The organism is Vibrio sp. Vb1755 (assembly GCF_033338635.1).
Lineage (GTDB): Bacteria > Pseudomonadota > Gammaproteobacteria > Enterobacterales > Vibrionaceae > Vibrio > Vibrio alginolyticus.
The window spans coordinates 1-51,650 of the sequence record NZ_JAWOTA010000032.1 but is presented as its reverse complement, the minus strand read 5'-3'; the positions used below and the strand labels follow the sequence as shown (position 1 = coordinate 51,650).

47 protein-coding genes and 1 pseudogene are annotated in these 51,650 nt (G+C 45.1%); 36 read left to right on the top strand and 12 right to left on the bottom strand.

The window, feature by feature from the left end:
- The 4 genes and pseudogenes from R7E00_RS20120 to R7E00_RS20105 form a co-directional block, all read left to right on the top strand.
- Positions 1-71: pseudogene (locus R7E00_RS20120) on the top strand (elongation factor Tu); the annotation flags it as partial.
- A 331-nt stretch (positions 72-402) separates the two neighbouring features.
- Complete coding sequence (locus tag R7E00_RS20115; RefSeq protein ID WP_005381360.1) at positions 403-591, top strand: (2Fe-2S)-binding protein; 189 nt, start codon at positions 403-405, stop codon at positions 589-591.
- A gap of 93 nt (positions 592-684) precedes the next feature.
- Positions 685-1,161 carry a bacterioferritin gene (gene bfr / locus R7E00_RS20110; RefSeq protein ID WP_005381359.1) on the top strand — a complete coding sequence of 159 codons (477 nt, stop codon included), beginning with the start codon at positions 685-687 and terminating at the stop codon, positions 1,159-1,161.
- Between the two features lie 206 nt (positions 1,162-1,367).
- A complete protein-coding gene (locus R7E00_RS20105; RefSeq protein ID WP_025768085.1) occupies positions 1,368-2,645 on the top strand; it encodes a malic enzyme-like NAD(P)-binding protein in 1,278 nt (425 codons plus the stop codon).
- Positions 2,646-2,757: 112 nt separating this feature from the next.
- On the opposite strand, the gene metJ is transcribed toward R7E00_RS20105, so the two are convergent.
- Complete coding sequence (gene metJ / locus R7E00_RS20100; RefSeq protein WP_005381353.1) at positions 2,758-3,078, bottom strand: met regulon transcriptional regulator MetJ; 321 nt, start codon at positions 3,076-3,078, stop codon at positions 2,758-2,760.
- Positions 3,079-3,303: 225 nt separating this feature from the next.
- Between metJ and R7E00_RS20095 the strand changes: the two genes are divergently transcribed.
- From R7E00_RS20095 to metF, 3 genes are all read left to right on the top strand, one after another.
- Positions 3,304-4,464, top strand: a complete 1,161-nt coding sequence (locus tag R7E00_RS20095) for an O-succinylhomoserine (thiol)-lyase (protein ID WP_005381350.1) — start codon at positions 3,304-3,306, stop codon at positions 4,462-4,464.
- A 15-nt stretch (positions 4,465-4,479) separates the two neighbouring features.
- Positions 4,480-6,888 (top strand): bifunctional aspartate kinase/homoserine dehydrogenase II, encoded by a 2,409-nt coding sequence (locus R7E00_RS20090; protein WP_017633523.1) that lies wholly within the window; start codon positions 4,480-4,482, stop codon positions 6,886-6,888.
- A 262-nt stretch (positions 6,889-7,150) separates the two neighbouring features.
- Positions 7,151-8,053, top strand: a complete 903-nt coding sequence (metF, locus tag R7E00_RS20085; RefSeq protein ID WP_005381345.1) for a methylenetetrahydrofolate reductase — start codon at positions 7,151-7,153, stop codon at positions 8,051-8,053.
- A 70-nt stretch (positions 8,054-8,123) separates the two neighbouring features.
- Here metF and R7E00_RS20080 read toward each other — a convergent pair whose 3' ends face one another.
- The 3 genes from R7E00_RS20080 to argE form a co-directional block, all read right to left on the bottom strand.
- Entirely contained in the window at positions 8,124-8,663 is a 540-nt protein-coding gene (locus R7E00_RS20080; RefSeq protein WP_005382791.1) for a PadR family transcriptional regulator, read from the bottom strand.
- A 425-nt stretch (positions 8,664-9,088) separates the two neighbouring features.
- Positions 9,089-11,722 carry a phosphoenolpyruvate carboxylase gene (gene ppc, locus R7E00_RS20075; RefSeq protein WP_005381336.1) on the bottom strand — a complete coding sequence of 878 codons (2,634 nt, stop codon included), beginning with the start codon at positions 11,720-11,722 and terminating at the stop codon, positions 9,089-9,091.
- Between the two features lie 272 nt (positions 11,723-11,994).
- Positions 11,995-13,131, bottom strand: coding sequence for an acetylornithine deacetylase (argE, locus tag R7E00_RS20070; RefSeq protein WP_005381335.1), 1,137 nt, complete (start codon positions 13,129-13,131; stop codon positions 11,995-11,997).
- Positions 13,132-13,275: 144 nt separating this feature from the next.
- On the opposite strand from argE, the gene argC reads away from it, so the two are divergent.
- The 4 genes from argC (at position 13,276) to argH (ending at position 18,509) form a co-directional block, all read left to right on the top strand.
- Entirely contained in the window at positions 13,276-14,280 is a 1,005-nt protein-coding gene (gene argC, locus R7E00_RS20065; RefSeq protein ID WP_262606411.1) for an N-acetyl-gamma-glutamyl-phosphate reductase, read from the top strand.
- A 21-nt stretch (positions 14,281-14,301) separates the two neighbouring features.
- A complete protein-coding gene (argB, locus tag R7E00_RS20060) occupies positions 14,302-15,093 on the top strand; it encodes an acetylglutamate kinase (RefSeq protein ID WP_005381333.1) in 792 nt (263 codons plus the stop codon).
- Positions 15,094-15,177: 84 nt separating this feature from the next.
- Positions 15,178-16,392, top strand: coding sequence for an argininosuccinate synthase (locus R7E00_RS20055; protein WP_017821738.1), 1,215 nt, complete (start codon positions 15,178-15,180; stop codon positions 16,390-16,392).
- Positions 16,393-16,634: 242 nt separating this feature from the next.
- On the top strand, positions 16,635-18,509 hold the full coding sequence (gene argH / locus R7E00_RS20050; protein WP_005381331.1) for an argininosuccinate lyase: 1,875 nt from the start codon (positions 16,635-16,637) through the stop codon (positions 18,507-18,509).
- 194 nt (positions 18,510-18,703) lie between these two features.
- Here the strand turns inward: argH and R7E00_RS20045 are convergent, their stop codons facing one another.
- The 3 genes from R7E00_RS20045 to R7E00_RS20035 all read right to left on the bottom strand — a co-directional run bounded on the left by R7E00_RS20045 (position 18,704) and on the right by R7E00_RS20035 (position 21,749).
- Positions 18,704-18,985: a DUF3624 domain-containing protein gene (locus R7E00_RS20045; protein WP_025768083.1), complete on the bottom strand. Its 282-nt coding sequence runs from the start codon at positions 18,983-18,985 to the stop codon at positions 18,704-18,706.
- A 371-nt stretch (positions 18,986-19,356) separates the two neighbouring features.
- Positions 19,357-20,829 carry a dihydrolipoyl dehydrogenase gene (locus R7E00_RS20040; protein WP_064368817.1) on the bottom strand — a complete coding sequence of 491 codons (1,473 nt, stop codon included), beginning with the start codon at positions 20,827-20,829 and terminating at the stop codon, positions 19,357-19,359.
- 191 nt (positions 20,830-21,020) lie between these two features.
- Positions 21,021-21,749, bottom strand: a complete 729-nt coding sequence (locus tag R7E00_RS20035; protein ID WP_005382781.1) for a redoxin family protein — start codon at positions 21,747-21,749, stop codon at positions 21,021-21,023.
- A gap of 169 nt (positions 21,750-21,918) precedes the next feature.
- On the opposite strand from R7E00_RS20035, the gene oxyR reads away from it, so the two are divergent.
- The gene (gene oxyR, locus R7E00_RS20030; RefSeq protein WP_005381326.1) at positions 21,919-22,830 is read left to right on the top strand and encodes a DNA-binding transcriptional regulator OxyR; all 912 of its coding nucleotides are present in this window, start codon (positions 21,919-21,921) and stop codon (positions 22,828-22,830) included.
- 54 nt (positions 22,831-22,884) lie between these two features.
- Here the strand turns inward: oxyR and R7E00_RS20025 are convergent, their stop codons facing one another.
- Positions 22,885-25,446 carry a penicillin-binding protein 1A gene (locus R7E00_RS20025; RefSeq protein ID WP_005381325.1) on the bottom strand — a complete coding sequence of 854 codons (2,562 nt, stop codon included), beginning with the start codon at positions 25,444-25,446 and terminating at the stop codon, positions 22,885-22,887.
- A 144-nt stretch (positions 25,447-25,590) separates the two neighbouring features.
- Here R7E00_RS20025 and pilM point away from each other — a divergent pair, with 144 nt between their 5' ends.
- The 14 genes from pilM (at position 25,591) to rplI (ending at position 36,779) form a co-directional block, all read left to right on the top strand.
- The gene (pilM, locus tag R7E00_RS20020) at positions 25,591-26,607 is read left to right on the top strand and encodes a type IV pilus biogenesis protein PilM (protein WP_005381324.1); all 1,017 of its coding nucleotides are present in this window, start codon (positions 25,591-25,593) and stop codon (positions 26,605-26,607) included.
- On the top strand, positions 26,591-27,166 hold the full coding sequence (locus tag R7E00_RS20015) for a PilN domain-containing protein (protein WP_005381323.1): 576 nt from the start codon (positions 26,591-26,593) through the stop codon (positions 27,164-27,166). Before pilM ends, R7E00_RS20015 begins: the two co-directional genes overlap by 17 nt.
- Positions 27,159-27,752: a type 4a pilus biogenesis protein PilO gene (locus R7E00_RS20010; RefSeq protein WP_158174192.1), complete on the top strand. Its 594-nt coding sequence runs from the start codon at positions 27,159-27,161 to the stop codon at positions 27,750-27,752. Before R7E00_RS20015 ends, R7E00_RS20010 begins: the two co-directional genes overlap by 8 nt.
- The gene (locus tag R7E00_RS20005; RefSeq protein WP_115386334.1) at positions 27,742-28,257 is read left to right on the top strand and encodes a pilus assembly protein PilP; all 516 of its coding nucleotides are present in this window, start codon (positions 27,742-27,744) and stop codon (positions 28,255-28,257) included. Before R7E00_RS20010 ends, R7E00_RS20005 begins: the two co-directional genes overlap by 11 nt.
- 25 nt (positions 28,258-28,282) lie before the next feature.
- Entirely contained in the window at positions 28,283-30,028 is a 1,746-nt protein-coding gene (locus tag R7E00_RS20000; protein WP_033907306.1) for a type IV pilus secretin PilQ, read from the top strand.
- 187 nt (positions 30,029-30,215) lie between these two features.
- The gene (aroK, locus tag R7E00_RS19995) at positions 30,216-30,734 is read left to right on the top strand and encodes a shikimate kinase AroK (RefSeq protein ID WP_005381319.1); all 519 of its coding nucleotides are present in this window, start codon (positions 30,216-30,218) and stop codon (positions 30,732-30,734) included.
- 32 nt (positions 30,735-30,766) lie between these two features.
- A complete protein-coding gene (gene aroB, locus R7E00_RS19990; protein ID WP_005381318.1) occupies positions 30,767-31,867 on the top strand; it encodes a 3-dehydroquinate synthase in 1,101 nt (366 codons plus the stop codon).
- Between the two features lie 52 nt (positions 31,868-31,919).
- Entirely contained in the window at positions 31,920-33,431 is a 1,512-nt protein-coding gene (locus tag R7E00_RS19985; protein ID WP_258482119.1) for an SPOR domain-containing protein, read from the top strand.
- A gap of 69 nt (positions 33,432-33,500) precedes the next feature.
- Positions 33,501-34,340 carry a Dam family site-specific DNA-(adenine-N6)-methyltransferase gene (locus tag R7E00_RS19980; protein ID WP_005382762.1) on the top strand — a complete coding sequence of 280 codons (840 nt, stop codon included), beginning with the start codon at positions 33,501-33,503 and terminating at the stop codon, positions 34,338-34,340.
- 92 nt (positions 34,341-34,432) lie between these two features.
- The gene (gene rpe / locus R7E00_RS19975; protein WP_005381300.1) at positions 34,433-35,104 is read left to right on the top strand and encodes a ribulose-phosphate 3-epimerase; all 672 of its coding nucleotides are present in this window, start codon (positions 34,433-34,435) and stop codon (positions 35,102-35,104) included.
- Between the two features lie 244 nt (positions 35,105-35,348).
- Positions 35,349-35,738, top strand: a complete 390-nt coding sequence (gene rpsF / locus R7E00_RS19970; protein WP_005381299.1) for a 30S ribosomal protein S6 — start codon at positions 35,349-35,351, stop codon at positions 35,736-35,738.
- A gap of 8 nt (positions 35,739-35,746) precedes the next feature.
- A complete protein-coding gene (gene priB, locus R7E00_RS19965; RefSeq protein WP_005381298.1) occupies positions 35,747-36,049 on the top strand; it encodes a primosomal replication protein N in 303 nt (100 codons plus the stop codon).
- A gap of 16 nt (positions 36,050-36,065) precedes the next feature.
- Positions 36,066-36,293: a 30S ribosomal protein S18 gene (gene rpsR / locus R7E00_RS19960; RefSeq protein WP_000090472.1), complete on the top strand. Its 228-nt coding sequence runs from the start codon at positions 36,066-36,068 to the stop codon at positions 36,291-36,293.
- Between the two features lie 33 nt (positions 36,294-36,326).
- On the top strand, positions 36,327-36,779 hold the full coding sequence (gene rplI, locus R7E00_RS19955) for a 50S ribosomal protein L9 (protein WP_005381278.1): 453 nt from the start codon (positions 36,327-36,329) through the stop codon (positions 36,777-36,779).
- Positions 36,780-36,856: 77 nt separating this feature from the next.
- Here rplI and R7E00_RS19950 read toward each other — a convergent pair whose 3' ends face one another.
- Positions 36,857-37,621, bottom strand: coding sequence for a DUF481 domain-containing protein (locus tag R7E00_RS19950; RefSeq protein WP_005381276.1), 765 nt, complete (start codon positions 37,619-37,621; stop codon positions 36,857-36,859).
- A 221-nt stretch (positions 37,622-37,842) separates the two neighbouring features.
- Between R7E00_RS19950 and R7E00_RS19945 the strand changes: the two genes are divergently transcribed.
- On the top strand, positions 37,843-39,243 hold the full coding sequence (locus tag R7E00_RS19945; RefSeq protein ID WP_005395704.1) for a replicative DNA helicase: 1,401 nt from the start codon (positions 37,843-37,845) through the stop codon (positions 39,241-39,243).
- 13 nt (positions 39,244-39,256) lie between these two features.
- Positions 39,257-40,333, top strand: coding sequence for an alanine racemase (gene alr, locus R7E00_RS19940; protein WP_114324107.1), 1,077 nt, complete (start codon positions 39,257-39,259; stop codon positions 40,331-40,333).
- 38 nt (positions 40,334-40,371) lie between these two features.
- On the opposite strand, the gene R7E00_RS19935 is transcribed toward alr, so the two are convergent.
- Positions 40,372-40,791 (bottom strand): secondary thiamine-phosphate synthase enzyme YjbQ, encoded by a 420-nt coding sequence (locus R7E00_RS19935; RefSeq protein ID WP_046874640.1) that lies wholly within the window; start codon positions 40,789-40,791, stop codon positions 40,372-40,374.
- A 306-nt stretch (positions 40,792-41,097) separates the two neighbouring features.
- On the opposite strand from R7E00_RS19935, the gene pgi reads away from it, so the two are divergent.
- Positions 41,098-42,750, top strand: coding sequence for a glucose-6-phosphate isomerase (gene pgi / locus R7E00_RS19930; protein ID WP_005381270.1), 1,653 nt, complete (start codon positions 41,098-41,100; stop codon positions 42,748-42,750).
- Between the two features lie 99 nt (positions 42,751-42,849).
- On the opposite strand, the gene R7E00_RS19925 is transcribed toward pgi, so the two are convergent.
- On the bottom strand, positions 42,850-43,311 hold the full coding sequence (locus R7E00_RS19925) for a chemotaxis protein CheX (protein ID WP_005381269.1): 462 nt from the start codon (positions 43,309-43,311) through the stop codon (positions 42,850-42,852).
- 9 nt (positions 43,312-43,320) lie between these two features.
- Entirely contained in the window at positions 43,321-43,785 is a 465-nt protein-coding gene (gene zur / locus R7E00_RS19920) for a zinc uptake transcriptional repressor Zur (protein ID WP_005381268.1), read from the bottom strand.
- A 321-nt stretch (positions 43,786-44,106) separates the two neighbouring features.
- On the opposite strand from zur, the gene dusA reads away from it, so the two are divergent.
- The 7 genes from dusA (at position 44,107) to R7E00_RS19885 (ending at position 51,109) form a co-directional block, all read left to right on the top strand.
- Entirely contained in the window at positions 44,107-45,087 is a 981-nt protein-coding gene (dusA, locus tag R7E00_RS19915) for a tRNA dihydrouridine(20/20a) synthase DusA (RefSeq protein ID WP_017821727.1), read from the top strand.
- Positions 45,088-45,250: 163 nt separating this feature from the next.
- Positions 45,251-45,466, top strand: coding sequence for an envelope stress response protein PspG (pspG, locus tag R7E00_RS19910; RefSeq protein ID WP_005381266.1), 216 nt, complete (start codon positions 45,251-45,253; stop codon positions 45,464-45,466).
- A gap of 98 nt (positions 45,467-45,564) precedes the next feature.
- The gene (locus R7E00_RS19905; RefSeq protein WP_005381265.1) at positions 45,565-46,224 is read left to right on the top strand and encodes a TIGR04219 family outer membrane beta-barrel protein; all 660 of its coding nucleotides are present in this window, start codon (positions 45,565-45,567) and stop codon (positions 46,222-46,224) included.
- Positions 46,225-46,381: 157 nt separating this feature from the next.
- The gene (locus tag R7E00_RS19900) at positions 46,382-46,612 is read left to right on the top strand and encodes a hypothetical protein (protein ID WP_005381264.1); all 231 of its coding nucleotides are present in this window, start codon (positions 46,382-46,384) and stop codon (positions 46,610-46,612) included.
- 117 nt (positions 46,613-46,729) lie between these two features.
- Complete coding sequence (locus R7E00_RS19895) at positions 46,730-48,601, top strand: assimilatory sulfite reductase (NADPH) flavoprotein subunit (protein ID WP_017633538.1); 1,872 nt, start codon at positions 46,730-46,732, stop codon at positions 48,599-48,601.
- Positions 48,601-50,337, top strand: coding sequence for an assimilatory sulfite reductase (NADPH) hemoprotein subunit (cysI, locus tag R7E00_RS19890; protein WP_005382750.1), 1,737 nt, complete (start codon positions 48,601-48,603; stop codon positions 50,335-50,337). Before R7E00_RS19895 ends, cysI begins: the two co-directional genes overlap by 1 nt.
- Positions 50,330-51,109, top strand: a complete 780-nt coding sequence (locus R7E00_RS19885) for a phosphoadenylyl-sulfate reductase (RefSeq protein ID WP_005382748.1) — start codon at positions 50,330-50,332, stop codon at positions 51,107-51,109. Before cysI ends, R7E00_RS19885 begins: the two co-directional genes overlap by 8 nt.
- Positions 51,110-51,650 lie beyond the last annotated feature (541 nt).

The window sequence follows — 51,650 nt, the reverse complement described above, 5'->3', positions numbered from 1 at the left end:
GTCTACGTTTCGCGATCCGTGAAGGTGGCCGTACAGTAGGTGCTGGTGTTGTTGCTAAGATCTTCGACTAATTCATAACGAATTAAACGAAATCTTGCACTGTTCTTCTTTTTGAAGAAAGCGCATCGAAAAGGGAAGCTTAGGCTTCCCTTTTTCATTTCTAGATTACATTTAGTTATAAGTGTTGAAATAAAAGACGTCACTTTTTCGATTTAAAAACAGAGTTTTACCGACTTTATTTCTTAACGCTTTTACTCACCCCTCTTAACCCTTTGATCTTTTCCTGCAGCGGTAAAATCGTTATAACCAAATATTCTGATCGGACACCATAATGCGACTGGTAACAAGAACTATTCTTGTTTATATTGTTTGTCACAGATTAGTTTTATAGGTTTTTTGAGTATGTACGTTTGTCTTTGCCATGGTGTCTCCGACAAAAAAATCAGGAAGTTGGCGATAGATGAAGGCGTAACAGATATTAAAGGAATCAAAAAGTGCACGGCATTGGGCAGCCAATGTGGTAAGTGCATCAGACAGGCCAAGGAAATTTTAGCGGAAACTAGTTACACGGAATTTAAACAAGCCAGCTAATTGCTGTAAGTATGCAGTAATTATTTGCCTTACATTTTGACACCTTCTCATTTGCTTCTACATTTAAATGAAGCCAAAGAGGAGGGTTTTGTCATGAAAGGCGATCCAATCATCATTCAACATCTCAATAAAGTGCTCGGTAACGAGCTCGTCGCTATTAATCAGTATTTTCTTCATGCCCGAATGTATAAAGACTGGGGCTTAAAGCACCTAGCAGACAAGGAATATCACGAATCTATCGATGAGATGAAACATGCCGATCATCTAATTGAGCGTATTTTGTTCCTTGAAGGCTTACCGAACCTACAAGATTTAGGTAAGTTGATGATTGGTGAAGATACCAAGGAAATGCTCGAGTGTGACTTAAAGCTTGAAATGGCGGCTATTCCAGATTTAAAAGATGCGATTGCTTACGCTGAAGACATTCGAGATTATGTGTCTCGAGATTTATTCCAAGACATTCTTGAAGATGAAGAAGAACATGTTGATTGGCTAGAGACGCAACTTGGCTTGATTGAAATGTCTGGTATTGAGAATTATCTCCAAGCGCAATACGTGGACGAAGAGTAACGATACTATCTAAGTTTGCATACTCCAATAATAGTAATAAGAAAGAGCACCTGACTCGAAAATCGGGTGCTTAACCCCGTTATCTGGTCTAATCTCTTTTATTATCGGCTTTTTAAGGATATTGCTCGCAATCTTGCCTATGAAGTTTGATTTCTATCCGATAGAATTTATGCCCCCTTACCTAAAAATAAAAAAGAGAAACGTCCATGTCTGAAGACAACCACCAAGCAGCCACTCCAGAAGAAGAACATCGCCAAAAAGCATTGGATTACCATGCTTATCCAACTCCAGGAAAGATTGCTGTCGAACTGACAAAGCCTGCGGAAACGGCGGGTGATCTTGCCCTTGCATACAGCCCAGGAGTTGCAGAGCCAGTGCGTGAAATCGCACAAAACCCGGATAACGTGTACAAGTACACTGCAAAAGGGAACATGGTTGCTGTTATTTCTAACGGTACCGCTATTCTAGGTCTAGGTAACCTAGGTCCACTTGCATCTAAGCCAGTGATGGAAGGTAAAGCGTTACTGTTTAAGCGTTTTGCAGGTCTTGACTCTATTGATATTGAAGTTAAGCACCGCACGATCGATGAATTTGTTGATACTGTTGCGAGCATTGCAGACACTTTTGGCGGTATTAACCTTGAAGATATTAAAGCACCAGACTGTTTTGAGATTGAAAAGCGTCTGATTGAACGTTGTGATGTACCAGTATTCCACGATGATCAACATGGTACTGCTATTGTAACGGCAGCGGGTATGCTGAATGCAATCGAACTTCAAGGTAAGAAACTTGAAGATTCAACAATTGTTTGTCTTGGCGCTGGCGCTGCCGCTGTAGCGTGTATGGAGCTTCTGATCAAATGCGGCGCAATGCGCGAAAAAATCTACATGCTAGATCGCAAAGGTGTGATTCACACTCGTCGTGATGATCTTAATGAATATAAGCAGCTATTTGCGAACAATACAGATAAGCGCACACTAGAAGACGTGATTGAAGGTGCAGATCTGTTCCTAGGTGTATCTGGTCCAAACCTATTGCCAGCGGAAGCGTTGAAGTTGATGGCAGATAAGCCAATCGTATTCGCATGTTCTAACCCGGATCCTGAAATCAAGCCGGAACTTGCTCACGCAGTTCGTGATGACTTGATCATGGGTACTGGCCGTAGTGATTATCCTAACCAAGTTAACAACGTATTGTGTTTCCCATTTATTTTCCGCGGTGCTCTTGATGTGCGTGCAAGTGAAATCAATGATGAAATGAAACTTGCAGCCGTTGAGGCGATTCGTGAGCTAGCAAAAGAGCCTGTACCTGAAGCCGTATTGAAGGCTGCAGGTGTTGATAAGCTAGAGTTTGGTGCGGACTATATTATTCCAAAACCAATGGATTCACGTTTGCTACCACGTGTTGCAAAAGCGGTTGCTCAGGCGGCGGTTAATTCAGGTGTAGCTCGTATCGAGATGCCTGCAAACTACATGGAAGAGTAATATATCTTTCTGATGTGATACATAAAAATGGGACGCTATTGCGTCCCATTTTTTATGTCATTCATTTGGCTCGAGGCAAGAGTTATTACCTGAAACATTTTATCAGGCTTTTTTATTCTTCGTCGAATGACTCAAATTCGATGCCCATTTCCGTCATCAGCGCTTTTACTTCTGTTGGAATATCATCAGGACGGTCTTTACGAAGGTCTTCATCTGTCGGAAGTGGCTGACCTGTGTACGCGTGCAAAAATGCCTCGCATAGCAATTCGCTATTGGTTGCATGGCGTAAGTTATTGATCTGACGGCGAGTACGCTCATCAGTTAGCACCTTTAAAACTTTTAGCGGGATAGAGACGGTAATTTTTTTTACTTGTTCGCTTTTTTTGCCGTGCTCTGCATATGGGCTAATGTATTCGCCATTCCAGTCAGCCATTGCACACCTTCATTTATGTAATCGGTTAAAAATAATTTAGGTGCTGATTTTAGCTGCATTTACCGCCATAAGCAAAGACATATAGACGTCTAGAAGTGTTGACGTCTCATTTTTTGACGAGTAAAGTGAACATAACAGCAAAGGAAGCGTGTTGATCACTTTATGTTACTCATTAGATATAGCGCATTCCTATTTAGAAGTCATTACCCGTGAAAGGATACACCCATGAGCACTCGCAAACCTGCGACCATTGCAGTACGCACTGGTATTGAATCAGACAGCCAATATCATGCTGTCGTTCCACCTATTTATCTTTCCACTAACTATGGTTTTCCTGCTTTTGGTGAAGTGCCCAAGTATGATTACACACGATCTGGTAATCCAAACCGCGGACTGTTGGAAAGTGCGCTATCTGAACTCGAGTCTGGAAAAGGAGCGGTTGTTACTAACTGCGGTACGTCGGCATTAAATTTATGGGTTTCCGCTTTTCTCGGCCCAGATGATCTCATTATTGCTCCTCACGATTGTTATGGTGGTACCTATCGTCTTTTTAATACCCGAGCTAATAAAGGCGATTTTAAGGTTCAGTTTGTCGATCAATCAGACGAACAGGCTTTAGATGCTGCATTGGCACAAAAACCAAAACTCATTTTGCTAGAAACTCCGTCAAACCCTCTGGTTCGCGTAGTGGATATTGCAGCTACTTGTGAAAAAGCGAAACAAGTCGGCGCGTTAGTTGCGGTGGACAATACCTTTTTGACACCCGTGTACCAAAAACCTTTAGAGCTAGGTGCGGATTTTGTTATCCACTCCACAACAAAGTACATCAACGGTCATTCGGACGTAATTGGTGGGGTAATCATCACCAACACAGAAGCGCATGCAGAAGAGCTTGCATGGTGGGGCAATTGTATTGGTGCAACGGGCACACCTTTCGATAGTTACATGACACTGCGAGGTATTCGTACGCTTGGTGCTCGTATGAAAGTACATGAAGAGAGCTCACAGCAGGTACTGGCTTACCTACAGAAACAAGCGTTAGTTAAAACTATCTATCATCCAAGCCTGCCGGAACATCCAGGTCACGACATTGCTAAAAAGCAGCAAACGGGCTTTGGCTCTATGTTGAGTTTTGAGTTTGCTGGTTCGTTTGAGCAGTTAAAGGTGTTTGTGAAAGAGCTCCAACTGTTTTCATTAGCTGAATCATTAGGTGGTGTAGAAAGTTTGATTTGCCACCCGGCATCCATGACTCACCGTGCAATGGGTGAGGAGGCACTGGCGGAGGCTGGGGTCTCTCATCAACTATTGCGTTTGTCTGTCGGTTTGGAAGATGCACAAGACCTCATCACAGATTTAGAACAAGCGTTCGCTAAAGCTACCCAGTAATAGGAGACGATAACAATGACTGTACAACGTCAGCTGCATAAGTTTGGTGGCAGTAGCTTAGCAAACCCAGAATGCTACTTACGCGTTGTGGGTATTCTCAAAGAGTATTCGACAGAAAATGATCTTGTGGTCGTCTCTGCTGCAGGAAAAACCACTAATCGCTTGATTGAGTTTTTGGAAGGGTTAAATAAAGATGGCCGAATTGCGCATGAAGCGCTTCAAAGCTTAAGACAGTTCCAAACTGAGCTAATAGAAAGCTTGTTGGAGAGTGAAGCAAAAGAAGAGCTGTTAGCTTTATTACATGATGAGTTCAGTACTCTCTCGGAGCTGACTGCACCACTCACTAATGCGCAAAAAGCTGCGGTACTGGGACACGGAGAAGTATGGTCTGCTCGCCTATTGGCCGCGTTATTATCTCAACGTTCTATCCCTGCGGTTGCACAAGATGCACGAGCGTTTTTACGTGCAGAAGCGGGAACTCAACCAGAGGTTGATCGCGCTCGTTCATACCCTTTAATTAAAGAGATCCTCGCGCAGCATAACCATAAACGTGTGGTAATTACTGGCTTTATGGCTCAGAACGAGGCAGGAGAAACCATTCTACTTGGTCGTAACGGCTCTGACTATTCTGCAACGGTCATAGGCGCGCTTGCTGAAGTCAGTACTGTCACGATTTGGAGTGATGTTGCTGGTGTTTATAGTGCCGATCCACGTTTGGTGTCTGACGCTTGTTTATTACCGTTACTTCGATTGGATGAAGCCAGTGAACTTGCTCGCTTAGCTGCCCCAGTGCTACACAGTCGTACGCTTCAGCCTGTGGCGCAAAGTACCATGGACCTTAATCTCAAGTGTAGCTATCTGCCAGAGTCGGGTTCTACTCGTATTGAGCGTGTATTGGCATCTGGTCGTGGCGCTAAAATTATTACTTCACTGGATGATGTTTTATTGGTGCAGTTGTCTTTCATGCATGGGCACGACTTCGAAAAAACACAGAGTGATGTATTACAAGCGTTGCAGCGCGCGCAATTAGAGCCACTGGCATTTGAAGCTCAATCCGATCAGCACACGCTACGCTTGGCTTACACCGCAGAAATCGCCGGTGGTGCATTGAAACACTTGCAAGAGCTTGCGGTAGAGGCTGAAATTAAGCTAAAAGAAGGTTACTCGCTCTTAGCTGCGGTAGGTGCAGGCGTTACGAAAAACGCCAATCATTGCTTTGGCTTTTATCAGAAGCTAAAGCACTCTCCGGTAGAATTTATCTCTGAAACAGACTCAGGGCTGAGCCTAGTCGCTGTTTTGCGCCGTACTGATACCGAGGCGTTGGTTCAAACGATTCATAGCCAGTTGTTCCAAGCGCAAAAACGCGTGGCAGTGGCTTTATGTGGCAAGGGTAATATTGGTTCTAGTTGGCTAAATTTATTTGCTACGCAAAAAAGTGAGCTCGAAAAACGTCATGGTATGAGCTTTGATCTTGTCGCGGTTGTGGATAGCCAAACCTATTGGTTCGATGAGCAAGGTATTGAGGCGGCGAGTGTTGCTGAACGATTTGATGATGAAAGCATAGCAAACAATGGGGATTGGCTGGCACGTTTGGGAGCACTTAAAAGCTATGATGAAGCCGTCGTGCTTGATGTTACCGCGAGTAAAGAGTTAGCTCAGCGCTACGTAGAAATCGCACAGCAAGGCATTCATTTGATTTCCGCTAACAAAGTGGCCGGTTCCGCAGATAGTCAGTACTACCATCAGGTTCAAGATGCATTCGCTAAAATTGGTCGTCATTGGCTATACAACGCAACGGTTGGTGCTGGGTTACCGATAAACCATACCGTGCGAGATCTTCGTGAAAGTGGGGATGAAATCGTCGCTCTATCGGGGATTTTCTCGGGGACGTTATCATGGCTGTTCCAACAGTTTGATGGTTCTGTACCATTTAATGATTTAGTCGATCTTGCTTGGCAGCAAGGGTTAACCGAACCTGACCCTCGTTCTGATTTAGATGGCTCCGATGTAATGCGTAAGTTAGTCATCTTGGCTCGAGAATCGGGCCTAGATATAGAACCAGACAGCGTTAAAGTTGAGTCTTTAGTGCCAGAAGAATTAAGAGAACTGAGCTTAGATGATTTCTTCGATAATGGAGCGTTGTTGAGTGAAATACTTCAAGAGCGTCTGACAAAAGCACAGAGAAACGATCAAGTGCTTCGCTATGTGGCGCGTTTAGAAAAAAATGGTAAAGCAACGGTGGGAGTCGAAGCGTTGTCTCGTGAGCACGCGCTCGCCAACTTATTGCCATGCGATAACATTTTTGCCATAGAGAGCAAGTGGTACAAAGATAACCCTCTGGTCATTCGAGGACCAGGCGCAGGCAGAGAAGTGACAGCCGGCGCTATTCAATCCGACCTCAACCGATTGGCTGGTTTATTTTAAAGTTGCGATTGACCTAAAAACCCTGGAATTAATCCAGGGTTTTTTATTCCCCTATCAGTGCCATACTGAAGTCATAACCCGTGCAAAATGGCGAGATGATGCTCAAGTAGAAACTTGAACTATCTTCATTATTAACTTGAGAAAAATTCATAATTACAAGGTTGACATTAAATCGTATTCAATACATTCTGTAGACATATAGACGTCTAAACGTCGATTTTAAGGATTTGTTTTCGTGGCGGAGTGCCGCAGGGAGAGTAAGATGGGATATACGCACGCAGGCCATATCGACGCCTTGAACCAGAATATTGCTGAGTTATCAGATAACATCAATGTATCGTTTGAGTTTTTTCCGCCAAGCAGCGCTAAGATGGAAGAAACACTTTGGAATTCAGTGCACCGTCTTAAAACGCTTCAACCTAAATTTGTTTCTGTGACTTACGGTGCGAACTCCGGCGAGCGTGACAGAACACACTCCATCATTAAAGAAATTAAAGCAACAACCGGATTGGTTGCCGCTCCCCATCTCACTTGTATTGATGCGACTCGTGAAGAGTTGATTAATATTGCCGATGATTATTGGAACAATGGTATTGAAAATATCGTCGCTCTGCGTGGTGATATTCCTCCAGGTGGCGGTGCGCCTGATATGTATGCCTCGGATTTGGTTGAGCTGCTGAAATCACGCCACGATTTCGATATCTCCGTTGCTGCATTCCCTGAGGTTCACCCTGAAGCTAAAAGCGCTCAGTCTGACTTATTGAACCTAAAACGTAAGGTAGATGCAGGTGCAAACCGTGCTATTACTCAGTTCTTTTTTGACGTTGAGTCTTACCTGCGATTCCGTGACCGTTGTGTCGCAGCAGGAATTGACGTAGAAATTGTGCCAGGAATTTTGCCTGTATCGAACTTTAAGCAAGCGTCTCGCTTTGCGGCACAGAACAACGTGAAAGTACCAGGATGGATGAGCAAACAATTCGATGGTTTGGATGATGATCCGGTGACTCGCCAGCTTGTAGGAGCTAGCCAAGCTATTGATATGGTGCGTGTACTGAGTCGTGAAGGGGTTAAGGACTTTCACTTCTACACACTAAACCGTGCAGAGATGACTTACGCGTTATGCCATACGTTGGGTGTTCGTCCTCGCGCAGTAGTCGGTGCGTAAATCTGGTTTCAAAAGGATAAAAGGCTTGCCAAGTGGCAAGCCTTTTTCGTTTTATCAAAGCAAAAGGAGTTTAACCAATCACTTCAAGTTCAGTTAGAACTTCTTCTGCCCAAGTGATCCAAGTTTCACGTAACAGAAGGTTACGGCGAAGCGTTAGACGTTCTAGGCGAGCTTGTTTATCTAAAGTTGACGGCGTTGCGTAGTAAGCCGCTTCAATTTCTTTGTAGTGAGAAACCAGTTTGCGAGACTCTTCAACTAGCTCGGCGAGTTGGTCACGGAATGGAGCTGCAGGTTGAACGGCACATGCCATCAATTTCGCTGAAAACTCATCACGAACTGTTGGGTGTGCAGTTGGTTGATCAAACCACTCTCCTAAAGCGCTGCGACCAGCGTCTGTAATGGAGTAAACCTTGCGGTCTGGTTTGCCTTCTTGGGGTTCTAATACGCAAGTAACCAGTTCTTTCTCAGCCATTTTGTTGAGTTCACGGTACACCTGTTGGTGGCTTGCTTTCCAGAAGTAACCGATGCTAGCAGAGAATTCTTTAGTGATATCGTAACCGGTTGCGTCGCGAGTGCTAAGAACAGTTAAGATTACGTGTGGTAATGACATGTCTTCAATCCAAATGGTCAATAAACTTGTAAACAAGCTACTTATACTTTCAGCTGCGCTCTTACTGGCACTTGAGTTTTTTAATGTATAAGTAGCACCAACAATGTTGGTCCTGTCACCTTAAAGCCGTTTATCACCTAGAGAGATGGGGAGTCCCATCAAGGCTGGAGCAGGTATGATTGGATTTATGAGCTCTCAGCAGGCAAGTAGTATATAAATAATAAGCATGAAGTGGAATAGTAGGACAAAATTACCCTAAAAAACTAACATAATAATCAATAGTGTTAACTTGTGGTTTTTTGTTCTTTTATTTTGGTATTTTTTGGGTCTATTATGGTTTATTTTACTGCTTTTGTTTTGGTGCGATTATCCTGTGATAAAAAAAAGCTGAGCATTTGCCCAGCTTTTTATTAAAAATGAAACGATTAGCCTGTGTTGCGCATACCAGCAGCAATACCAGCAATCGTCACCATCAACGCTTCTTCCAAGTTTGCAGAAGCTTCTTCGGTTTGACGCGTGCGGTATAGCAGCTCTGCTTGTAGCATATTCAATGGCTCAACGTAGATATTGCGTAAGCGAATAGACTCGAGTCCCCAAGGGTCATGCTGCATCAAGTTTTCATTGTTCTCTACATTCAGTACCGCTTTGATGTCTTCTTGAAGCTGAGCACGAAGCTTTTCACCGAGTGGACGGAGCGACTCATCCACCAATCGCTCATCGTAGTAGCGAGAGATATCAATATTACACTTCGAGTACACCATTTCCAGCATGCCGAGACGAGTTGAGAAAAACGGCCATTCGCGGCACATCTCTTCGAGCAATGCTTGGTGGCCTTTATCGATCGAGTATTGAATCGCTTCGCCTGCGCCTAGCCATGCAGGGAGTACCAAACGGTTTTGGCTCCATGAGAAGATCCACGGGATTGCACGTAAGCTTTCTACTCCGCCCTTAGGGTTTCGTTTTGCAGGACGAGAACCAAGTGGCAACTTGCCGAGTTCGAGTTCTGGTGTTGCTTGGCGGAAGTAAGGCACGAAATCTGGCTCGCCACGAACCACATTTCGGTAAGACTCACAGCTTACTTCTGATAGCACTTCCATCAAGTCGCGCCATTCTTGTTTTGGCTCTGGTGGCGGTAACAAGTTGGCTTCCAGAATCGCACTTGCATATAGGTTAAAGCTGTTTACTGCGACATCTGGGAGCCCCAGTTTAAAGCGGATCATCTCGCCTTGTTCTGTTACACGTAAACCGCCTTTCAAGCTTTTTGGTGGTTGCGACAAAAGCGCAGCATGCGCAGGTGCACCACCGCGACCGACTGTGCCCCCACGACCATGGAATAGAGTTAGCTCAACGCCTTCTTCCTCAGCAACTTTAACTAACGATTCCATCGCATGATACTGAGCCCAACCAGCAGACATAACACCTGCATCTTTCGCTGAGTCAGAGTAACCAATCATGACCATCTGGTGGTTTTGGATAAAACCACGGTAAAGGTCAATCCCCATAAGCTGCTTGATGACCGATTCTGCGTTGTTCAAATCGTCTAGCGTTTCGAACAGAGGACACACATCCATGCGGTAAGGGCAACCCGCTTCTTGTAGCAGTAGATGAACGGCTAGTACGTCAGAGGCGGTACGTGCCATTGAAATAACGTAAGCGCCAAACGCTTCACGCGGTTGTGCTGCAACAATCTTGCAGGTATCCAAAACCTCTTTGACGGGTTCAGACGGTTCCCAATCACGAGGGAGAAGCGGACGTTTAGATGCAAGCTCGTTAGTTAGAAAAGCAATCTTATCTTGCTCACTCCATTGTTCGTAATCACCAATACCTAAGTAGCGAGTTAGTTCAGACAAGACGTCTGAGTGACGCGTGCTCTCTTGGCGGATATCAAGACGTACAAGATGGATACCAAATGCTTTTACGCGGCGTAGTGTATCCAGTAGTGAGCCGTTGGCTATTACACCCATGCCACATTCGTTTAGTGACTGGTAGCAGGCATACAGCGGTTCCCAAAGTTGCTCGACTTTTTGCAGTGGTGCTTTAACAGCCAGCTTTTGACCGTGGATCTTAGCATCGAGAATATCTTTGGTTTCATTGAGCAGAGTGCGTAATTGCTTCAGGATCGCACGGTATGGTTCGTGCTGATCTTCGCCAGCAAGTTCACGGACTTGATCGTTTGAAACTGTCATAGACAGCTCGCTGATCAACTCGTTGATGTCATTGAGATAAAGATCGGCGGCTTTCCAACGAGACAATAGTAAGACTTCACGCGTAACGTTGTGAGTAACAAACGGGTTACCGTCACGGTCACCGCCCATCCAAGAGGAGAAGTGCACTGGGCGAGCATCAATGGGTAAACCTTCTCCAAGGTAAGATTTTAGACGGTCATTCATCTCACGTAGGAAGTCCGGTACTGCTTCCCATAGAGAGTTTTCAACGACCGCAAAGCCCCACTTTGCTTCATCCAACGGAGTAGGGCGTTGTTGTCGAATCACGTCTGAATGCCAGCCTTGGGCAATCAGTTGCTCTAGGCGGCGTTCGGTTTTTCTGCGCTCTTTAGAAGAAAGATCGCTTAGCTCCAACTTTGATAAGCACTCGTTTATCTTGACCAGTTTGTTGATCATCGTGCGGCGCGTAATTTCTGTTGGGTGAGCCGTCAATACCAATTCAATATTCAGATCACGAACCGCTTGGGCAGTGTCCAGTTTGCTCACATCGTTTTGTACCAGTTTAGAAAACAGCGAGTTAATCGCGTCTGGTTCGCAAATGTGCTCTTCACAATGGCGTGAAATCGTGTGGTATTGCTCAGCGATATTGGTGAGGTTTAGAAATTGGTTAAACGCGCGAGTAACGGGCGTTAGCTGCTCATCAGGTAGATGTTTGATTTCTTCGATCAAGCTGTCCCTGTCTGCTTGATTCCCTGCTTGAGCTGATTTGGATAATTTACGAATGGTTTCCACTTTCTCGAAGATTTCTTCGCCATGGGCATCGCGAATGGTGTTACCCAATAAGTGGCCTAACATGCGCACATTACTTTTGAGTGCGGCGTATTTCTCGTTCATTGTCGTCCTGCCTCGTAAAAAAACTACATCCATTGTCCTTGTTAAGACTCCAATCTAGCGAAAAGCACCAGTTATAGTCAAATAAAGCAGACTAAGTTTGCAATTATTCCGCTGTCTCCTGATTTAGAGCAAATTTACGGCAGCCATAGAGTAAAAAGTGAAAATTAATTACAAAATAACAAGTTAAATAAGTGTTAAGACTAGCGCTAAATTGTGAAGATAAAAAGATGCAGCTCAATCGAGCTGCACAGACTTTCGAGCTTAAACGCGTATTAACAGCAGTACTTGACCATCGCCTTTGAAAGCACATCAATTGTGGGGTCGATAAAGTCGAAGGATAGAAACTCATCCGGTTGATGGGCTTGGTCGATTGACCCAGGGCCGAGCACCAAGGTTGGACACAACTGCTGTAGAAATGGTGCTTCAGTACAGTAGTTCACGGTTTCTGAACTAGTTTGGCAAATCTCTTCAACACCACCAATAAATGGGTGGTCATGTTGGCATTCGTAACCCGGAATAGGCTCATGCAATGGAATAATCTCCAGTCTCCCTGGCCATTTCGCTTCGACTTCTTTTAATGCTCCGCGCAACATGTTCTCTAAACCATCAAGGCTAATGCCAGGAAGAGGACGCACGTCGTAATGCAGCTCACAGCAACCACAAATACGGTTAGCGCTGTCACCACCGTGAATGTGTCCAAGGTTTAGGGTAGGGCTTGGAATGGCAAAACCCGGATGGTGATATTCTTTAATCAATTTGTCACGCAGTTGCATCATGGCGAACATGACTTCATGCATGATCTCAATAGCGTTAACGCCAAGCGCTGGGTCCGATGAGTGACCGGACTTGCCTGTTACGCGAATGGCATTTGCCACATGCCCTTTATGACCTCGAATTGGTACAAGGCTGGTGGGTTCACCAATGATGCAGTAATCCGGCTTAAATGGGGCGTTTGCTGTGAAATGTCGCGCGCCCAACATGGTGGTCTCTTCGTCACAAGTGGCTAATACGTAAAGTGGTTTGCTCTGCTTGCTCCAATCGACTTTCTTCACTGCTTCATAAATAAAGGCGAAAAAGCCTTTCATGTCTGCTGTGCCTAAACCGTAGAAGCGGTTGTCTTTTTCCGTCAGTTTATGCGGATCAAAATTCCATCGCCCTTGATCGAATGGCACGGTATCACTATGGCCAGCAAGTAAAAGGCCACCTTCTCCCTCTCCCATACGTGCGATCATATTGTGCTTGCCTGGCTCGACTTCGATCACTTCAACGCTAAAACCCAGATCTTTAAACCAAGATGCGAGTTTTTCGATGACTTTTGCATTGCCCTGATCCCAGCTCGGATCCGTGGAGCTGATAGAAGAGGTGCTGATGAGTCCTTCATAGACCTCTAGAAAAGTTGGTAATTGCATGGATTCTTCAAATCTCCTGTTGACAGACAGACCACAAAAATGTAAAACACATATTAAATCATATTTAATGAATAAAAAATCAAAATAAAGCAGAAATTAAATATGAATAGTCATTTGAGCCTTTAAGTATATGGATGTCACACAATGCTAAAAACCACGATTATTGGAGCCAGCGGTTACACCGGCGCAGAGTTAGCGTTAATGGTTAATAAACACCCACAACTCACGCTATCAGGTTTATACGTTTCCGCCAACAGTGTTGATGCGGGAAAGAGCATCGCGCAGCTGCACGGTAAGCTAGCGGGCATCATTGATATGCCAGTTTTACCACTAACGGATCCACTGCAAATCGCTCAAGAATCGGACGTGGTGTTTTTGGCAACGGCTCACGAAGTCAGCCATGATTTAGCCCCAACTTTCTTGGAGGCAGGCTGTCAGGTATTCGATTTATCGGGTGCATTCCGTGTGAAAAGTGAAGGCTTTTACGACACTTTTTATGGCTTCGTACATCAACATAACAACTGGCTAGATAAAGCAGCGTACGGCTTAGCAGAGTGGAACCAAGAATCAATAAAAACCACTCCTTTGATTGCAGTAGCAGGTTGCTACCCAACCGCTTCACAGCTTGCAATCAAACCTTTATTAGAACATGCGTTGCTCGATACCAACCAATGGCCAGTGATCAACGCAACCAGTGGTGTATCAGGTGCAGGGCGTAAAGCCTCCATGGTTAACAGCTTCTGTGAAGTGAGCTTGCAACCTTATGGTGTATTTAACCATCGTCACCAGCCAGAGATTGCTCAGCACTTGGGTTGCGATGTGATTTTTACTCCGCACCTCGGCAACTTTAAACGCGGCATTCTTGCCACTATCACCATGAAGCTTGCGCAAGGTGTGACAGAAGCACAAGTGGCACAGGCGTTTGAACAAGCTTATCAAGGCAAGCCTGCGGTGCGTCTTAAAGGCGACGGTATTCCACGTATTCAGGATGTCGAAAATACCCCTTTCTGCGATATCGGCTGGAAGGTACAAGGCGAACACATCATTGTGATTTCAGCTATCGACAACCTACTTAAAGGTGCATCGAGTCAAGCGATGCAATGTCTCAATATTCATTACGGTTACCCAGAACTGACAGCGTTGCTGTAGTCGTTGAAAGAGGGAAATGCGATGACGCAAACCAATCAAGCTCCTTTAGTCATTAAGCTAGGTGGTGCAGCTCTATCATGCACTCAAACCTTAAGCCAACTGTTTGGTGCCATTGCGGCCTACCAAAAATCGGCACAGCGACAAATCGCCATCGTTCATGGCGGTGGCTACCTAGTTGATGAGTTGATGGCAAAGCTTCAGCTTGAAACCGTAAAGAAAAACGGTTTACGCGTAACGCCTTACGATCAAATTCCTGTGATTGCAGGCGCGCTCGCAGGCACTGCGAATAAGTTACTTCAAGGTCAAGCGATTGCGGACGGTCTTAACGCTGTGGGCCTTAGCCTTGCGGATGGTGGTTTGTGTCTTGTTGAAGAACTTGACCCAGAACTCGGCGCGGTAGGCAAAGCATCACCGGGTGACTCAGCACTATTACAAGCGGTGCTAAACACAGGTGCACTGCCGATCATCAGTTCAATTGGTTTAACCAAAGATGGCCAGATGATGAATGTGAATGCTGATCAAGCAGCAGTCGCGGTTGCGGGCGCATTAGATGCGGAGTTGGTCCTGTTATCAGACGTGAGTGGTGTATTAGATGGAAAAGGCCATTTGATCAAAACCCTGTCAGAGCAGCAAGCTAACTCGTTGATCGATGGACATGTGATCACCGATGGCATGATCGTCAAAGTTAAAGCCGCTTTGGAGGCCGCCAATGATCTTGGCCGTCCAATTGAAGTCGCGACCTGGCGTTACCCAGAAAAATTAGCACAGTTATTCGCTGGTGAAAGTATTGGTACTCAATTCTTGCCTCAATAAGCATCAGCAAAAGAATTCAATATTAGGAAGTCGTAGTTGGCACTGACCGCCGAGCGCAGCGCCAGTTAAGTTTGGAGAAAAAACATGAGCAAAGTGAACGTAAATAAAGTGGTAGTCGCATACTCAGGCGGTCTAGATACTTCAGTAATCATCCCGTGGCTAAAAGAGAACTACGACTGTGAAGTAGTGGCTTTCGTTGCCGATGTTGGTCAAGGTGCCGAAGAGCTAGAAGGCATTGAAGCGAAAGCAAAAGCCTCTGGTGCTTCTGAATGCTACATCGCTGACCTGAAAGAAGAAATGGTCGCAGACTACATTTACCCGACACTAAAAACCGGCGCGTACTACGAAGGTAAGTACCTGCTAGGTACATCAATGGCGCGTCCAATCATTGCTAAAGCGCAGGTTGAAGTGGCACGTAAAGTGGGCGCGGACGCACTGTGTCATGGCTGTACAGGTAAAGGTAACGACCAAGTGCGTTTCGAAGGTGCATTTGCAGCACTAGCACCGGACTTACAAGTGATTGCACCTTGGCGTGAGTGGGACCTAGTGAGCCGTGAAGAGTGTTTGGATTACCTCGCTGAGCGTAATATTCCTTGTTCTGCGTCTCTTACTAAGATCTATTCACGTGATGCAAACGCATGGCACATTTCGACGGAAGGCGGCGTTTTAGAAGATACGTGGAACGCACCAAACGAAGACTGCTGGGTGTGGACTGTCGACCCAGAGCAAGCGCCAAATGAAGCGGAATACGTCACGCTGAAAGTAGAAAAAGGTGAAGTGGTCGAAGTTGATGGTGAAGCGATGACACCATACAACGCACTGGTTTACCTAAACGAGAAGGGCGCTAAGCACGGTGTTGGCCGTATCGATATCGTGGAAAACCGTCTTGTTGGGATGAAGTCTCGTGGTTGTTATGAAACACCGGGAGGCACCATCATGATGGAAGCGCTGCGTGCTGTAGAGCAGCTTGTGCTAGACAAATCATCATTCGAATTCCGTGAGGAGCTAGGTCTAAAAGCGTCTCACCTTGTATACGATGGCCGTTGGTTTACGCCACTATGTAAATCGATCCTTGCTGCTTCAGAAGAGCTAGCGCAAGACGTTAACGGTGAAGTGGTTGTTAAGCTCTACAAAGGTCAAGCGACAGTGACGCAAAAACGTTCTGACAACAGCTTGTATTCAGAAGAGTTCGCGACTTTTGGTGAAGATGAAGTTTACGACCAAAGCCATGCAGGTGGGTTTATCCGTCTTTACTCGCTATCAAGCCGTATTCGTGCATTGAACAGCCAGAAGAAATAATCCCTTAACATCCATCTTGGATTGAATAAAGACCCGCCATTTATAGGCGGGTCTTTTGGTTTCTAAAAGCGGGTATCTAAAGTTGGTTTGAATATATATGTAAAAATATTGAATTTATACTTTATTTTTTATCGAAATTGCCGTAACGTTGACCCATAAGAAAAAGTGAGCAAATGACCATCAAATTGGTTACTACTCATTCGAGAACGTTAGAGTAAGCAATAGTCATCAGGAGAGACGCAATGGCATTATGGGGCGGAAGATTTACCCAAGCGGCAGACACCAGATTTAAAGAGTTCAATGATTCGTTGCGTTTTGACTACCGATTGGCTGAGCAAGACATCGTAGGTTCAATCGCATGGTCTAAAGCTCTGCTTTCTGTTGATGTGCTATCGGCAGAAGAACAGCAAAAACTGGAACTTGCTTTAAATGAGCTGAAGTTAGAAGTGATGGAAGACCCTCACCAAATTCTTCGCTCTGATGCAGAAGATATCCACTCTTGGGTTGAACAGCAGCTAATCAGTAAAGTGGGAGATTTAGGTAAAAAACTCCACACTGGGCGTTCTCGGAATGACCAAGTCGCCACAGACTTGAAACTTTGGTGTCGTCAGCAAGGTCAGCAATTATTGATTGCTTTAGATCGCCTACAAGCACAAATGGTCCATGTTGCTAAACAGCACCAAGGCACCGTATTGCCAGGCTATACTCATCTTCAGCGTGCTCAACCTGTAACCTTTGCTCACTGGTGCTTGGCTTATGTTGAAATGTTCGAGCGTGACTACTCTCGTCTGAATGATGCCTTACAGCGTCTCGACACTTGTCCACTTGGCTCGGGTGCTTTAGCGGGAACGGCTTATCCGATTGATCGCGAACAATTAGCACATAATCTCGGTTTCCACCGTGCTACGCGTAATTCACTCGATTCGGTTTCAGATCGTGATCATGTGATGGAACTGATGTCGGTGGCGTCGATTTCTATGCTTCACCTTTCTCGTCTTGCAGAAGATATGATCTTCTACAATTCAGGCGAGTCAAACTTCATTGAGTTAGCGGATACGGTGACATCTGGTTCGTCATTAATGCCACAGAAGAAAAACCCAGATGCACTTGAGTTGATCCGTGGTAAGACAGGGCGTGTCTATGGCGCATTATCGAGCATGATGATGACAGTTAAAGCCTTGCCATTGGCGTACAACAAAGACATGCAGGAAGATAAAGAAGGGTTGTTTGACGCTTTAGATACATGGAACGACTGCATGGAAATGGCAGCTCTGTGTTTTGACGGTATTAAAGTGAATGGCGAGCGCACACTAGAAGCGGCGAAACAAGGTTACGCAAACTCGACGGAGTTAGCTGATTACCTAGTGGCGAAAGGCATCCCATTCCGTGAAGCTCACCACATCGTCGGTGTCGCGGTCGTTGGTGCTATTGCTAAAGGTTGTGCGCTAGAAGAGCTGTCTATCGAAGAGTTAAAAGCCTTCTCAGAGGTCATTGAAGCGGATGTGTATGACATTCTGACTATCGATTCGTGTTTGGAAAAGCGTTGTGCTTTGGGTGGTGTTTCGCCTCACCAGGTCGCTTACGCGGTAGAACAAGCGGATAAGCGCCTGAGCCAGCGTGACAGCTCGGCGGTGAAAGTGCGTCCTGCACGTTTGACGGACATTGAAACGTTGGAAGGTATGGTTGCTTACTGGGCGAACCTTGGTGAGAATCTTCCGCGCTCTCGTAATGAGCTCGTGAGAGATATTGGCTCTTTCGCGGTGGCTGAGCATCATGGTGAAGTGACGGGTTGCGCTTCTCTATATGTGTATGACTCAGGGTTGGCTGAAATACGCTCTCTTGGTATCGAAGCGGGCTGGCAAGGCCAAGGGCAGGGCAGTGCGATTGTGAACTATTTGGTTGAGAAAGCGCGCCAGATGGCGATCAAGAAAGTCTTTGTTCTAACGCGAACGCCTGAGTTCTTTATGAAGCAAAGCTTTTTACCGACATCGAAGTCATTACTGCCGGAGAAAGTTCTGAAAGATTGCGATCAGTGCCCACGTCAACATGCATGTGATGAGGTAGCGCTTGAGATCAATTTAATGGAGCAAGTGATCCAAAAAACGCATGTGGCATGAACTGAAGTTGTGGAGTGATTTTATTAGCATTCAATGACATAGTCATTTTCCTGCTTACTTACATCAGTATTCGCTAAAAAAATCGAAAAAATTTGGAACCTTTGAGAGGAAGCCCGGTCTATTAAAGTACCACTGCTTTTTCTTAGAAGAATCTAAGAGAGCCCCAGAACTGACATTGGTTTTGGGGCTTTTTTCTATCTGTCACTTTTCTCTTTTTTATTCGCCTTTTTTTGTCCCTTTCGACGCTGCCAAGGCAAGATGACAAAACGCATCCATAAGTGTAGAAACAACAAAACGTTGAAAGCGAAGCCGGCAAAGATCAAAGCGATCGACTCGATGCTTTGTGGATCATCTTTGAGCGTAAACCACCACACAATCCAACACAGTACAGAAAGTACCGTCAATTGATCCAAGCATCGTTGGCAACGTCCAAGTTTTTTCCAAAACCAATGTTCCTCGCAGCGGCGACAAGTCATAGTGTTTTCCAAACCATTAGTGTTGCTTCAGATTATATATCTAACTAAATGGTGGAAAGCGTTTCTTACACGGGCTTAGAGCGCCATGACACAACCAAAAATGGAAAGTTAGCTTTGTAAAAGCTTTGTGGCACGTAATTGATGTATGGTGCGCTGTCAGTCTTTAACAGGAAATATAATGATGTCGACAGAGTTGAAACTTGCGCTGAGTATCGCTGGTGGGTTCTTTATGATCGGTGTTGTCGCGATTTGTATGGTCAGCCGCTATGCAATGATGGCAGCGTAAGAGAGATTTCATTGCGCCGAAGTAGTAAAGCAAAGCCTCGTTGATGACGAGGCTTTGCTTATATTTAGATAGAAGCCTGAAAGCGTTAGCAGCCAGGGCCGCAGTCAAGACAATGTTTCACCATTTCTGGCCCTAAGTGTAGTTTTGCATTCAAATCACGTAGAGCGGTGCGGACGCCTTCTTCAATCACTGGGTGATAGAAGGGCATATCTAACATCTCAGAAATCGTCATCCTATTTTGGTGCGCCCACGCTAAAAGGTGCGCAAGATGCTCTGCATTCGGGGCCATCATTTCTGCACCTAAAAAACGTCCAGTGCCTTGCTCTCCGTAGACATGCAGAATGCCTTTATTACGAAGCATGACGCGCGAACGTCCTTGATTTTCAAACGAGACTTCACCGGTTGCGAAACATCCACATGTGCCTAGACGTGTTTCTAGTTGTTTATATGTTTCGCCAACCATAGCAATTTGAGGGTCGGAGAACACGGCTGAAATTGGTGAGCGACGCAGACCCGCACGAATATCTGGGAAACGGCCTGCGTTGTCTCCAGCAATACGGCCTTGGTCAGCGGCTTCGTGCAGCAGTGGAATTTGGTTACTTGCATCACCTGCGATGAAGATGCTCTCTACCGAAGTTTGCAATGTGTAGTGATCCGCCGTTGGTACGCCACGTTCATCGAGAGCCACATTGGTGTTCTCGATCGCCAGCTTATCGACGTTTGGACGACGACCCGTTGCGGCCAATACGTAATCGACAACGAAAGTTTCTAATTCACCATCATGGTTGATGAATTGGATTTCGACCTTGTCTTCGCCGTCATTGTCTGACGAAGCAATGCGTTTCATGCTTTCGACTTTTACATCTGCATCAAGGTAGAACTCTTCCTTAAAGGCTTTATCTGCATACGCCATCACCTCTGGGTCTGTCAGTGGGCCCACTTGTCCTCCAAGGCCAAAGAGCTTCACGTTCACTCCTAGGCGGTGTAAAGCCTGACCCAATTCAAGGCCGATGACTCCTGGGCCAAATACTGCCACGGACTCTGGTAAGTCATCCCAGTCAAACACATCATCGTTAATCACTAGGCGATCACCCAGTTCATTCCAAGCTGCCGGATATGCTGGACGAGATCCTGTCGCAATAACAATGCGCTGTGCGGTGACCTGAGTATGATCATCTATGATGAGAGTGTGGTCATCGGCAAACTTCGCGTAGCCCGATAGTTTGTCTTCAGCGGGAATATCATCGACACTTTCAAGCACAAAGCCAACAAAACGATCTCGTTCGCGCTTTACACGATCCATCACTTCTCGTCCGTTAATTCGTACTTCACCTTGCGGGTGTATCCCAAATCCAGGTGCTTTTTCGATTTGATGAACACTTTCTGCTGCCGCAATTAACAGCTTAGACGGCATGCATCCGACACGAGCACAGGTTGTTCCGTAGGGACCGCCCTCAATCATTACCACGCTGTTGGTATGAGCTTTTGCTGCTCGATAAGCACCAAGACCAGCCGTCCCGCCACCAATAATCGCTACGTCGACATTAACTTGTTTCATCGTGAACTCTCGCTTTTGTTTTAAGCCAAGCTAGCTACATTGAGCTTGGAGAGTGAATTGGATAGTTGAATCTGGATAAGTAGTCACCTTATTGGCAGATAACTACTTATCTAGACTAGTAGAAGAAGTGGTTTAGGGTTGGCCTCCGAGCCAAAAGGCACCGGAGACCGAGGGTGTAGGCTATGGACAGCTTAGCCTAGATACGCTTCTAGCTCTTCGCTACCGCCGATGTGCTTGCCACCGATAAAGACTTGTGGAACAGTCGTGCGACCAGATATAGCTCGTAGACTAACTGTTGTTGCGTCTTTACCCAGAATTACTTCTTCATATTGAAGACCGTGGTCAATTAGATTTTGTTTCGCTTTCATACAGAAAGGGCAGCCTGGTTTAGTGAACACCGTGATGGATTCTTGCGTTTTGTAGTCAGGCGCTATGTAGTTCAGCATCGTATCTGCGTCTGACACCTTGAATGGGTCGCCTGGTTCGTTTGGCTCAATGAACATTTTTTCCACTACGCCATCTTTTACTAGCATGCTGTAACGCCATGAACGTTTGCCAAAGCCGATGTCATTTTTATCCACTAACATACCCATGCCATCGGTGAATTCACCATTACCATCCGGGATGAAGGTAATGTTTTCTGCTTCTTGGTCTTGTTTCCATGCATTCATCACGAACGTATCATTGACCGAGACACAAATAATCTCATCCACTCCGTGCTCTTTAAATACAGGGAACAATTCGTTGTAACGAGGTAGATGGCTTGATGAACAGGTTGGAGTAAATGCACCCGGTAAGCTAAATACGATAACGGTCTTACCTTTAAATAGTTCATCGGTCGTTACATTCACCCAAGAGTCACCTTGACGAACTGGAAAAGTAACTTGAGGGACTTGTTGACCTTCTTTAGATACAAACATAATGATTTCCTTTAACTATTTTAAATTATGCGTATAGAGCTTAGCGTTTTTCGTCGCTCTGTTTCGTTTTGTTGAGCCCATTATTGTAAAAATCCTTTGATAGCTCTAATCGTTTGGTGTTATGGTTTTGATAGGTATTAGCTATTGTTAAAGAAGCGAAGCGTGAATTATGAATATTCGAGATTTTGAGTACTTAGTTGCACTTGCGGAACATAAGCACTTTCGCAAAGCGGCAGAGGCATGTTTTGTTAGCCAGCCAACATTGAGTGGGCAAATTCGTAAACTAGAGGATGAACTCGGGACCACGCTTTTAGAGCGAAGCAGCCGACGTGTTTTGTTTACCGATTCAGGGTTACAGCTGGTGGAGCAGGCTAAACGCATCTTAAGTGAAGTGAAAACCTTCAGAGATATGGCAAGCGGTCAAAGCGGAGCCATGACTGGACCGATGCATATTGGTTTCATCCCGACGGTTGGGCCTTATCTACTACCCAAAATTCTGCCGCAGATAAAAGAAGCATTTCCTGAGCTGGAGCTATTTCTGCACGAAGCTCAAACACATCAATTAGTGCGTCAATTGGAAGAAGGCAAACTAGATTGCTTAGTTTTAGCTTCGGTTGATGAAACTGCGCCATTTAAAGAGATCGAAGTGTATCAAGAGCCATTAAGTGTCGCAGTGCCATGTGACCACGAGTGGGCCTCTCTCGACCATGTTGATATGTTGGAGCTGAATGGTAAAACCGTTTTAGCGTTGGGAGACGGCCACTGTCTGCGAGATCAAGCGTTAGGTTTTTGTTTTGCCGCTGGTGCAAAAGACGATGAGCGTTTTAAAGCCACCAGCTTGGAGACGTTACGCAATATGGTTGCTGCTGGTGCGGGGATTACGTTATTGCCTCAGCTTTCTATCCCTAATGAGAAGCAAAAAGATGGCGTATGCTACGTACCAGCTGTTAACCCAACCCCCTCGCGTAATATCGTTCTCGTATACCGTCCGGGCTCACCATTACGAGCTAGGTTTGAAGCTTTAGCAGCGAAGATTAAAGAGGTGTTGGCTTCTTATCCATCATTGAATGCTGCAGCATAAAAAGCAGAAATAAAAAAGGGGAGAGCTTGATGCTCTCCCTTGTGCTTTTGTGATTTAGAACAGTTCTTCTGCGCCAGAGCCTGAAGAATAAATACTATCTTCTAAACGGTCGCCAGCGTATTCGGTAGGCTCCGTGCCTTTTTCAAAGTATTCGAACATTGATGTGCTATCTACCTTGTGCGTTAGCATACCGCTGTTGCGATCAATACGAACTCGAATAATATCCTCTGGAATATTTTTACCTTGCTCCGGCGTCCCTTCTAGCGCAACACGCATGAAGTCAATCCAAGCAGGCTCTGCGGTTTTCGCACCCGACTCGGCACCAGAAATTTGGCCTTGCCCTAGGTTGCTGTTAACAGTGGTGCGGCCAAGTGCACGTGAGTGATCATCAAAGCCAACCCAAGCTATCGCAACGACACCAGGTCCATAGCCATTGTACCAAGCATCCTTGGAATCATTCGTTGTACCCGTTTTACCCCCGATATCACGACGACCAAGTTTTTGCGCGCGCCAGCCTGTACCATTCCAACCTGTGCCTTCACGCCAGTTACCGCCCCCCCAAATGTTGCTGTACATCATCTCACGCATTAAGAATGCATTCTGTTCGGAGATAACTTGCGGTGCATATTGAGGTTCATCATTTTCAAGGGCATTGTCTGTTGCTAGGCCATCAATCGCGACGTCTTGTTCGCCAAATTCATCAGCGTAGCGATTTTCTGGCTGCTCGCTCATTTGCGGACAATCCTTATGACAAACACTCTTTGGATTGGCTTTAAACAGTACTTCACCGAATGCATCTTCCACGCGTTCTACATAGAATGGTTCAACGTAATAACCACCGTTTGCAAACACAGAGTAACCTTGTGCCACTTTCATTGGTGTTAAGCTGCCAGCTCCGAGTGCGATGGTCTCAGAGCGTGGTACTTGGTTAATATCAAAACCGAAACGAGTAAGGTACTGACGTGTCTCCTCGAGGCCAACTTCACGGAGTGTACGCACTGCCATGACGTTTTTTGATTGAGCTAAGCCGAGGCGAAGACGCGTTGGGCCACCATAAGTTGGTGGTGAGTTTTTTGGTCGCCAAGCTGAACCAGAACCTGCATCCCACTTGTTAATTGGCGCATCGTTAATCAAAGTCGCTAGAGTCAGCCCTTTGTCAATTGCTGCCGAGTAGATGAAAGGCTTGATACTTGAACCAACCTGACGCACTGACATGGTTGCACGGTTAAACTTGCTGTGAACAAAGTTGAAACCACCAACCAGCGACAATATCGCGCCATTTTCTGGGTTCATCGCAACAAACGCGGTGTTTGCTGTCGGCACTTGGCTCAGTTTCCAGCTCAGTGTTGTGTTGTCATCTTCATCGGTTTCACTTACTTCGCGAACCCAAACTTGTTGACCTGTCGCTAGCACATCATGCGCTGACTTTGGTGTTGAGCCTTGGCGGTTATCAGTAATGTACTTACGCGCCCAGTGCATTCCAGTCCAAGGGATGGTTTGCTCTTCATGGTTCTTAACCCATACTTGTGCCGTCTTATCATCGACTTTCGTCACAACCGCAGGGTAAAGGTCACCATAAGTTGGCTGTTTCTTCAGGTGCTTTTCTATTTGCTCATTGTCCCAGGCCGCTTCCCCTTCTTTCCAAAGCACACTTTCTGCACCACGGTAGCCATGACGTTCATCGTATGACAAGAGGTTATTTACCGCAGACGTATTTGCAGCATCTTGCAGTTTAGAATCCACAGTCATGTAGATATTCAAGCCAGAGGTGTAAGCTTCTTCTTCACCGTACTCTTTTACTGCCCATGCACGAGCCAACTCTGCTACGTAAGGTGCGGAAAGCTCAATCTCAGCGCTATGATAACGCGCCACGATAGGTTCATTGCGTGCTTCGTCATACTGCTCTTGTGTAATGTATTTCTCATCAAGCATTCGCATTAATACAACGTTACGGCGTTTTGTTGCGCGCTCAAGAGAGTAAATTGGGTTCATGGTTGATGGCGCTTTTGGCATACCAGCGAGTGTTGCAATCTCACTTAACGTCAATTCATCAAGGCTCTTACCAAAATACACTTGAGCGGCAGCACCAAAGCCATATGAGCGGTAACCAAGGAAGATTTTATTGACATAAAGCTCCATGATTTCTTGCTTACTTAAAAGCTGCTCAATATGGATAGCAATAAAAATCTCTTTAATCTTACGCATGATCTTCTTCTCATTAGATAAGAAGAAGTTACGAGCTAGCTGTTGCGTAATCGTACTTGCACCCTGTTTAGCCGAGCCTGAAACCGCAACAACAACAGCTGCACGAGTGATGCCGATAGGGTCGATACCAGGATGCTCGTAGAAACGGCTATCTTCGGTTGCGATGAGCGCGTGAATTAAGTCTTGAGGAATTTCGTCATAAGTAACAGGAATACGACGCTTTTCACCGAACTGTGCGATCAGCTTCCCGTCTTGACTAAACACCTTCATAGGTGTTTGTAATTCAACGTCTTTTAGAGTTGCAACATCTGGCAATTCAGGCTTCACATACTGATAGAAGCCAAATATTGTGGTGACTCCAAGAATTATGCAAATCAATGTTAAAAATAATAAACGCTTTATGAACTTCACCGGAGAATCCCTGATTGGTTGAGGCTGTGTAACGGCAAACCCTTGTACTCTTAGGTCAAAAATTTAGCACATAAGAGATATTAACTCTTATTTGGATGCTAATAACAACCTTTGCACGAAGAAATTTCGGAGCGAGAGTAAGAGATGGATAAGCTAATCGTTACCGGCATCGATATAGGCCATAACAGCCTCAAAGCCGTAGTACTTAAACCCACAGGCAACAATTACGCTCTGTTGGGTTACAAAGAAATATTACTAAAGGAAGGTATTGTCGCTGAAAATAACACCATAAATCATCAAGAAATTGTAAAGACCCTCAAGCAGATAAAAAAAGAACTGCCTTTTGGCGCTAAAAAAGTTGCGATTTCAGTTCCTGATAACTCGGTAATTAGCAAGAAACTGCAAATAGAACAAAATCTTGAAGAGAGTGAAGTTGAGTTTGCAGTGATACAAGCCTTTTCTCATCAATCGCCATTCCCTGTCGAAGAGCTGAGTTTAGACTTCGTTCGTCTTCGCGCGGAGGGCGGGCAGAGTGGCAGTGATAGCTATCAAGTGTTTGCGACAAGAAAAGATGTGGTAGAAGGCCGAGTTGATGCATTACAAAAGTCCGGACTAAAACCTGTTTTAGTGGACGTGCATTCGCAAAGCCTTGGTCATATCTGGAAGCTCACCGCCGATCGCTTTCCTGACAAAAACAAATACTGCTTACTCGATATTGGCACCTTATCGAGCTCCTTCACCATGTTTACCGAACAAGGTGAACTGTTTCACAAAGAGTTTGCTTACGGCACACGCGGAGCAAACAGCGCTTCTCCAGTCGATTTTCTGTCCGATGATGCTCAGGAGAAAACAGAGCTGTTTAACCGTCAAATCGTAGAGCGAGTAAAGCGCCAGATGCAGCTCTATACCTCAATCAATGGCTCACAAAACATCAAGGGTATCTGGTTATCAGGGGAAGGGGCCTCCACTCCCATGCTCGCAGAGGAGTTGTCTCAACAATTGTCGTTAGAGTGTGAATTGCTAAATCCGCTAGGGCTATTTGAGATGAAGGTGTCTAAGCGTAAGCGTCGTGCTGTGGATTGGCAGCATTTCTCAACAGCAGCCGGACTGGCCGTTCGTGGCATTCATTGGCTAGGAGGCGCCCGTGCTTTATCGCATTAATTTACTTCCTTGGCGAGAGAATCAAAGAGAAGAGCACCGACGTCGCTTCATCAGTTTGGTCGCATTAGGCATGTTGGTCGCTGTTGGCATCCAGTGGGGTATTGGAAAGTTTTTTGAGTACCAACAAGATCAACAACAGGAGCGGCTCGATTACCTCACTCACTACATTGCCGAACTCGACCAGCGTATTGAAGCAATGAAAATTGCAGAGCAAGAGCACAGCAAAATCCTCGAACGTCTAAAGGTCGTTGAAGGTTTACAAAACGGACGAAACAAAACGACCGAGTTCATGAACTTAATGCCTGCCGTTATCCCTGAAGGTGTATATGTCGACAAGATCAAAATGAATGATCTGGAAATTGAGATCTCTGGGATCTCAGATAGCACTCCAAAACTTGCCACGATGCTGGACAACATGGAGCGCTCGGCCAAGTTGAACGACGTAGAAATGCATTCCATCGTTCACGGCAAAGCCCGTTTTGGGAAAGAGTTTCAAACATTCAAAGTGTCTTTCATGTTCAAAGTAACGGAGAAGAAATTGGAGGCTCAACGTGGTTGATTGGCAGGATCTCGAAATAGATGAAATGGCCGAGTGGCCATTGTTGCCCCAGATTGTAGTAATCGCGCTTCTGATCATGGCGATTCAAGGCTTAGGTTATTGGTTTTACCTTAAACCGAAAGAAGAACAGTTGAATTACTTGATCCAGCAGGAGCAGACACTCAAGGTGGCATTGAAGATCAAAGCGAACAAAGTGGCAGCGTTGCCTCAGCTTCAATCTCAATTGGATGAACTTACCACTCGTTACGAGTTATTACTGCAACAACTGCCTGCGCAAAAAGAGCTGGCTACAATGCTCGCTTCAGTGAATGAGCTTGGCATCGACAATAAGCTGACTTTCACCCGAATCGACTGGGGCGAAAAACAATCAGAGCACTTCCTTTATCGTCTTCCTTTAAACATAGAGTTAACGGGCGACTTTCATGACATCGGCCATTTTTCTCAGGCAATAGCGACGCTACCTCGAATCATCACGTTTAAAGATGTGACTTGGCAACGTGTCAGCCAAGAGAGCGAAACCCTGCACTTTCGGGTGCGCGCTAACACCTATCAGTTTAAGCCGGAGGAGACGAAAAATGACAAGTAAGTCTTTGTTGTTGGTATTGATGGGTTCTCTATTGATGGGATGCCAGGCGAATGATGAATCATTGACGGATTTTATTCGAGGAGTGGAAACACAGGCGCGTCGAGAGGTCGAGAAGCTTAAGCCCGCAGACAAGTATGTTGCAGTCACGTACGCACCGGAAGTACAGCGTGCACCCTTTGAATTACCCAAAGAAGCCATCATCGCGACTCAGCCAGTTGCAAGAAAAGATTGTTGGCAACCGCCCTCAAGAAGGCGAACTGGAAAATTAGAAAAATTCCCATTAAGCCAATTACGTTTGAAAGGGGTCATGGGCATGGATAACACGGTTTCTGGCCTCGTTCAGGCTCCCAATGGCAACGTCTATAAAGTTAAGCCGGGTCAATACCTCGGACGCAATAATGGCAAAGTGACCCATGTCAGCCACTCCTACTTGTTGATTAATGAAACGTTGCCCGACGGCTTAGGATGTTGGCAAAAACGTAAAGTTAAGTTGGCTTTGAGATAGCCCCATTTATTTTTGATATTGAGTAATGAAAATGAGACAAGGATTAACACGTACACCAAGGATACTTACTGGGCTCTTCTCCTTATGGTTGTTTGTATTTTTAGCCCCTTTAGCGGCAGCTGAAGAAGTTTCGTCCAATGCCCTAAAAAGTATCGACTTTCGAACTAATAAAGATAAAGACGCCGTGATTGTCGTCGAATTGGCGTCACCGGCCGCGATTGTAGATATCAAGCGTGTACAGGAAGGGTTAAGTATCGATTTGCTTAACACTTCAGTAAAAGACGAGCAATTGTATCTCCTAGACGTGAAAGACTTTTCGACTGTGGTTGAGAGCGTAGAAGTGTTTCGCTATACCTCAACTACGCGCTTGGTTGCGCACATCAATGAAGAATACATGCATGATTACCGTTTAACGGGGCGTTTTTTGGAAATCAAAGTAGCGAAGATCAAACCCAATGAGAAAGCCCCAGATAAAAGCATTTTAGAAAGAGAAGGTAAGCTTATTTCGATTAACTTCCAAGATATTCCTGTGCGAAACGTCTTGCAGCTTATTGCTGATTACAACCAATTCAATTTGGTTGTCTCCGACTCTGTAGAAGGCAACCTCACGCTTCGTCTTGATGGTGTCCCTTGGCAGCAAGTGCTGGATATTATTTTGCAAGTTAAGGGGTTAGATAAGCGTGTTGATGGCAACGTGATTTTAGTTGCTCCGACTGATGAGTTGGACTTGCGTGAGAAGCAGCAGTTAGAAAAACAAAAATTGACGGAAGAAATGGGAGAGCTTTCATCTGAAATCATCAAAGTTAATTTTGCTAAAGCATCAGATATTGCGGAGATGATCAATGGAGAAGGAAATATCAGCATGCTGTCAGAGCGCGGCAGTATGACCATTGATGAGCGAACTAACTCGTTATTGATTAGAGAGTTACCTGAAAACATCGAGGTGATTCGAGAAATTATTGAGTCTTTGGATATTCCAGTTAAACAGGTTCAAATTGAGGCGCGTATTGTGACCATCAATGAAGGTAACATGGACGAGTTAGGGATTCGTTGGGGTTTTACATCTATTAATGGCAGTAATACAGTGGGCGGTTCTATTGAGAACAACCTCGCCACGATCGGTCTTTATAATGGAGAAGGGGGCGACGACGGTGGTGACGGTGATGGAGTGGGGATCGATGACTTCCTAAATGTAAACTTAGCTGCAACCAGCCCGAATGCGACCAGTCTTGCTTTCCAAGTTGCGAAGTTAGGATCAGACACACTACTTGATTTGGAACTTTCTGCGCTGCAACAAGAGTCTAAAGCTGAGATTATCTCGAGCCCACGTTTGATCACTACCAATAAGAAACCAGCCTATATCGAACAAGGTACAGAGATTCCTTACCTAGAGTCATCATCAAGTGGTGCAACGACGGTGACGTTCAAAAAGGCGGTATTAAGTTTGAAGGTGACCCCGCAAATCACACCGGATAACCGCTTAGTGTTGGATTTAAGTGTCACGCAAGATAGACCTGGACAAGTCGTGAAGACAGGCACTGGTGAAGCTGTTGCGATTGATACTCAACGTATCGGGACGCAAGTGTTAGTGAATAATGGTGAAACGGTCGTTCTTGGTGGTATTTTTCAGCACAGCATTACTAACTCGGTGGACAAAGTGCCTTTGTTGGGCGATCTGCCGCTATTAGGTGCGCTTTTTCGTCGAAGCTATGAAAATGTTGGCAAAAGTGAGCTGTTAATTTTCGTCACGCCTAAGGTGGTGATTCAGTAGTTCTGTCTCGGGAAAAACTGATTAAATCAAAAATAAAGTTGCAATAGTGGCACCATGCTTGGATAATTTCGGGTCTTATCACGAATTATCTGTGAGGAACTGGTGCCACAAGCCTTGTAGAACAGCAGTTTAGCTGTGTTTTCTTGTGGCGATCTTATTGAATCAATGTTGTAAATTACTGCTAAACATGGCTGAGAAACGTAATATTTTCCTTGTTGGCCCAATGGGCGCCGGCAAAAGTACAATTGGTAGACATCTAGCACAGCAACTGCATATGGAGTTTGTTGACTCCGATACAGTGATCGAAGAACGCACTGGTGCAGACATCTCTTGGGTTTTTGATGTAGAAGGTGAAGAAGGCTTCCGCAAGCGTGAAGAAGCGGTACTTGAAGACCTAACACAAGAGCAAGGCATCGTGCTTGCGACTGGCGGTGGCTCTGTTAAGAGCAAAGAAAACCGCAATCGTCTTTCGGCACGTGGTGTTGTTGTTTACTTAGAAACGACGATTGAAAAGCAACTTGCGCGTACAAACCGCGACAAGAAGCGTCCTTTACTTCAAACGGATAACCCTCGCGAAGTACTGGAGCAATTAGCTGAAGAACGTAATCCTTTATATGAAGAAGTAGCGGATTACACTGTTCGCACTGACGATCAAAGTGCAAAAGTGGTAGCCAACCAGATCGTAAAAATGCTAGAAGAGAGATAAGTCTTTATCTTTTTTTTAATTGGAGCAAACCGATGGAACGGATTACGGTCAACCTAGCTGAGCGTAGCTACCCAATCTCTATTGGCGCCGGGTTATTTGAGGACCCGGCGTACCTCTCTCAAGTTCTCTCAAACAAAAATGCAAAACAAAAAGTTGTTGTGATCAGTAATGTCACAGTGGCACCTTTGTATGCAGACAAAATTTTAAAGCAACTCGAGCAGCTCGGTTGTAGTGCATCCTTGTTAGAATTGCCTGACGGTGAACAGTACAAAAACTTGGATGTATTTAATCAAGTAATGAACTTCTTACTGGAAGGGAGTTATGCTCGTGATGTTGTGATCATCGCGTTAGGTGGTGGTGTTATTGGCGATCTTGTGGGTTTTGCGTCTGCCTGTTACCAGCGTGGGGTCGACTTTATTCAAATACCGACCACATTACTATCCCAAGTGGACTCTTCGGTTGGTGGAAAAACCGCGGTTAACCATCCGTTGGGTAAGAACATGATAGGCGCGTTTTACCAACCTAAAGCAGTGATCATTGATACCAACTGCCTGTCGACGTTGCCTGAACGTGAGTTCGCTGCGGGTATCGCCGAAGTCATTAAGTACGGCATTATTTACGATGCAGATTTTTTTGTATGGTTAGAAGACAATCTTGAGCGCTTGTATGCGTTGGATGAAGAAGCACTAACTTATGCGATCGCACGTTGCTGTGAAATAAAAGCGGAAGTGGTGGCTCAGGATGAGAAAGAGTCGGGCATCCGTGCTTTGCTTAACTTAGGTCACACCTTTGGTCATGCGATTGAAGCGGAACTTGGCTATGGCAATTGGCTGCATGGTGAAGCGGTATCTTCCGGCACTGTTATGGCGGCCAAAACGTCGCATCTACGCGGTCTGATCTCGGAAGAGCAATTTGAGCGTATTGTTGCGATTTTGCGTCGTGCAAAACTGCCTGTGCATACTCCAGACAGTATGAATTTCGATGACTTCATCAAGCACATGATGCGAGATAAGAAAGTCCTCTCTGGTCAATTACGATTGGTTTTGCCTACAGGCATTGGCACTGCCGAGGTAATTGCTGATACGACACAAGACGTACTCAAACAGGCAATAGACTTCGGTCGCGATATTTAACCTTGTAATGGCGCCTTTGGGCGTCATTCTTGTAGTGTATTAAGGTTATTAGATGAGTGTTGCTCACGTACTGGAATTAGATTCTCAAATCGAGTTGCTTGATAGATTAGGTCTACTGACTAACTTTGGTTCCAATCTAATTGCGATTAATGGTCATGATGGGTACGGGAAATCTTGGTTAGCGCAGCGATACCTTGAAGTGGGTGCCAGTAACAAGAATCAATGTTTGTTACTTTGTCATTCTAATCAAGACGATGTGCAGCATCGCGTCCTTATTTTGAGTCAACTGGTTTCAGACGCATTGTTTAATCAGCAAGAGCCTTTACTTGATAGCCTTGAAAGGCTTTTAGGTGATGAGGCGTGTGACATTGCAATTGTTGTAGATGATGCGCATTTATTGAGTGAGACACTTATCTCTGAGCTTTGGATGCTGGTCTTAGAGGCGCACCATAAGCCAAATTGGACCATCAATGTCTTACTGTTTACACAGTCTGGACGTTTAGACGGTTTGCTAGCACGTCTCAGTTATGGACAAGAGATAAAGCCTGTTGAGCTTGATATTGATATGTTGTCCGAAGTGGAAGCTCGTCGTTTCTTTGAGTCACTTGTTGCGCGCTACGTCGATGATGAGTCTGAGAAACGGGTTCGAGATGCATTTAAAAAAGTCGACCCAGTACCGGGTGACATCATGGCGTTAGGAGAGATGAAAGTGGAAAAAAGGATCATTATCCGCTCGATTGTCGGTTCACCCCTGAATATTGCGTTGGTGGTATTAGTCTTACTGTTGCTTGCTGCTGGTGGCTATTGGTGGATGCTTAGTCAACCAAGTCCTGATGATAAAGCGCAGCAAATTGCTGGCAGTTTAGAGCAAACGGCTATTCCAACTTTTGAAGAGTCAGGAGTCAGTGCAGCGCAGTCTTCACTGCAACCTGTAACCGATGGCTCTAGCAGTCTTGATAAGTCTGGTGCGGTTGATGATTCTGATTCATTACCGCCAGCTGTGACAGAAGAAGTAGCGAGCGTAGGCAGTGATGACAATCAACAAAGAGTGGTGATTGAGTCGAATGTGGTCGATGCATTGCTTGAAGGTAAAGCTGATTCAGCAGACACAAAAGCGATTGATGATGTCGTAGGTACTGAGAAGACAGAAACCGCCGATGAAACTAGCTCTCCTTTGATTAAAGTTGTAAAACCGGATCAAGATATGACGCAAGCACCTGCTCAGTCAGAAGAGGGTGAGGCAAACCAACCTGTTGTGAAGTTTTCATTTGCTCGTGAAGAACTAAAAGCGCTATCGCCAAGAGCTTATACTTTACAACTCGCGGCTATGACCTCAATGGAAGATGTACAATCCTTTCTCAATGAGCATCAACTGAATAATCAAGTGCGAATTTATCCTACCGTTCGTAATGACACCGAGTGGTATATCATCACATATCAAGATTATCCGACAATTCAAATGGCTCGTGATGCCGTCGCAAGCTTGCCAGATTCGGTTAAGTCGGTGAGTCCTTGGGCAAAATCACTCCGTCAGGTTCACCGTGAAATTGAACGAGTGAAATAAACCTGAGCTTCCCTGAAAAATATGTTACATTCCGCAGCCTTAATTTTTGGTCGATAGATAGAGCAGTAGATGAAAAAGCAACGAGCCTTTCTTAAATGGGCAGGAGGAAAATACGGACTGGTTGAAGACATCCAACGTCATTTGCCGCCGGCTCGAAAGCTAGTTGAACCTTTTGTTGGTGCGGGCTCAGTGTTTCTGAATACCGATTATGACCATTATCTACTTGCAGATATCAATCCAGATTTGATCAATCTGTACAACCTGCTGAAAGAACGCCCTGAAGAGTATATCTCTGAAGCGAAGCGTTGGTTTGTCGCTGAGAACAACCGCAAAGAAGCCTACCTACACATTCGCGCTGAGTTTAATAAAACCGATGACGTGATGTACCGCTCTTTAGCGTTTTTGTACATGAACCGCTTTGGTTTTAATGGCCTATGCCGTTACAACAAAAAAGGTGGCTTCAATGTACCGTTTGGCTCTTACAAAAAGCCGTATTTCCCTGAGGCGGAATTGGAGTTTTTTGCAGAAAAAGCCAAAAAAGCTACGTTCGTTTGTGAAGGTTATCCTGAAACATTTCGTCGTGCGCGCAAAGGGAGCGTCGTGTATTGCGATCCACCTTATGCGCCGCTTTCAAATACGGCAAATTTCACCTCATACGCAGGTAATGGTTTCACGTTGGACGACCAAGCTGCATTAGCCGACATTGCTGAAAGAACAGCGACTGAACGTGGCATTCCTGTGTTGATTTCTAACCACGACACTACCTTGACACGTCGGTTGTATCACGGTGCGGATCTTAATGTGGTAAAAGTAAAGCGTACCATTAGCCGTAATGGTAACGGTCGTAATAAAGTTGATGAGCTACTTGCGCTTTTTCATGCCCCAGACATGGATAAATCAAGCTCTTAATTCTCACACTATTATATCTAAATAGTGGATCTCCCCACTGGCTTCGGTAGAATTGCGCGCAGATTGTTTGCTCATTACTACTGAGGTCAGGTATGAAAGATTTTCTTATTGCTCCATCCATTTTATCGGCAGATTTTGCTCGTCTCGGTGAAGATGTAGAAAAAGTACTCGCAGCGGGTGCGGATGTGGTGCATTTCGACGTTATGGATAACCACTATGTACCAAACCTGACTTTTGGTGCGCCTGTGTGTAAAGCACTACGCGATTATGGCATCACAGCGCCAATCGATGTTCACCTAATGGTGAAACCCGTTGACCGTATTATTCCTGATTTCGCAAAAGCGGGTGCGTCGATGATTACGTTCCATGTAGAAGCTTCTGATCATGTAGACCGTACACTGCAGTTAATTAAAGAGCACGGCTGTCAGGCTGGTGTGGTACTAAACCCAGCAACGCCACTTGCAAGTCTTGAATTTATTATGGATAAAGTCGACATGATTCTACTGATGTCGGTAAACCCTGGTTTTGGTGGTCAATCATTCATTCCTCATACACTAGATAAACTGCGTGCCGTTCGTAAGATGATTGACGAGTCTGGTCGTGATATCCGCTTAGAAATCGATGGCGGTGTGAAGGTTGACAACATTCGTGAAATTGCAGAAGCGGGCGCAGACATGTTTGTCGCAGGCTCGGCGATTTTCGGTGAGCCAGATTACAAACAAGTGATCGATCAAATGCGCGCTGAACTGGCTGAAGTTAAATAAGCACCGATAAGCCAGCGCAATAACACGCTGATTTTAAAGGCTGCCAGCTTGTTGGCAGCCTTTGTGTTTTCTAGTATTAGAAGAAATTAAATATCCACTGCGCTGAGCAAATAATCACTTGCCTATTTTACGCCCTTTCTGTACTATTCGTGCTCCTTAAACTCAGTCAATTATCTTTAGTTCCTTGCTTCCTCTGGACGACTGAGCCATTTGTGGAAGCTGAATAATCCGTAAGGAGCAACCAATGCGTCATTACGAAATCGTATTCATGGTGCACCCAGATCAAAGCGAGCAAGTTGCTGGCATGATCGAGCGTTACACTGGTTCAATCACTGAAGCTGGCGGTAAAATCCACCGTCTAGAAGACTGGGGCCGTCGTCAACTGGCTTACCCAATCAACAAGCTTCACAAAGCTCACTACGTTCTTATGAACGTTGAAGCTGACCAAGCTGTAATTGATGAGCTAGAAACTGCTTTCCGTTTCAACGATGCAGTTCTACGTAACATGATCATGCGTACTAAAGCAGCGATCACTGAGCAATCTATCATGCTTAAGCAAAAAGAAGAGCGTGCTCCACGTCGTGAAGAGCGTTCTGAAGCTAAGCCTGAAGCTAAGTCAGAAGCTGCTGAGTAAGTTTTCTTATGGCCAATCGAATGGAGCTGAGCGGCACCATTGCCAAACCGCCCATTCGTAGTAAAAGCCCTGGTGGCATTGAACACTGTCGGTTTTGGCTGGAGCATCGCTCTACTATTATCGAAGCTGACTTACCTCGACAAGTTTATTGTCGTATGCCGGTAGTCGTCAGCGGGCTTGGGTCACAAGCACTAACTCAGAATTTAGTTCAAGGCAGTAACATTAAGGTAAGTGGTTTTGTCACTTATCAAACCGGCCGAAATGGCGTGGGAAAATTAGTGTTACACGCCGACAACATTACTCAAATTTAAGATCAGGAGATAGCCCATGGCTCGTTTCTTCCGTCGTCGTAAATTCTGCCGTTTCACTGCAGAAGGCGTACAAGAGATTGATTACAAAGACGTAGCAACTCTTAAAAACTACATCACTGAAGCTGGTAAAATCGTACCTAGCCGTATCACTGGTACAAGCGCTAAGTACCAGCGTCAACTAGCACGTGCTATCAAGCGTTCACGCTACCTAGCTCTACTACCGTACACTGACAAGCATCAGTAATCGGTTCATTTTATTAAGAAAGAGGATTAAGCAATGCAAGTTATTCTACTTGATAAAATTGGTAACCTAGGTGGTCTTGGCGATACTGCAAACGTTAAATCTGGCTACGCTCGTAACTTCCTTATCCCACAAGGTAAAGCAGTTATGGCAACTAAAGCTAACGTTGAAATGTTTGAAGCTCGTCGTGCTGAACTAGAAGCTAAAGTTGCTGAGCAACTAGCTGCTGCAGAAGCTCGCGCAGAGAAAGTTAACGCTCTAGAAGCTGTAGTTATCGCTTCTAAAGCTGGTGACGAAGGCAAACTATTCGGTTCTATCGGTACTCGTGACATCGCTGACGCTATCACAGCTGCAGGCGTTGAAGTTGCTAAGAGCGAAGTTCGCCTTCCTGAAGGTGCTCTACGTACAACTGGTGAGTTCGAGATCAGCGTTCAACTTCACTCTGAAGTTTTCGCAACTGTGAACCTACAAGTTGTTGCTGCTGAGTAATTCAGTATCAAGACGAAATACTAAAAAGCACCTCCTTGGAGGTGCTTTTTTTATTTCTAAAACTGAGAGAAAAAGGGTTAAAAAGCGAAAAGTAAATTAACGGAAAATACGCTGTCTGCTTTGCTTAAGCCTTCAGGCACTTTATCGTGATACTGACGAGAGTGCGCCAGTTTCAGTGCAATATCTTCAGTAATATCATTGGTTACACTGAGTTCACTATCAGTACGTGTGTTACTTCTACCTGTTACCAACGTAATATCAGCTGCGAAACTTAAATTATCCAACGCATGCCAAGTTGTGTTGATATTTCCTCGAAAAATGCCTTCTCTAACGATATCGGGAAAGACAATATCGTCATCATCTATTTCGTCTAAGTTTGGCTCTTGATAGCGAAAACCAGGGCCTACCTCTACCTCTAAAATGAAGTTCTCAGTGTAGGAGAACTGGTAACCCAAACCACCTGACAACGTATAGTCTTTAAAATAAGCACTGTAGCGAGAATCCACTCCTTTAAAGCTGCCATACAAATATGTCTTAGGGCCTAACTTGTAGTCACTCTGTAGGGAGTAGGTGGATGAGCGTTTGTCTTCTTCACCGTCTTTGTACAAGTTGTAGTACTTCCATTCACCATTAGAACGGTGTCGACCTGACGTATATTCAGCACTCAAACGAGCATTCAGGGAACGAGAGTCCGTGTTACCTGTGTGAGCTTGATAGCCGAACTCCACCTCGGTTTTTAGTGGGTCGGGTACATCAATATTTTGCTCTGGCTGTACTGATTCGTCAGCATACGATGCACTAGCGCACAGTAGGCTAAAGCTAAGTAACCAGTATCGGGACACATCAACCTCGAACGTAATTAAAAAGGAGGGGCATGATACTGATACAGATATTTTGTTGGGTCAATGGTAGGTTAATTTTTATTAGAGCTGGGCGGAAGAACCAGGCTATTACTTGTGCGGTTCGCATGTTGATTTCTTAACAAGTAATTGTCGCTTCGGGGAAGCATCTCAGTCAGGTTAAGGTTATAATCGTGGGTCAATAGTAGTTATCGAGCAAAGTCATGGCGGAAAACAGAAATCGCAAACCTTCAGACAGTCAGGTCGACGCAATCAAAGTGCCACCTCACTCACTAGAAGCCGAGCAATCAGTAATTGGTGGTCTCTTACTGGACAATGAACGTTGGGACACCGTTGCCGAACGTGTTGTAAGCAGTGATTTCTATAGTCGTCCGCATCGCCTAATTTTTGAAGGTGTAAAAACAATTCTTGAAGCGGGCAAGCCTCTCGATCTTATTACTTTATCGGAATACCTGGAACGTCACGAGCAATTAGAAGATGTGGGCGGTTTTGCTTACCTTGCAGATTTGGCGAAAAATACGCCAAGTGCCGCTAACATTAACGCATACGCTGATATTGTTGCCGAACGTGCGATCGTCCGTGGTTTGATCGGTGTCGCGAATGAAATTGCTGACGCGGGCTATGACCCTCAAGGTCGCAGTTCTGAAGATTTAATAGACATGGCGGAGAGTAAAGTTTTTGCTATCGCCGAGTCTCGAACTAGTGAAAACGAAGGACCACAAAACGTCGACAACATCCTCGAAAAGACGTTAGAACGTATCGAGTTGTTGTATAAAACGCCACAAGATGGTGTTACCGGAGTCGATACCGGTTTCACAGATCTCAATAAGAAAACCGCAGGTTTGCAAGGTTCTGATTTGGTGATTGTCGCGGCGCGTCCATCGATGGGTAAAACGACCTTTGCGATGAACTTGTGTGAAAATGCGGCCATGCAACAAGAGAAGCCTGTGCTTATTTTCTCGCTAGAGATGCCAGCCGAGCAGTTGATGATGCGTATGTTGGCCTCTTTGTCTCGCGTTGACCAAACCAAGATCCGTACGGGTCAGCTGGATGACGAAGACTGGGCGCGTATTTCTTCTACTATGGGTATCTTGATGCAGAAGAAAAACATGTACATTGATGACAGCTCCGGTCTAACTCCGACCGAAGTGCGTTCACGCGCTCGCCGTATCGCACGTGAACATGGCGGTCTGTCGATGATCATGGTCGACTACCTTCAGCTTATGCGCGTGCCTGCACTCTCTGATAACCGTACGCTGGAAATCGCGGAGATTTCGCGCTCTCTGAAAGCGCTGGCAAAAGAGCTGAATGTGCCCGTCGTGGCGCTGTCTCAGCTTAACCGTTCCCTAGAGCAACGTTCAGATAAACGCCCAGTAAACTCGGACTTGCGTGAGTCGGGCTCTATCGAGCAGGATGCCGACTTGATCATGTTCATCTACCGTGACGAGGTATATCACCCAGATAGCCCATACAAAGGTACGGCAGAAATCATCATTGGTAAGCAACGTAACGGCCCTATCGGCTCTGTACGTCTCACCTTCCAAGGTCAACACTCGCGCTTTGACAACTACGCGGGTCCTGCATTCGATATTGATGATGAGTAACCCCATGAGCTATATGAAAGCGGCCAAGGCGTGCATTGATTTGTCTGCGTTGCAGCACAACTTACAGCGCGTGAAAGCGCAAGCGCCCCAAAGTAAAGTGATGGCTGTAGTGAAGGCCAATGGTTATGGTCACGGATTACGTCACGTTGCAAAACATGCCAACCATGCGGATGCCTTTGGTGTTGCGCGCATTGAAGAAGCGTTGCAACTGCGCGCTTGTGGCGTGGTAAAGCCGATTCTATTGCTAGAAGGTTTTTACTCTCCAGGTGACTTACCTGTTCTTGTGACGAACAACATCCAAACCGTGGTGCATTGTGAAGAGCAGCTTATCGCTTTGGAGCAAGCCGACCTTGAAACTCCGGTTGTCGTGTGGCTTAAGATTGACAGTGGCATGCACCGCCTTGGGGTTCGTCCTGAACAATATGATGAGTTTGTCACGCGGCTGAAGGAGTGCCCAAATGTAGCGAAACCGCTGCGTTACATGAGTCACTTTGGCTGTGCAGATGAGCTGGATAGCCATATCACTCCCCAACAGATTGAGCTGTTTAAGTCGTTGACCTCTGGTTGTCAGGGGGAGCGTTCACTTGCGGCATCTGCGGGGTTGTTGGCATGGCCTCAAAGCCATTTGGATTGGGTTCGTCCGGGTATCATCATGTATGGTGTATCGCCATTTGATGACAAGACCGCACAAGATCTGGGGTATCAACCCGTGATGACACTTAAATCCCATCTTATTGCGGTACGTGAAGTTAAGAAGGGCGAAAGTGTTGGCTACGGCGGTATGTGGACCAGTGAGCGAGATACAAAAGTCGGTGTTATCGCAGTAGGGTATGGCGACGGTTACCCAAGAAGTGCCCCGAACGGCACTCCGGTTTGGGTAAATGGTCGTAAAGTACCTATCGCAGGTCGAGTTTCTATGGATATGCTGACGGTCGATTTGGGACCAGATGCAACGGATAAAGTCAGCGACGAAGCGATTCTTTGGGGGAAAGAGCTCCCAGTAGAAGAAGTGGCGGGTCACATTGGTACCATTGCGTATGAACTCGTGACTAAGCTAACGCCTCGCGTCGAGATGGAGTACTCAAAATAAACAGCGAAAGGCTAACCTAAGGTTAGCCTTTGTTTTATCTACTCACCGTTAATCGTAGCAATAACGCGGCGGCCGCCGCCAAAGTCTCGGTGCTCACCCAAGTAAATGCCCTGCCATGTTCCTAAAGCTAATCGACCATTTTGGATTGGTATCGTCACACTACTGCCAAGTAGGGATGCTTTAATGTGTGCTGGCATGTCGTCATCACCTTCATAGGTGTGCTGATAATAAGGAGCACGCTCTGGTACAAACTTGTTGAAATGCGCTTCCATGTCCATACGCACGGTTGGATCAGCATTCTCATTTAAGGTCAAACTGGCGGAGGTATGCTGAATAAATAGGTGTAATAAACCTACTGAAAGCTCGTTTATTTGTGGTAATTGTTGTTCAATTTCATCAGTTATTAGGTGAAAACCGCGGCTTCTCGCTTTTAATTGCAGTGTTTTTTGTGCCCACATACGTGTTCCTTTGGAAATTTATAAATTGGCGTCTATCCTATTCCAATTAGAGCCTGTCATTAGTAAGTGATATGATTCTTGTCATCGTAAATGAATTGTTCATTTTCAGGGCAGGGAACGTGACCTAACTCAATGTGAGTGTAAAAGCTCTCGTTCATAATTGGCGCCTGAAAAAAAATTACAAAGACTTGTTTTGTGGCCATTTGCCCAAACATCTAATTTATATTCTATTTGCTAAATCGGGGATTCCACAGTTTTCGCTAGACTGTAAGGAATGGAACCTACTGTAACATCGGGATAAAGACCATGTTGAAAAATATCAATCCAACGCAAACACAAGCTTGGAAAGCGCTAACGGCGCATTTCGAATCTGCACAAGATATGGATCTTAAAGAGCTGTTTGCTCAAGACGCAGCGCGTTTCGACAAATACTCTGCACGTTTCGGCTCAGACATCCTAGTCGATTACTCAAAGAACCTCATCAATGAGGAAACTCTGAAGCACCTGTTTGCTCTTGCGAAAGAGACCGAGCTGAAATCTGCAATTGAAGCGATGTTCAGTGGTGAAGCGATCAACCAAACAGAAGGTCGCGCTGTTCTTCACACTGCACTACGTAACCGCGCTAATACTCCAGTTATGGTAGACGGCGAAGACGTAATGCCAGCAGTGAACGCGGTTCTAGAAAAAATGAAATCATTCACTGAGCGCGTTATCGGCGGTGAATGGAAAGGTTACACAGGCAAAGCAATTACTGATATTGTGAACATCGGTATCGGCGGTTCTGACCTTGGCCCTTACATGGTGACGGAAGCTCTAGCGCCATACAAAAATCATCTAAACCTTCACTTCGTATCTAACGTTGATGGTACACACATCGTTGAAACGTTGAAGAAAGTTAACCCAGAAACGACGTTATTCTTGATCGCGTCTAAGACGTTTACAACGCAAGAAACCATGACTAACGCGCACACTGCTCGTGATTGGTTCCTAGAATCTGCGGGTGATCAGGCTCATGTGGCTAAACACTTTGCTGCGCTTTCAACAAACGCGACAGCCGTGTCTGAATTTGGTATCGATACAGCGAACATGTTTGAATTCTGGGACTGGGTTGGTGGCCGTTACTCACTATGGTCTGCGATCGGTCTATCAATTGCACTAGCAGTAGGTTTCGACAACTTTGTTGAGTTGCTTGATGGTGCTCACGAGATGGACAAGCACTTCGTATCAACAGATCTAGAAAGCAATATTCCAGTGATTCTTGCTTTGATTGGTATTTGGTACAACAACTTCCACGGTGCGGAGTCAGAAGCTATCCTACCTTACGATCAATACATGCACCGTTTTGCAGCATATTTCCAGCAAGGCAACATGGAATCAAACGGTAAATACGTTGACCGTGACGGCAATGCTGTAACTTACCAAACAGGCCCAATCATTTGGGGTGAACCAGGTACCAACGGTCAGCACGCGTTCTACCAGCTAATTCACCAAGGTACTAAGCTTATCCCATGTGACTTCATTGCACCTGCAATTAGCCACAACCCAGCTAGCGATCATCACCAAAAACTGATGTCTAACTTCTTCGCGCAAACTGAAGCTCTAGCGTTTGGTAAAAATGAAGAAACCGTGAAAGAAGAGTTGGTGAAAGTAGGTAAGAATGCTGAAGAAGTGGCAGCGATTGCGCCATTCAAAGTGTTTGAAGGTAACCGTCCAACAAACTCTATTCTAGTGAAGCAAATCACGCCTCGTACGCTAGGTAACTTGATCGCAATGTACGAACACAAAATTTTCGTACAAGGTGTTATCTGGAATATCTTCAGCTTTGACCAGTGGGGCGTGGAGCTAGGTAAACAACTGGCTAACCAAATCCTACCTGAGCTTGCAGACGAGTCTCAAATCAGCTCGCATGACAGCTCAACAAACGGTCTAATCAACGCATTTAAAGCGTTCAAAGCTTAATGTTTGAATAGATAAAGAAAAGGTCAGCAAATGCTGACCTTTTTATTGCCTGAGGCAAAAACAAAATAGGTTGGCCAGTGCCAACCTATTTTTTCTCTTTTATTCGAAGCAAATTTCGATAAAGGCATTTCCCCATTGGGAAGAGAAAGGCATGATAATAATTGAGCCTTCACACTTGTGGCGAATCGTATGACCTCGGCCCGAAACCACAACCGGTGTTGCCATATCAAAGTCAAAACCACTTTCCGCCAGAATGCGTTTCGCACCACCAGTAACCATGTTGGTGATCTCACCCACCATATCGGTCACTTCTTCATTGAGCCCATTTGGACGTTCACCAAGCATGTTCTGCATGATTTCTAGGGCGAGTGCTTCATCAAAGGTGATCGACATTGAACCACGAGTTTGTGGGCCTACCATACCAATCAGACCAGAAACGTCACCTCGTGCGATCTCATCTTTTTTGATTCGCGGTTTTTGTGGCTTCAGCTCAAGAGAAGCCATAGTTTTTAGCACGTTCATTAAAGAAGCTAAAAACGGGTTTACAAATTCAGCGCGCATAACGTTCTTCTATACTTTTTCTTTCGTCTCGGAGGAACAGGCCTGGCATTCACCATGAGTTTCAATAACTTGGTTGGTCAGTTTGAATCCATGCTTCTCGGCGTTTTCGGCTAACAAGGATATCAGCGTCTCATCTTCGAGTTCAACGACATCACCACATTTATCGCAAATTAGTAATTGGAAAAAGTGCTGCTGAGTATTGAAAGAACAACAAGTAATAAAGCTATTTGTCGATTCCACTCGGTGGATGAAGCCTTGCTCTAGGAGAAAATCTAATGCTCGATAAACAGTGGGCGGCTTAGCCTGAGGCTCACTCTCTTTTAGTTGCTCCAATAGCTCATACGCACTTGAGGCGCGGCGATTAGAACAAATGAGTTCAAATACGCGTCGGCGTTGCGGAGTCAGTCGTACTCCACGCTCTGCGCAGATACTTTCAATTTGTTCAATGATTGTTGGGTTCAAACCTTTCACCATAACTATCGGACGTGCTCTATGATAAATCATTTCTATACGAAGTTCGTTTAGAAATGCTTCATTTTACCCACTATCAGAACGAAAATCATGAATTAAAGCAAGTCGGTGGTGGTGTGAAGGCGGAATAATCATCACAGAATGAATCAACGAATGACAGGTTCGTATTACTTCTGCGTATTCCTAAGCATTTGGCTAGCCAGCCAACCAAATCATTCTCGCTGAAACTAGCACCCAGAGGTGCTTGGGTATACAATACCCGACTTATTTTTTGAGCGTACTGCTGCGCTCGACCTTGGCAACATAAAAACGGGTGTTTATATCATGACTCATTCTTGCAGGCTCTCCGTAGCACCAATGTTAGATTGGACTGATCGTCATTGTCGCTACTTCCATCGCTTAATGACCAAAGAAACCCTGCTGTACACTGAAATGGTGACGACAGGTGCGATCATTCATGGAAAAGGAGATTTCCTGGCTTATAACGAAGAAGAGCATCCGTTAGCCCTTCAACTTGGTGGTTCAAACCCAGCAGATTTGGCTACGTGTGCCAAGCTAGCGCAAGAGCGTGGCTACGATGAGATTAACCTAAATGTGGGGTGTCCATCTGACCGCGTACAAAACGGTCGCTTCGGTGCTTGCCTGATGGCTGAACCGCAGTTAGTTGCGGATTGTGTCGCAGCAATGAAAGACGTGGTCGATATCCCTGTAACAGTCAAGACTCGCATTGGTATTGATGATCAAGATTCTTACGAGTTCCTAACGGATTTCGTTTCTATTGTTTCAGAAAAGGGTGGCTGTGAGCAGTTCACTATCCATGCTCGTAAAGCTTGGTTAAGTGGTTTAAGCCCAAAAGAAAACCGCGAGATCCCACCATTGGATTACCCACGCGCTTACCAATTGAAGCAAGACTTCTCACACCTAACGATTGCGATTAACGGTGGCGTGAAGTCATTAGAAGAAGCAAAAGCACATCTTCAGCATCTTGACGGTGTGATGATTGGTCGTGAAGCATACCAAAGCCCATATCTACTGGCATCGGTAGACCAAGAGTTGTTTGGCTCTAACGCTCCAGTGAAGAAACGCAGCGAAATTGTTGAAGAGATGTACCCATACATTGAAGCGCAATTAGCGAAAGGTGCGTACCTTGGTCACATTACCCGTCACATGTTAGGTTTGTTCCAAAGCATGCCCGGTGCTCGTCAATGGCGTCGTCATATCAGTGAAAATGCGCACAAACCAGGTTCTGGTCTAGAAGTATTGCAAGACGCGCTAGCTAAGATTCCAAAAGAATTGAATGTGTAAAATTCGCCAGTGAATGGCTAAAATTACCAACTAAAGAATGATAAAGCCAGGGTGCAGAAATGCCTCTGGCTTTATTTTTTATTAAAAATCATTGACTTATCTCCGCATCTGTAAGTTGGTATGGAAACTGCTCTGTTTATTGAAAACAAATGGAGAAGTGATTATGTTGGAGCTAATCTTTATTTTAGTCTTTGCGGCGACCTTGTTGGTTACGGGTATCACAATGATGACCGTATTCGCAGCAACTGGTATTGCGTTAGTTGTGATGTTTTTACTGGGAATGGTTGGAGCGGTACTCAAACTATTACCATGGTTAATCGTGATTGCATTGGGTATTTGGTTCTTCAAGAATTACGTCGCTCAGCCCCGCTATAAATAATGAGTAACATCATTTAGTTGATGGAGAGGCGTGAGAATATGGTATATTTCCTCTCACGTCCTCTACGTGAATATCAGCTATCTCGGAGTAAATACTACATGACAAATAAAGCGAACATCGCTTTAACGGCATTATCGTTGGCAGTATCTTTTCCTGTTTTTGCAGAGTACTCTGTATCGACAAAAGTCGGCGCAGAGGTATGGGCTGCCGACACTAAAGTTAATGAAGTGAGACGAGATAGCAGTACCGCAGGCACTTTTTACGCGGCGATTGAACATGATGTTAAATATGTCCCTAATGCGCGCCTTCGTTACTCAAGTGTTGATGCGGATTACATGGGGTTCGATAAGCTCGATTTAACCTTGTATTACCACGTTCTAGAGCATGATTTATTGCACTTTGATGCGGGTCTCACGTTCAGTAATTTAAGTGACACTAAATACATTGATGCTGGCTCAAGCAGGCGTGTAGAAGAATTTGATGAGCTGATTTGGGCTTGGTATGGTTACGCAGAAATTCAAGTTCCGGATACAAACTTTGATGTGATTGGTGAGATAAACTTTGGTGACAACAAAGGTATCAAAAGCACCGATTTCATGGCAGGTGTTCAATACAATGTACCGCTCGAAAAAGCTCGACTGGCTTTTCGTGGAGGTTACCGTGTGATTGATTTAGAGTCCGATAAATTCATGTCGGATCTAGGGAAAGAGTTTATTTTTGCTAACGGCTTCTTTGTGAGTGCGGAATACGCGTTCTAAATTCAGCCATGTTAGATATTCGATTTACTTAAAACGTCGCTTTATAAGCGGCGTTTTTTTATATCACTTCATTATATCTAATCGAAATTTCTCCCTATTTGGCTGACTTAGACCATGCTTACCGAGGAGCAATGTGAAAGTTAAAGCAGGGATAGCGATGACAATAAATGAACTAAGACATCTATTCCGTGAAAATCAGCTTATCGAAGCGATTATTGAGCCTGCAATCCAAGAGGGTGGTTGGGTTGTAGAGTTCAGACATGCGCGCGGTGGTTTTGTTTTTCTAACGGACAGTCACGGCGAAGAATGTCTTTATGAAGATTTGGATACTGCGTCAAAATCGGCAATGGCAGTAGGCTTTCAACAAGTCCGCATTGAAGATCGATGAGCAAAAAGTAAGCCGTTCTTACTTCCAAAAAGTTATAAAACATTCACTTCTATTCTTTCTTGTTATTAAGGAGAGTGGGTACTCTATCGTCACGCAATGAATAGGGATGTCGTGATAATGTCTTTTCAAAAGAATGAGTATTCTCACAAGAATGTGTCTGAAGATAATAATGGGCAAGGAGGAAATCCTCCAATCGCAAGCCCTCTGAATGACCAACAAATTAGCTCACTCCAACAAACTGTCTCTGAGTTGTCTTCACAGCAACTTGCTTGGGTCAGTGGGTATTTTTGGGGATTAGCTCAAAATCAACCAAACACAGCGGTAACGCCAATTGCACAAGCAACGGCAGCCGTATCAGCGAAGCCAGCAGGTAAGTTGAGTATTATTTTTGCTTCCCAAACGGGCAATGCTAAAGGTGTTGCTGAAGCTCTGGAACAGGAAGCAAAAGCAGAAGGAATTGCAGTCGAACTTTTTGATGCAAGCGATTACAAAGGTAAAAACTTAGCCAAAGAAACGCATGTCATTATTGTGGCATCGACTAACGGCGAAGGCGAAGCGCCAGACAATGCCATTGAGCTACATGAGTTTTTGCAATCGAAGAAGGCTCCTAAGCTGCCAAACCTGCAATATGGTGTTATTGCATTGGGAGATTCTAGCTACGAGTTCTTCTGTCAGACCGGTAAAGACTTCGACACTTACCTATCAAAGCTAGGCGCGACTCCATTTATCGAGCGTCTTGATTGCGATGTGGATTATGAAGCCCGCGCAACTGAATGGCGTAAGAATGCGTTAGACAAGGTAAAAGATACACTTTCTTCTGGCTCTGAAGCGGATGTGGTTCAACTTCCTGTGGGTCAAGCTGCGACTGCGCACTCTCCTTACAATAAACAAAATCCGTACACTGCGACGTTACTGACCAGTCAAAAAATCACGGGCCGTGACTCTGGAAAAGACGTTCGTCATATAGAAATCGACTTAGAAGGCTCGGGCTTAACGTATCAGCCAGGTGATGCACTAGGTGTGTGGTTTGAAAATAGCTCGGAACTTGCAAATGCCATTCTTGGTAAGGTCGGTTTGTCTGGGGTTGAGACTGTTGACGTTGATGGTGAAAGCTTGTCAATCCACAGTGCTCTTGTGAGTAAATATGAAATCACAACATCTAACCCGCAGCTCATCACAAAGTTTGCCGAGTTATCCGGTAGCAAGAAGCTACAAAAGTTAGTTGAAGATAAAGATAAGCTTCGCGAGTACTCTGCAAATACTCAAATCGTTGATGTACTGGCAGAAAAGAAAACCAAGTTAACCGCAGATGAGTTGATTGGTTTGCTTCGTCGTCTTACTCCACGCCTTTACTCTATTGCATCAAGCCAAGAAGAGGTCGATGAAGAAGTACACCTAACGGTTGCTTTGGTTGAGTACGAACAAAACGACGAAAAACGATATGGTGGTGCGTCTAGTTTCTTAGCACAGCGTCTCGAAGAGGGAGATGAAGTTAAAGTATTTGTTGAGCATAACAACAACTTTAAACTGCCGGAAGATGATAGTACTCCAATTATCATGGTTGGTCCTGGCACAGGGATCGCACCATTCCGTAGCTTTATTCAGGAACGTGAAAACCGCGATGCTGAAGGCAAAAACTGGTTGTTCTTTGGTGATCGCACGTTCACTCAAGATTTCTTGTACCAAGTGGAATGGCAAAAGTATCTCAAGTCAGGAGTACTAAGCCGATTGGATGTTGCCTTTAGTCGTGACCAAGTAGAAAAGGTTTACGTACAACATCGCATCTTAGAAAACGCAGCTCAAGTGTGGCAGTGGATCCAAGAAGGCGCTTATATCTATGTCTGCGGTGATGCAACGCGTATGGCAAAAGATGTGCATGACGCATTGGTTATCGTTGCTGAACAAGAAGGCAAGATGCCGCGTGACGATGCAGAACAATTTATTAATGACCTACGTAAAGCGAAACGTTATCAGAGGGATGTGTACTAATGACTTTTTCTACGGACAATAATAAGCAGGTTGTATTAGGTGAAGAGTTAGGGCCGCTATCTGATAACGAGCGCCTGAAGCGAGAAAGCAACTTATTACGTGGCACCATTGAGCAAGATTTACAGGACCGTATTACTGGTGGCTTTACTGCCGACAACTTCCAGTTAATTCGTTTCCACGGTATGTATCAACAAGACGATCGTGATATCCGTAATGAACGCACAAAGCAAAAACTGGAACCATTACATAATGTGATGCTTCGTGCTCGTATGCCTGGAGGCATCATCACGCCAACGCAATGGTTAGCGATCGACAAGTTCGCAACGGAGCACTCTTTATATGGAAGTATTCGTCTGACGACTCGCCAAACGTTCCAGTTTCATGGGGTATTAAAACCGAATATTAAGTTGATGCATCAAACGCTCAACAGTATTGGCATTGATTCGATTGCAACCGCGGGTGATGTAAACCGTAACGTGTTGTGTACCACTAACCCAGTGGAGTCAGAGTTACACCAAGAAGCTTACGAATGGGCGAAGAAGATCAGTGAGCATCTATTACCAAAGACGCGCGCTTATGCAGAGATTTGGCTAGACGGTGAAAAAGTAGAAAGCACGGAAGAAGACGAACCGATTCTAGGCAAGAACTACTTACCACGTAAGTTTAAAACTACAGTGGTTATCCCACCGCAAAATGACGTAGATGTACACGCTAACGATCTCAACTTCGTAGCGATTGCAGATAACGGTAAGCTGGTAGGCTTTAACGTCCTGGTCGGCGGCGGCTTAGCGATGACGCATGGCGATACATCAACTTATCCGCGCCGCGCTGACGACTTTGGCTTTATTCCGCTGGACAAGACACTTGATGTTGCCGCAGCTGTAGTAACAACTCAGCGCGACTGGGGTAACCGTTCAAACCGTAAGAACGCAAAAACCAAATACACATTGGATCGTGTAGGTAGCGATGTCTTTAAAGCGGAAGTCGAGAAACGTGCTGGTGTTAAGTTTGAGCAAAGCCGTCCATATGAATTCACAGAACGTGGTGACCGTATTGGCTGGGTAGAAGGAATTGATGGTAAATATCATCTAGCGCTTTTCATCGAAAACGGTCGCTTATTAGACTTTCCAGGTAAACCACTTAAGACGGGTGTTGCTGAAATTGCCAAAATCCACAAAGGCGATTTCCGCATGACAGCAAACCAAAACCTAATTGTTGCGGGTGTACCTAAAAACGAAAAAGCGAAGATTGAAAAGATCGCTCGTGAACATGGCTTAATGGACGACGGCGTAAGTGAACAGCGTAAGAACTCAATGGCTTGTGTTGCTTTTCCAACTTGTCCGCTAGCGATGGCAGAAGCTGAACGTTTCCTTCCTCAGTTTGTTACTGATGTGGAGGGGATTCTGGAGAAGCACAACCTACCAGAAAATGACAACATCATTTTGCGTGTAACTGGGTGTCCAAATGGCTGTGGTCGCGCAATGTTGGCTGAAATTGGTCTAGTTGGCAAAGCGCCGGGTCGTTACAACTTGCACCTAGGTGGTAACCGTGCCGGTACTCGAGTACCAAAAATGTATAAAGAGAACATCACGGATAAGCAAATCTTAGAAGAGATTGATCTGCTGGTGGCTCGATGGTCGAAAGAGCGTGAAGAAGGCGAAGCCTTTGGCGATTTCACTATTCGTGCTGGCATTATCCAAGAAGTGCTCGTATCAAAGAGGGACTTTCATGCTTGATTCTGTAGCATCCAAGCTGGAGCTCACAGAGTTACTGACATTAACAAAGACGGAGCAAATCCTCCGTCTTGCTCAAATTAATGTCGAGCTCGAAAAGCTTTCAGCACAAGAGAGAGTAGCGTGGGCTTTAGATAATCTAGAAGGCGAGTTCGCGGTTTCTTCTAGTTTTGGTATTCAAGCCGCGGTTATGCTTCATTTAGTTACTCGCGCCAAAGCGGACATCCCCGTCATTCTAACCGATACTGGTTACCTGTTTGCTGAGACGTACCGATTTATCGATGAGCTGACAGATGCTCTCAACCTAAATTTAAAAGTTTATCGAGCCAAAGAAAGTGCGAATTGGCAAGAAGCTCGATATGGAAAATTATGGGAGCAGGGTGTAGAGGGAATTGAAAAATACAACAAGCTCAATAAAGTTGAGCCGATGCGTCGAGCGTTAAAAGAGCTTAATGTTGGAACGTGGTTCTCTGGATTGCGTCGAGAGCAAAGTAAATCTCGTGCAGGTTTACCGATTCTATCAATTCAGAACGGTGTGTTTAAATTTCTACCAGTAATTGATTGGACTAATAAAGACGTTCATTACTACTTAGAACAACACGGCCTTAAATACCACCCATTATGGGATGAAGGTTACCTTTCAGTTGGTGATACACATACCACTCGTAAATGGGAGCCGGGAATGTCAGAGGAAGAAACTCGATTCTTTGGCTTAAAGCGAGAATGTGGCCTACACGAAGATGATGGCTCTGAACAAGATGGGTCTGGCATATAGCCATAATGCTCTTTAAATAGAGTTTAGGTTAAGTTTAATAAAGATAGCTGCAATAAAGCAGCTTTCTTTATTTATGGTACTTGAAAAATACGTCTCAAAGAACAACTCTGTGGATAAGTTGTGTGAGAGTTTGGGGTAAAGTTGAATAAATAAAGGTTTGATCGAAAACTCATCGTTTAACCATTATTTTTGCAATTTTTGAAAAATAACACTTGCCAATGTGAGCGCGATCTCTATAATGCCTCCTCGTCGACAGGGCAAGGGCTCACAAGGGTTTAAGCGAAGTTGATAAGGCTGAAAAGAAAAACGAAATAATTTGAAGAAAGTGTTTGACACAATAAATTATCTCGCTAGAATGGCCGCCTCTTCCGAAGTGATGTCAATCACAAAGAAGAGTTGCTCTTTAACAATATAGACCTATCAATCTGTGTGGGCACTCGTTGATGATAATCCAATTCGATACTTCGGTATCAAATTAGGTTTCAATGATACGAAGTGACCATTGAATCGAAAGATTCAGCACAGTCAATTCAAACATTAC

Bases quoted from the DNA above. Each gene is read 5' to 3' on its own strand.
- alr (WP_114324107.1), top strand. From the start codon at position 39,257: ATGAAAGCGGCCAAGGCGTGCATTGATTTGTCTGCGTTGCAGCACAAC.
- aroK (WP_005381319.1), top strand. From the start codon at position 30,216: ATGGCTGAGAAACGTAATATTTTCCTTGTTGGCCCAATGGGCGCCGGC.
- oxyR (WP_005381326.1), top strand. From the start codon at position 21,919: ATGAATATTCGAGATTTTGAGTACTTAGTTGCACTTGCGGAACATAAG.
- argB (WP_005381333.1), top strand. From the start codon at position 14,302: ATGACGCAAACCAATCAAGCTCCTTTAGTCATTAAGCTAGGTGGTGCA.
- R7E00_RS19980 (WP_005382762.1), top strand. From the start codon at position 33,501: ATGAAAAAGCAACGAGCCTTTCTTAAATGGGCAGGAGGAAAATACGGA.
- R7E00_RS19945 (WP_005395704.1), top strand. From the start codon at position 37,843: ATGGCGGAAAACAGAAATCGCAAACCTTCAGACAGTCAGGTCGACGCA.
- R7E00_RS19905 (WP_005381265.1), top strand. From the start codon at position 45,565: ATGACAAATAAAGCGAACATCGCTTTAACGGCATTATCGTTGGCAGTA.
- cysI (WP_005382750.1), top strand. From the start codon at position 48,601: ATGACTTTTTCTACGGACAATAATAAGCAGGTTGTATTAGGTGAAGAG.
- argH (WP_005381331.1), top strand. From the start codon at position 16,635: ATGGCATTATGGGGCGGAAGATTTACCCAAGCGGCAGACACCAGATTT.
- rpsF (WP_005381299.1), top strand. From the start codon at position 35,349: ATGCGTCATTACGAAATCGTATTCATGGTGCACCCAGATCAAAGCGAG.
- priB (WP_005381298.1), top strand. From the start codon at position 35,747: ATGGCCAATCGAATGGAGCTGAGCGGCACCATTGCCAAACCGCCCATT.
- rpe (WP_005381300.1), top strand. From the start codon at position 34,433: ATGAAAGATTTTCTTATTGCTCCATCCATTTTATCGGCAGATTTTGCT.
- R7E00_RS20040 (WP_064368817.1), bottom strand. From the start codon at position 20,829: ATGAAACAAGTTAATGTCGACGTAGCGATTATTGGTGGCGGGACGGCT.
- R7E00_RS20035 (WP_005382781.1), bottom strand. From the start codon at position 21,749: ATGTTTGTATCTAAAGAAGGTCAACAAGTCCCTCAAGTTACTTTTCCA.
- R7E00_RS19885 (WP_005382748.1), top strand. From the start codon at position 50,330: ATGCTTGATTCTGTAGCATCCAAGCTGGAGCTCACAGAGTTACTGACA.
- R7E00_RS19895 (WP_017633538.1), top strand. From the start codon at position 46,730: ATGTCTTTTCAAAAGAATGAGTATTCTCACAAGAATGTGTCTGAAGAT.
- pspG (WP_005381266.1), top strand. From the start codon at position 45,251: ATGTTGGAGCTAATCTTTATTTTAGTCTTTGCGGCGACCTTGTTGGTT.
- R7E00_RS19900 (WP_005381264.1), top strand. From the start codon at position 46,382: ATGACAATAAATGAACTAAGACATCTATTCCGTGAAAATCAGCTTATC.
- R7E00_RS20055 (WP_017821738.1), top strand. From the start codon at position 15,178: ATGAGCAAAGTGAACGTAAATAAAGTGGTAGTCGCATACTCAGGCGGT.
- argC (WP_262606411.1), top strand. From the start codon at position 13,276: ATGCTAAAAACCACGATTATTGGAGCCAGCGGTTACACCGGCGCAGAG.
- rpsR (WP_000090472.1), top strand. From the start codon at position 36,066: ATGGCTCGTTTCTTCCGTCGTCGTAAATTCTGCCGTTTCACTGCAGAA.
- pgi (WP_005381270.1), top strand. From the start codon at position 41,098: ATGTTGAAAAATATCAATCCAACGCAAACACAAGCTTGGAAAGCGCTA.
- R7E00_RS20115 (WP_005381360.1), top strand. From the start codon at position 403: ATGTACGTTTGTCTTTGCCATGGTGTCTCCGACAAAAAAATCAGGAAG.
- zur (WP_005381268.1), bottom strand. From the start codon at position 43,785: ATGGTGAAAGGTTTGAACCCAACAATCATTGAACAAATTGAAAGTATC.
- R7E00_RS20005 (WP_115386334.1), top strand. From the start codon at position 27,742: ATGACAAGTAAGTCTTTGTTGTTGGTATTGATGGGTTCTCTATTGATG.
- pilM (WP_005381324.1), top strand. From the start codon at position 25,591: ATGGATAAGCTAATCGTTACCGGCATCGATATAGGCCATAACAGCCTC.
- R7E00_RS20095 (WP_005381350.1), top strand. From the start codon at position 3,304: ATGAGCACTCGCAAACCTGCGACCATTGCAGTACGCACTGGTATTGAA.
- dusA (WP_017821727.1), top strand. From the start codon at position 44,107: ATGACTCATTCTTGCAGGCTCTCCGTAGCACCAATGTTAGATTGGACT.
- aroB (WP_005381318.1), top strand. From the start codon at position 30,767: ATGGAACGGATTACGGTCAACCTAGCTGAGCGTAGCTACCCAATCTCT.
- ppc (WP_005381336.1), bottom strand. From the start codon at position 11,722: ATGAACGAGAAATACGCCGCACTCAAAAGTAATGTGCGCATGTTAGGC.
- metJ (WP_005381353.1), bottom strand. From the start codon at position 3,078: ATGGCTGACTGGAATGGCGAATACATTAGCCCATATGCAGAGCACGGC.
- argE (WP_005381335.1), bottom strand. From the start codon at position 13,131: ATGCAATTACCAACTTTTCTAGAGGTCTATGAAGGACTCATCAGCACC.
- R7E00_RS19925 (WP_005381269.1), bottom strand. From the start codon at position 43,311: ATGCGCGCTGAATTTGTAAACCCGTTTTTAGCTTCTTTAATGAACGTG.
- R7E00_RS19985 (WP_258482119.1), top strand. From the start codon at position 31,920: ATGAGTGTTGCTCACGTACTGGAATTAGATTCTCAAATCGAGTTGCTT.
- bfr (WP_005381359.1), top strand. From the start codon at position 685: ATGAAAGGCGATCCAATCATCATTCAACATCTCAATAAAGTGCTCGGT.
- R7E00_RS20080 (WP_005382791.1), bottom strand. From the start codon at position 8,663: ATGTCATTACCACACGTAATCTTAACTGTTCTTAGCACTCGCGACGCA.
- R7E00_RS20045 (WP_025768083.1), bottom strand. From the start codon at position 18,985: ATGACTTGTCGCCGCTGCGAGGAACATTGGTTTTGGAAAAAACTTGGA.
- rplI (WP_005381278.1), top strand. From the start codon at position 36,327: ATGCAAGTTATTCTACTTGATAAAATTGGTAACCTAGGTGGTCTTGGC.
- R7E00_RS20000 (WP_033907306.1), top strand. From the start codon at position 28,283: ATGAAAATGAGACAAGGATTAACACGTACACCAAGGATACTTACTGGG.
- R7E00_RS19935 (WP_046874640.1), bottom strand. From the start codon at position 40,791: ATGTGGGCACAAAAAACACTGCAATTAAAAGCGAGAAGCCGCGGTTTT.
- R7E00_RS20105 (WP_025768085.1), top strand. From the start codon at position 1,368: ATGTCTGAAGACAACCACCAAGCAGCCACTCCAGAAGAAGAACATCGC.
- R7E00_RS20090 (WP_017633523.1), top strand. From the start codon at position 4,480: ATGACTGTACAACGTCAGCTGCATAAGTTTGGTGGCAGTAGCTTAGCA.
- metF (WP_005381345.1), top strand. From the start codon at position 7,151: ATGGGATATACGCACGCAGGCCATATCGACGCCTTGAACCAGAATATT.